Origin of the sequence: Pelomonas parva, from assembly GCF_043555835.1 — a bacterium.
Classification (GTDB): Bacteria; Pseudomonadota; Gammaproteobacteria; order Burkholderiales; family Burkholderiaceae_C; genus Pelomonas; species Pelomonas parva.
Map to the genome: position 1 here is coordinate 55,754 of NZ_JBIGHV010000001.1, position 57,671 is coordinate 113,424.

At 68.8% G+C, this 57,671-nt stretch carries 41 protein-coding genes (2 of these 41 running past the window's edge); 15 read left to right on the plus strand and 26 right to left on the minus strand.

Features of this window, described 5'->3' with window-relative positions; genetic code table 11:
- The 5 genes from ACG00Y_RS00255 to ACG00Y_RS00275 all read right to left on the minus strand — a co-directional run.
- Positions 1-246, minus strand: the beginning of a protein-coding gene (locus ACG00Y_RS00255; RefSeq protein ID WP_394475251.1) for an ABC transporter permease. It extends 702 nt beyond the left edge of the window; the window shows 246 of its 948 coding nt (coding positions 1-246); its start codon is at positions 244-246; its stop codon lies beyond the left edge, outside the window.
- Positions 243-1,205, minus strand: a complete 963-nt coding sequence (locus ACG00Y_RS00260; RefSeq protein ID WP_394475252.1) for an ABC transporter permease — start codon at positions 1,203-1,205, stop codon at positions 243-245. Before ACG00Y_RS00260 ends, ACG00Y_RS00255 begins: the two co-directional genes overlap by 4 nt.
- Complete coding sequence (locus ACG00Y_RS00265) at positions 1,199-2,719, minus strand: sugar ABC transporter ATP-binding protein (RefSeq protein ID WP_394475253.1); 1,521 nt, start codon at positions 2,717-2,719, stop codon at positions 1,199-1,201. The genes ACG00Y_RS00260 and ACG00Y_RS00265 overlap by 7 nt, the downstream gene beginning before the upstream one ends.
- Positions 2,719-3,711 carry a rhamnose ABC transporter substrate-binding protein gene (gene rhaS / locus ACG00Y_RS00270; RefSeq protein ID WP_394475254.1) on the minus strand — a complete coding sequence of 331 codons (993 nt, stop codon included), beginning with the start codon at positions 3,709-3,711 and terminating at the stop codon, positions 2,719-2,721. Before rhaS ends, ACG00Y_RS00265 begins: the two co-directional genes overlap by 1 nt.
- 90 nt (positions 3,712-3,801) lie before the next feature.
- On the minus strand, positions 3,802-6,501 hold the full coding sequence (locus tag ACG00Y_RS00275; RefSeq protein ID WP_394475255.1) for an alpha-1,6-glucosidase domain-containing protein: 2,700 nt from the start codon (positions 6,499-6,501) through the stop codon (positions 3,802-3,804).
- A 152-nt stretch (positions 6,502-6,653) separates the two neighbouring features.
- Here ACG00Y_RS00275 and ACG00Y_RS00280 point away from each other — a divergent pair, with 152 nt between their 5' ends.
- Genes ACG00Y_RS00280 through ACG00Y_RS00290 form a run of 3 tightly spaced genes read left to right on the plus strand, consistent with a single transcriptional unit; the run spans position 6,654 to position 11,691 of the window.
- Positions 6,654-8,261 (plus strand): alpha-amylase family glycosyl hydrolase, encoded by a 1,608-nt coding sequence (locus ACG00Y_RS00280; protein WP_394475256.1) that lies wholly within the window; start codon positions 6,654-6,656, stop codon positions 8,259-8,261.
- A complete protein-coding gene (locus ACG00Y_RS00285; protein ID WP_394475257.1) occupies positions 8,258-9,865 on the plus strand; it encodes an alpha-amylase family glycosyl hydrolase in 1,608 nt (535 codons plus the stop codon). The genes ACG00Y_RS00280 and ACG00Y_RS00285 overlap by 4 nt, the downstream gene beginning before the upstream one ends.
- Before the next feature lie 32 nt (positions 9,866-9,897).
- On the plus strand, positions 9,898-11,691 hold the full coding sequence (locus ACG00Y_RS00290) for a glycoside hydrolase family 13 protein (protein WP_394475258.1): 1,794 nt from the start codon (positions 9,898-9,900) through the stop codon (positions 11,689-11,691).
- Between the two features lie 13 nt (positions 11,692-11,704).
- On the opposite strand, the gene ACG00Y_RS00295 is transcribed toward ACG00Y_RS00290, so the two are convergent.
- The 6 genes from ACG00Y_RS00295 to ACG00Y_RS00320 form a co-directional block, all read right to left on the minus strand.
- On the minus strand, positions 11,705-12,136 hold the full coding sequence (locus ACG00Y_RS00295; RefSeq protein ID WP_394475259.1) for a TA system VapC family ribonuclease toxin: 432 nt from the start codon (positions 12,134-12,136) through the stop codon (positions 11,705-11,707).
- Positions 12,133-12,366 (minus strand): ribbon-helix-helix domain-containing protein, encoded by a 234-nt coding sequence (locus ACG00Y_RS00300; protein WP_394475260.1) that lies wholly within the window; start codon positions 12,364-12,366, stop codon positions 12,133-12,135. Before ACG00Y_RS00300 ends, ACG00Y_RS00295 begins: the two co-directional genes overlap by 4 nt.
- Positions 12,367-12,491: 125 nt before the next feature.
- A complete protein-coding gene (malQ, locus tag ACG00Y_RS00305) occupies positions 12,492-14,003 on the minus strand; it encodes a 4-alpha-glucanotransferase (protein ID WP_394475261.1) in 1,512 nt (503 codons plus the stop codon).
- Positions 14,000-16,081: a glycogen debranching protein GlgX gene (glgX, locus tag ACG00Y_RS00310; protein ID WP_394475262.1), complete on the minus strand. Its 2,082-nt coding sequence runs from the start codon at positions 16,079-16,081 to the stop codon at positions 14,000-14,002. Before glgX ends, malQ begins: the two co-directional genes overlap by 4 nt.
- Before the next feature lie 57 nt (positions 16,082-16,138).
- Positions 16,139-18,325 carry a 1,4-alpha-glucan branching protein GlgB gene (glgB, locus tag ACG00Y_RS00315; RefSeq protein WP_394475263.1) on the minus strand — a complete coding sequence of 729 codons (2,187 nt, stop codon included), beginning with the start codon at positions 18,323-18,325 and terminating at the stop codon, positions 16,139-16,141.
- Positions 18,326-18,329: 4 nt separating this feature from the next.
- A complete protein-coding gene (locus ACG00Y_RS00320) occupies positions 18,330-20,792 on the minus strand; it encodes a glycogen/starch/alpha-glucan phosphorylase (protein ID WP_394475264.1) in 2,463 nt (820 codons plus the stop codon).
- A gap of 372 nt (positions 20,793-21,164) precedes the next feature.
- Here ACG00Y_RS00320 and ACG00Y_RS00325 point away from each other — a divergent pair, with 372 nt between their 5' ends.
- The 9 genes from ACG00Y_RS00325 to ACG00Y_RS00365 all read left to right on the plus strand — a co-directional run bounded on the left by ACG00Y_RS00325 (position 21,165) and on the right by ACG00Y_RS00365 (position 32,795).
- A complete protein-coding gene (locus ACG00Y_RS00325; protein ID WP_394475265.1) occupies positions 21,165-22,292 on the plus strand; it encodes an ABC transporter ATP-binding protein in 1,128 nt (375 codons plus the stop codon).
- Positions 22,289-23,458 carry a maltose/maltodextrin ABC transporter substrate-binding protein MalE gene (gene malE / locus ACG00Y_RS00330; protein WP_394475266.1) on the plus strand — a complete coding sequence of 390 codons (1,170 nt, stop codon included), beginning with the start codon at positions 22,289-22,291 and terminating at the stop codon, positions 23,456-23,458. Before ACG00Y_RS00325 ends, malE begins: the two co-directional genes overlap by 4 nt.
- Entirely contained in the window at positions 23,455-25,035 is a 1,581-nt protein-coding gene (gene malF / locus ACG00Y_RS00335) for a maltose ABC transporter permease MalF (protein WP_394475267.1), read from the plus strand. Before malE ends, malF begins: the two co-directional genes overlap by 4 nt.
- Positions 25,036-25,143: 108 nt before the next feature.
- Entirely contained in the window at positions 25,144-26,034 is an 891-nt protein-coding gene (gene malG / locus ACG00Y_RS00340) for a maltose ABC transporter permease MalG (protein ID WP_394475268.1), read from the plus strand.
- Positions 26,031-27,590: a glycoside hydrolase family 13 protein gene (locus ACG00Y_RS00345; RefSeq protein WP_394475269.1), complete on the plus strand. Its 1,560-nt coding sequence runs from the start codon at positions 26,031-26,033 to the stop codon at positions 27,588-27,590. The genes malG and ACG00Y_RS00345 overlap by 4 nt, the downstream gene beginning before the upstream one ends.
- Before the next feature lie 51 nt (positions 27,591-27,641).
- A complete protein-coding gene (locus ACG00Y_RS00350; protein WP_394475270.1) occupies positions 27,642-30,026 on the plus strand; it encodes a glycoside hydrolase family 13 protein in 2,385 nt (794 codons plus the stop codon).
- Complete coding sequence (locus tag ACG00Y_RS00355) at positions 30,023-30,913, plus strand: aldo/keto reductase (protein ID WP_394475271.1); 891 nt, start codon at positions 30,023-30,025, stop codon at positions 30,911-30,913. The genes ACG00Y_RS00350 and ACG00Y_RS00355 overlap by 4 nt, the downstream gene beginning before the upstream one ends.
- Positions 30,914-30,965: 52 nt before the next feature.
- Positions 30,966-31,856 carry a hypothetical protein gene (locus ACG00Y_RS00360; protein WP_394475272.1) on the plus strand — a complete coding sequence of 297 codons (891 nt, stop codon included), beginning with the start codon at positions 30,966-30,968 and terminating at the stop codon, positions 31,854-31,856.
- Positions 31,857-31,913: 57 nt separating this feature from the next.
- Positions 31,914-32,795 (plus strand): hypothetical protein, encoded by an 882-nt coding sequence (locus ACG00Y_RS00365; RefSeq protein WP_394475273.1) that lies wholly within the window; start codon positions 31,914-31,916, stop codon positions 32,793-32,795.
- Here ACG00Y_RS00365 and ACG00Y_RS00370 read toward each other — a convergent pair whose 3' ends face one another.
- Complete coding sequence (locus ACG00Y_RS00370; RefSeq protein WP_394475275.1) at positions 32,796-33,635, minus strand: PA4780 family RIO1-like protein kinase; 840 nt, start codon at positions 33,633-33,635, stop codon at positions 32,796-32,798.
- Positions 33,636-33,846: 211 nt separating this feature from the next.
- Between ACG00Y_RS00370 and ACG00Y_RS00375 the strand changes: the two genes are divergently transcribed.
- Both ACG00Y_RS00375 and ACG00Y_RS00380 read left to right on the plus strand, forming a co-directional pair.
- Complete coding sequence (locus ACG00Y_RS00375; RefSeq protein ID WP_394475276.1) at positions 33,847-37,173, plus strand: MHYT domain-containing protein; 3,327 nt, start codon at positions 33,847-33,849, stop codon at positions 37,171-37,173.
- Positions 37,170-38,165 (plus strand): HD-GYP domain-containing protein, encoded by a 996-nt coding sequence (locus tag ACG00Y_RS00380; RefSeq protein ID WP_394475277.1) that lies wholly within the window; start codon positions 37,170-37,172, stop codon positions 38,163-38,165. The genes ACG00Y_RS00375 and ACG00Y_RS00380 overlap by 4 nt, the downstream gene beginning before the upstream one ends.
- A 38-nt stretch (positions 38,166-38,203) precedes the next feature.
- Here the strand turns inward: ACG00Y_RS00380 and ACG00Y_RS00385 are convergent, their stop codons facing one another.
- From ACG00Y_RS00385 to glk, 12 genes are all read right to left on the minus strand, one after another.
- Entirely contained in the window at positions 38,204-38,824 is a 621-nt protein-coding gene (locus ACG00Y_RS00385) for a hypothetical protein (protein WP_394475278.1), read from the minus strand.
- A complete protein-coding gene (locus ACG00Y_RS00390) occupies positions 38,821-39,456 on the minus strand; it encodes an RNA polymerase sigma factor (RefSeq protein ID WP_394475279.1) in 636 nt (211 codons plus the stop codon). The genes ACG00Y_RS00385 and ACG00Y_RS00390 overlap by 4 nt, the downstream gene beginning before the upstream one ends.
- A 332-nt stretch (positions 39,457-39,788) precedes the next feature.
- A complete protein-coding gene (locus ACG00Y_RS00395; protein ID WP_394475280.1) occupies positions 39,789-40,724 on the minus strand; it encodes a PEP-CTERM sorting domain-containing protein in 936 nt (311 codons plus the stop codon).
- A 22-nt stretch (positions 40,725-40,746) separates the two neighbouring features.
- Positions 40,747-42,708: a PEP-CTERM sorting domain-containing protein gene (locus tag ACG00Y_RS00400; protein ID WP_394475281.1), complete on the minus strand. Its 1,962-nt coding sequence runs from the start codon at positions 42,706-42,708 to the stop codon at positions 40,747-40,749.
- Positions 42,709-42,740: 32 nt separating this feature from the next.
- Entirely contained in the window at positions 42,741-43,403 is a 663-nt protein-coding gene (locus ACG00Y_RS00405; protein WP_394475282.1) for a helix-turn-helix transcriptional regulator, read from the minus strand.
- A 126-nt stretch (positions 43,404-43,529) separates the two neighbouring features.
- On the minus strand, positions 43,530-44,267 hold the full coding sequence (locus ACG00Y_RS00410; RefSeq protein WP_394475283.1) for a sugar nucleotide-binding protein: 738 nt from the start codon (positions 44,265-44,267) through the stop codon (positions 43,530-43,532).
- On the minus strand, positions 44,264-45,562 hold the full coding sequence (locus ACG00Y_RS00415; protein WP_394475284.1) for an alpha-amylase family glycosyl hydrolase: 1,299 nt from the start codon (positions 45,560-45,562) through the stop codon (positions 44,264-44,266). Before ACG00Y_RS00415 ends, ACG00Y_RS00410 begins: the two co-directional genes overlap by 4 nt.
- Before the next feature lie 9 nt (positions 45,563-45,571).
- The gene (locus ACG00Y_RS00420) at positions 45,572-47,071 is read right to left on the minus strand and encodes a tryptophan halogenase family protein (protein WP_394475285.1); all 1,500 of its coding nucleotides are present in this window, start codon (positions 47,069-47,071) and stop codon (positions 45,572-45,574) included.
- A gap of 2 nt (positions 47,072-47,073) precedes the next feature.
- Positions 47,074-48,594 (minus strand): tryptophan halogenase family protein, encoded by a 1,521-nt coding sequence (locus ACG00Y_RS00425; RefSeq protein WP_394475286.1) that lies wholly within the window; start codon positions 48,592-48,594, stop codon positions 47,074-47,076.
- Positions 48,591-49,319, minus strand: a complete 729-nt coding sequence (locus ACG00Y_RS00430) for a DUF6445 family protein (RefSeq protein WP_394475287.1) — start codon at positions 49,317-49,319, stop codon at positions 48,591-48,593. The genes ACG00Y_RS00425 and ACG00Y_RS00430 overlap by 4 nt, the downstream gene beginning before the upstream one ends.
- A 71-nt stretch (positions 49,320-49,390) precedes the next feature.
- Positions 49,391-52,153 (minus strand): TonB-dependent receptor, encoded by a 2,763-nt coding sequence (locus ACG00Y_RS00435; protein ID WP_394475288.1) that lies wholly within the window; start codon positions 52,151-52,153, stop codon positions 49,391-49,393.
- 462 nt (positions 52,154-52,615) lie between these two features.
- Complete coding sequence (glk, locus tag ACG00Y_RS00440) at positions 52,616-53,608, minus strand: glucokinase (protein WP_394475289.1); 993 nt, start codon at positions 53,606-53,608, stop codon at positions 52,616-52,618.
- A gap of 309 nt (positions 53,609-53,917) precedes the next feature.
- Between glk and ACG00Y_RS00445 the strand changes: the two genes are divergently transcribed.
- Positions 53,918-55,825: a glucokinase gene (locus tag ACG00Y_RS00445; RefSeq protein ID WP_394475290.1), complete on the plus strand. Its 1,908-nt coding sequence runs from the start codon at positions 53,918-53,920 to the stop codon at positions 55,823-55,825.
- A 12-nt stretch (positions 55,826-55,837) separates the two neighbouring features.
- Here the strand turns inward: ACG00Y_RS00445 and ACG00Y_RS00450 are convergent, their stop codons facing one another.
- Together ACG00Y_RS00450 and ACG00Y_RS00455 are read right to left on the minus strand one after the other, a co-directional pair.
- Positions 55,838-57,616 carry a glycoside hydrolase family 35 protein gene (locus ACG00Y_RS00450; protein WP_394475291.1) on the minus strand — a complete coding sequence of 593 codons (1,779 nt, stop codon included), beginning with the start codon at positions 57,614-57,616 and terminating at the stop codon, positions 55,838-55,840.
- Positions 57,613-57,671, minus strand: the end of a protein-coding gene (locus ACG00Y_RS00455; RefSeq protein WP_394475292.1) for a polysaccharide lyase family 8 super-sandwich domain-containing protein. The gene runs 2,827 nt beyond the window's last position; 59 of the gene's 2,886 nt are visible here — the last part of the coding sequence; its start codon lies off the right edge, out of view; it ends in the stop codon at positions 57,613-57,615. The genes ACG00Y_RS00450 and ACG00Y_RS00455 overlap by 4 nt, the downstream gene beginning before the upstream one ends.

Here is a 57,671-nt window from a genome sequence, read left to right on the forward strand (position 1 = left end):
GGCCTGCATGGCCAGGCCCATGGCCAGCGACGACAGCGCCATCGTCGCGGCGATGGACAGGTCGATCTCGCCGGCCACGATGAGCATGGCCATGGCCATCGCGATGATGAGTCGCTCGGACATGTTGACCGTGCTGTCGGCCAGCGCGTAGGGCGACAGGAAGCCCTCGATGCCGAAACCGAAGGCGACGTAGAGGATGAGCAGCAGCCCCGCCAGCGCGCGCTCCCAGGGGGTGAAGGCCTTCATGACGAGCGTTGCTCCAGGATGGGCAGGCCCTTGCTGGCCCGCGCATTGGCGTTGAAGGCGACGGACAGCAGGATGACCGCGCCGGCAATGGCCTGCTGCCAGAACGGCGAGACCTGGATGACCGGCAGCGCCGCGTTGACGACGCCGATGAACAGCACACCCAGCATCGCGCCGCACACCGTGCCGATGCCGCCGGCGATGCTGACGCCGCCGATGACGCAGGCGGCGATGACGGTCAGCTCGTAGCCTGCCGCCAGCTCCGTGAACGCGATGGCGTAGCGCCCCACCCACAGCAGGCCCACCAGCCCGGCCAGCGCACCGGACACGGCATAGGCCTGCAGCAGCCGTGTGCGGTGCGGGATGCCGGCGACCACGGCCGCGTCCGGGTTGTTGCCCAGCGCCCTCACCTCACGCCCCGCCGGCCCCCAGCGCAACCATGCGGCCACGGCGGCGACGGCCAGCGCGGCGATGAGGATCAACGCCGGGATGCCCAGCCACTCGGCGCGCGGCAGCGCCTTGATCCCCGCGTGCACGTCCTGCTCCGACACCCAGGCGCCGCCCGAGGCCACGAACACCGCGCCGCGGTAGAGCGCCATCGTGCCCAGCGTCACGACGATGGGCGGCAGCCCGGCGTGCGCCACCAGCAGGCCGTTCACGACGCCCAGCAGCGCGCCCAGGCCCAGCGCCAGCAGCATCAGCAGCGCGATGGGCATGCCGGGGAAGGCCTGGCCCACCAGTGCGCAAGCCATGCCCGTCAGCGCCAGGTTGGACGCCACGGACAGGTCCACGCCGCGCGTCAGCAGCACGACGACCTGGCCGGCCACGAGCATGGCCAGCAGCGCCGACTCGTTGGCGATGTCCAGCCCGTTGCGGAAGGTGAGGAAGATCGGCGCGCGCCACCCCACCAGCAACACGATGGCCACGGTGGCGCCGAGCAGCAGTTGGTCGCGTTTCAACATGATTGCGTCTCCACGCCCGAGGCCGCCGCCACGATGGCCTCGGCCGGCGCGCCGTGCGCAAACTCGGCCACCATGCGGCCGCGCCGCATGACGATGACGCGGTCGGCCAGGTTCATCGCCTCGGGCAGCTCGGACGACACGAGGATGACTGCCAGGCCTTGCTGCACCATCTGCTCGATGAGTTCATAGACCGCCTGCTTGGCGCCGATGTCGATGCCCTTGGTCGGTTCGTCCAGGATGACGACGCGTGGCTGCAGGCCCAGCCATTTGGCGATGACGACCTTCTGCTGGTTGCCGCCGGACAGGCTGCCCACGGCCAGGTCTTGCGACGCGGTCTTGATGCGCAGGCGTTCGATCAGGCCCTGGGCAAAGCCGTGCTCGCGCACGGCCGACAGCCAGGGCCCGCGCGACAACTTGCCATGCCAGGCATGGCGCGGCCCGGCCAGCGCCGGCAGCGTCAGGTTGGCGCCGACCGACATGTCCAGCAGCGCGCCCTGGCCGCGCCGGTCCTCCGGCACATAGGCCAGGCCGGCGGCGATGGCCTGTGCCGGGTCGTGCAGGTCCACCGCACGGCCGTCGATCTCGACGCTGGCGGTCGCATCCGGCTTCAGGCCGATCAGCGCCAGCATGGCCTCGCTGCGCCCGGCGCCCACCAGGCCGTAGAAGCCCAGCACCTCGCCGCGCCGCACGTCGAACGACAGGTCCGCGAACTCGGTCGGGTGACTCAAGGCCTGCACGCGCAGCGCCACGTCCCCGGCCGAGCGCCGGCGCGACGGGTAGATGTCGTCCACCTCGCGGCCCACCATCAGCCGCACCAGCTCGGCCTCATTCGCGGTGACCATGTCGCCACTGCCGACGGACGCGCCATCGCGCAGCACCACGTAGCGGTCGCACACGGCGAACAGCTCGTCGAACTTGTGCGTGATGAACAGGACGGCCACGCCCTGCGCCTTGAGGCGGCGCACCAGCGCACAGACCTCGTGGATCTCGGCCTGGGACAGCGCGGCCGTGGGCTCGTCCAGGATGACGACGCGCGCCTGCATGGACAGTGCCCGCGCGATCTCGATCTGGTGGCGCTGGGCGATGCCCAGCTCCGCGGCCGGTGTGCGGGCGGAGAACTGCGCGCCCACGGCGTCCAGCCACTGCTGCGCCTCGCGCTCCATGCGGGGCCAGTCGACGGCGCGCAGGCCCATCACGCGCTTGGTCGGCGGACGGCCGATGAAGATGTTCTCGGCGGCGGACAGCGCGTCGAACACCACCGTCTCCTGGTGCACGGCGGCGATGCCCACGGCCTGCGCGTCCTGTGTGCGGGTGAAGCGCACGGGCCGGCCGTCCAGCAGGATCTCGCCCGCGTCGGGCGCATGCACGCCGGTCAGCGTCTTGACCAAGGTGCTCTTGCCGGCGCCGTTCTCGCCGATCAGCGCCAGCGCCTGGCCGGGCAGCAGGTCCAGGTCGACGCCGCGCAGCGCCTGCGTGGGGCCGAAGCGTTTGGTGATGCCGCGTAGCTGCAGCATCAGTACATCTTGGCGAACTTCTCGACGTTGCTCGCGTTGAAGGTGAAGGGCTCGGCCATCGCACCTTCCGCGTTCGCGTCCAGCACCATCTTGCCCACACGGCCCAGCGGCACGGTCTCGCCCGAGGCGCCCTTGACCGTGCCTTTCACCAGCGCGTTCGCCGCATGGATCACCGAGTAGCCCAAGTCCACCGGGTTCCAGATCGCAAAGCTCTTCACCGCCCCGCCCTTGACATGGCCCAGCATTTCCGAAGGCAGGCCCAGGCCGGTCACGAACACCTTGCCCGTCATGCGCTCGTCCTGCACCGCACGCGCCGCCGCAGCGATGCCCACCGTCGTTGGCGCGACGATGACCTTGAGGTTCGGGTGGCTCTTCAGCAGGCCTTGCGCCTCGCGGTAGCTCTTGTCGGTCTGGTCGTCGCCGTAGACGACGCTGACCAGCTTGACCTTGGCATAGGGTGGCGTGGCCAGCGTGGCCTTCATCGCGGCAATCCACGCGTTCTGGTTGGTGGCCTGCGCGGTGGCGGACAGCACGGCGACCTCGCCGCCGGCGGGCGACGCATCCAGCACCAGCGCAGCCAGCTTGGCGCCGATCAGCGGCGTGCTGGACGGCGCCAGGTGCAGCTGCCGGCCGTCCTTGCGCACCATGGAGTCGAAGGACAGCACCTTGATGCCGCGCGCCTGAGCCTTCTTCAGCACCGGCACCAGCGCGTCGGGGTCGTTGGCCGAGATGGCGATGGCCTTGACGCGCTGCGCGATCAGCGCATTGACGATCTCCACCTGCCCCTCGGCCGTGGCCTTGGCCGGGCCGGCGTAGATGATCTCCAGCCCGCCCAGCTCCTTGGCCGCCTCCTGCGCGCCCTGGCGGGCCGCGTCGAAGAAGCCGTTGCCCAGGCTCTTGACGACCAGCGCGACCTTGTCGGCGGCCAAGGCCGATGGGCTGGACAGCGCGGCCGCGAGTGCGGCGGCGAGCAGGAGGTGATTGCGCGGCATGAAGTCTCCGTGTGTCTCGGCGGGTGGCCCGCCTGGGCCCGCGAGCATCGTCTGCCGCGCCGGGCGCAACCGCTCAAGGTGATGCGTGTTTCAGTTCACCACAAACACGGCCGCGCTGCGGCCCGGCACTTCGAACACGCCACCCACGGCCTTCGCCTGCGTCGCCACCCGCCTGTCGGCAGCGCGGGCGCCGGCCTGCACCGGATGCAGCCGCCAGGCCGAGCCGGCTTCGGCGGGCAGGCTCAGGCGCTGGGCCTCGGGCGACACGTTGATCAATGTCATCACTGCCTTGAAGCCGCCCAGCCCACGGCCGTCGATGCGCGTCGCGATCAGCACCGGGTTCTGACCGGCACCGCTGCCGGGGAAGCTCAGCCGCTTGTTGACCTCCGCCGCGCTGGCCAGCCGCAGCAGCGGCGTGCTGGCGCGGATCTTCAGCAGGTCGCGGAAGACATCGCGCGCCCAGGCGATTTCGGCGGGGCCTGGGGCAATCGACGGATCAGCCAGCCGCTCGCGGGCCAGTGCCCAGTCGCGGCCATCCTTACCGAAGTTGTCCTGCTTTGGCGGCAGGCCGGTGCCGAAGTGGTTGGTCTGGTAGGTCCAGTCCAGCCGGTTGAACCAGTCGCCCGAGTCGTAGCTGTTGCGGTCCATGCTCTTGCTGCGCAGGATGTCCTGACCGGCATGGAAGTAGGCGATGCCCTGACTGAAGGCCACCACCGCCGCGCCCAGCATCTGCACACGGGCACGGTCCTCGCGCGAGGTGGCCAGCGGCAGCTTCAGCGCGTTGATGTCGAACAGCGTCTGGTTGTCGTGGTTCTCCACGTAGTTGACGACCTCACCGGGCTCGCTCGCGAAACCGGCCGGCTGGTCACCGCCGTAGGGGATGGCGTCCAGGCGCTGGGTCTCGCCGCGCCAGGTCGTCAGCTCGAAGCCGCGCAGCGAGCCGGCCAGGCCGACGCGGATCATGTCGGCGGCGCTCAGCAAGTCGTCCCGCGAGCGGTCGGCACCCAGCGCGTTGGGCGCGTACACCAGGCCGTTGAGCCAGCCCTGGTTGCGCACGCTGGCATCACCGCCCTCCCCCGCGCCACCACCACGCGCCGCGTCGCGGCCACGGTCGCTGAAGGCGCCAATGCCGCTACCGTTCAGGCTCAGCTGCGAGGCCTGCACGAAGCGGGCGCCGTTGGCCACCTCGCCGAAGTTCCAGCCCTCGCCCAGCAGTTGCACCGGCCGGCTGGCCTCGGCATCGACGCGCCTCTGCAGCCGCTCCATCGCCTCGCGCGGCTGGTGGCCCATCAGGTCGAAGCGCATGGAGTCGATGCGGTACTCGCGCACCCACAGCGCCGCCGAGTCGATCATCAGCTTGGCCATCATGCGGTGCTCGGTGGCGGTGTTGTCGCAACAGGTGGAGCGCTCGACCTCGCCCTTGGCATTGAGGCGGTGGTAGTAGCCGGGCACCAGGCGGTCCAGCACCGACTTCGGATGCTGGCCGGCTGCGGCCATGTGGTTGTAGACCATGTCCATGCCGACGCGCAGGCCGGCCTTGTGCAGGGCCATCACCATTTGGCGGAACTCGACGACGCGCCGCAGCGGGTCGGTCGCGAAGCTACCCTCGGGCGCGTTGAAGTGCCAGGGGTCGTAGCCCCAGTTGAAGCAGTCGTCGGCAGCCACGGCCATCACGGCGGCCTGCTGCGCGTCACTGTCGGCCGGCGCGTTGGGCACCGTCGGCGTCTTGCAACCACGCTCGGGCACGCTGGCGAGGTCGAAGACGGGCAGCAGATGCACGTCGGTCATGCCGGCCTTGGCCAGCGCCTTGAGGTGCTTCATGCCGTTGGACGCGCCCTCGGTAAAAGCCAGGTATTTGCCGCGCCAGGTGGGGCGCACGGTGGCGTCGCCGATGGAGAAATCGCGGACATGAAGCTCGTAGATGAGCTGGTCGGTCGCGGCCTTCACGCGGTTCGGGCGCGGCGTGCTGTCCCAGCCGCGCGGCTTCAGCGCGGGTGAGGCCAGATCGGCGACGACGCTGCGCTGTGAGTCGGCCGTGAGTGCCACCGAGTAGGGGTCGGTGACAAGGTTGCGCACGCGGCCATGCGTGGGCGTGACGACATCGACGAGGTAGCGGTAGGCCTGGCCGCTCAGGCTCCCCTGCAGCGTCGCGCGCCACACGCCGGTGGTGGTGTCGAACTGCATTGCGTCGGCAGCGACTGCGGGCGACTCAGCGCCGCCATAACGGCACAACAGCACGCGCTGCGCGGTCGGCGCCCAGACGGCGAAGCTCGTCCGCGCCCGGGTGGGGTGGGCGCCCAGGTCGCTCACGCGCTCGGCGGCAACGTAGAGATCGTCCAGCGCGCCGGGCGTCTGCACGCCGGTGGCGGCGATGACGCGGCCGTCCGCCGTTTCGTGCACCAGTAGCAGTTGCGCGCGCAGCAGCGTGGCCACTTCGGCGCCGCTAACCGCAAAGCGCGGCCCGTCGCCAATGAAGCGGAACCGCACCGGCAGCGCGGCAGCGCTGGGCTGCAGTTCGACCGCGCCATCACCACCCGCCACCGTCTCGCCCGCCACCGCCCGCAGCCCCGCCGCCCGCGCGTGATGCAGCCGCAGCCGCTCGCCCGCCTGCAGCTTCAGCCCCGGCCATTGCAGCGTGCGTGCGTCCAGCCAGTAGGCCTCGGCGGCGGCATTGGCGGCGGGCGCTGGCGCAGGCACCGGCGCGTTGCAGTCGTCCAGATCGCCCGCCCGTGCGACCGTGGCGATCAGCGTCAGGCCCAGCAGCGCGACCAGCGTGGAACGAGGCGTCATGGTTGTCTCCAATGTTTCGCCACATAGTAGCAAAACTACATTTATCGAAATCCCGCTATTGCTTCAAGCATGTAAGTCGCTATGCTGCGCGCCAACTTTATGCGTAGTTTGATTACATGAACCGCTGCGTTGGCCAGTTTCAGAAGGCGTCGATGGCAGTCGCGGCAGCCCTGCTCGCCGCCTGCGGCGGTGGCGGCTCTGGGGCCGCCGCACCGGCGCCGCCACCTGCACCCGTCGCCCTGCCCACGCCGGACACCAGCGCCGTTGCCGCAGCCGACCCCGGCAGCGCACTGCCCGAAGGCTGGCAGCGCGGCGCCTTCATGCAGGTCTTCGTGCGCAGCTACCAGGACAGCGACGGCGACGGCATCGGCGACCTGCGCGGGCTGACCAGCCGGCTCGACTACCTGAAGGACCTCGGTGTCACCGGCCTCTGGCTGATGCCCATCACCAAAAGCCAGGATGGCGACCACGGCTATGCGGTGAGCGACTACCGCGACATCGAGCCCGCCTACGGCCGGCTGGCCGACATGGACGAACTGCTCAGGCAGGCCCATGCGCGCGGCATCGGCGTCATCATCGATCACGTCATCAACCACAGCGCCGGCCAGAACCCGTTGTTCGTCAACGCCCGGGACTCGGCCAGCAACCCCTGGCGCGACTGGTATGTCTGGCAAAACCCGGCACCCGGCGGCTGGAGCATCTACGGCGGCAACCCCTGGCGCGCCACGGCCAACGGCGCCTACTACGCGCCGTTCTGGGACCAGATGCCCGACTTCAACCTGGGCAAGGCCGAGGTCGTCGACTTCCACAAGAACGCGCTGCGCTTCTGGCTGAACCGGGGCGTGGACGGCTTCCGCTTCGACGCGGTGGGCAACCTCGTCGAAAACGGGCCCGCCGCCTGGGAGAACCAGCCGCGCAACTACACGCTGATGAACGAGATGCGCCAGCTGCTGAATGGCTATGCGCGCCGTCACATGGTCTGCGAGGGCCCGGTCGACCCGCAGGGCTTTGGCGCCGCGTCCGCCTGCGGCAGCGCCTTCGCCTTTGACCTCAGCGCCGCGCTGATCGGTGCCGCGCGCGGCCAGGCCGGCTCGGTCGCCACGCTGGCCAACTACTTCAAGACCGCGCCGGCCGGCATGTCGCCCTTCCTGTCCAACCACGACGGCTTTGCCGGCCAGCGCCCGGCCGACCAGCTGGGCGGCGACATCGCCCAGCTCAAGCTCGCCGCCAGCGCCACCCTGCTGCTGCCGGGCGTGCCCTTCGTCTACTACGGCGAGGAGATCGGCATGCGCGGTGCCACGTCGCTCACGGGCGACCCGACCCTGCGCACGCCGATGGCCTGGAGCGCGGGCGAAAACGCCGGCTTCACGACCGGCACGCCCTACCGCGCGCTCGGCGCCAACGCGGCGACGAACCACGTCGCCGCCCAGCAGGCCGACCCGAATTCGCTGCTCCACCACTACCGCACGCTGCTGGCGCTGCGCAACGGCACCGCGCCGCTGCGCGACGGCGACTACGCCAACGCGACGGCCAGCGGCACGCTGCTGACCTACCAACGCCGCACGGCCACGCAGGCCGCCACGGTGGTCATCAACTTCGGCAGCACGGCCGCCGAGGCCAGCTTGACGGGCCTGCCCGCCAGCGAGACGCTGCAGGCCGCCTACCCGGCCGGCGGCGCCAATACAGCTAGCGACGCGGCCGGCCAGGCCCGCGTCACCGTCCCCGCGCAATCGTTGCGCGTCTACACCCACACGCGATGAAGACCAGCCCCAAACACCTCCTGCTGTGCCTCGCGCTCGCCGCCGCCGGCGCCTGCGCGCAAGCCCAGATCGACACCCGCCCCGTGCCCGCCCAGCCGCGCGCCAGCAGCCTGCCGGCGAACTGGCAGCAAGGCGTGTTCATGGAAGTCTTCGTGCGCGGCTATCAGGACAGCGACGGTGACGGCATCGGCGACCTGCGCGGGCTGACGAGCCGGCTGGACTATCTGAAGAAGCTCGGCGTCAGCGGCCTGTGGCTGATGCCCATCACCGCCAGCTCCGACCGCGACCACGGCTACGCGACGACCGACTTCCGCGCCATCGAGCCGCAGTACGGCACGCTGGCTGATTTCGACGAGCTGGTCCGCGAGGCGCACAAGCGCGGCATCGCCATCGTCATGGACTACGTCATCAACCATGCGTCGTACCAGTTCCCGCCCTTCCAGGCCGCCGTGGCCGACCGCAACAGCCCGTGGCGCAGCTGGTTCGTCTGGGACGCCAACCCAGGCCTGGGATGGGACATCTGGGGCAAATACCCCTGGTACGACGCGGCCACCAAGCCCTGGGACTGGCCTGGCGACCTGAAGGATCTGCCCGCGCCCAAGCCCGGCGCGCCCGATGTGTTCTTTGGCACCTTCGGCCCGCACATGCCCGACTTCAACATGCGCAACCCGGCGGTGGTTCAGTACCACGAGGACTCGCTGCGCTTCTGGCTCAACCGCGGCCTGGACGGCTACCGGCTGGACGCCGTGCCCCACCTCATCGAGAACAACGCCAAGGACTGGAACGACCAGCCCGAGAGCCGCGCGCTGACCAAGCGCTTCCAGGACCTCATCAAGAGCTACCCCGGTCGCTACGTCGTCTGCGAAGCCACGGCCGAACCCATCGCCTACGGCGAGCCCGGCCTGTGCGGCGGCGCCTTCGCCTTCAACCAGAACTACGAGCTGATGAAGGCCGCCAAGGGCGATGCCTCAGCAGTGCAAAAGGTGGCCGACTATTACCGCGCCATGTCGCCGACGATGGCGACCTTCCTGCACAACCACGACATCTTCACCGGCCAGCGCGTGTGGGACCAGCTGCACGGCGACGAGGCCCGCTACCGGCTGGCGGCGGCCAGCTACCTGCTGCTGCCGGGCACGCCCTTCGTCTTCTACGGCGAGGAGATCGGCCTGGCCGGCATCGACGGCAAGGATGCTCGGGACGACGCGCCGCTGCGGTCGCCGATGAGCTGGACGCCGGCAGGTGGCTTCTCCACGAACCCGCAGCCCTTCCGCCCGCTCGCGCTGAACCGTAGCCGGCACAACGCCGAGAGCCAGCAGCGCGACCCGGCCTCGCTGTTCAACTTCTACCGCGAGCTGATTCAACTCCGCCGTGCCTCACCCGCGTTGACGTTGGGCCGCTACGAAGCGGACAAGGTCGACGGCCAGGTCTGGACCTTCCAGCGTGTGCAGGGGAACGAGCGTGTGCTGGTGGCCATCAACTACGGCGACACGCTGGCCGCATTCGACCTGCCAAAACGAGCCCGCGCGCTCTATCCCAAGGGCGGCACCGCACGCGCGACGCTGCCCCCGCTCTCTGTCCACATCTACCGGCTGGAACCGCAATGAAAGCCTTGATCACCCTCGCTACTGCCCTGCTGATGAGCCTGCCCCTGATGGCCACCGAACCCACCCATCGCGTCGAACCGCCCAACTGGTGGGTCGGCATGCGCGACACCTCGCTGCAGCTGATGCTGCACGCCCCCGGCATTGCCAACGCCAAGCCCACGCTGGCGCCCTACCCCGGCGTCACGCTGAAGAGCAGCCACCGGGCCAGCAGCGCCAACTACCTCTTCGTCGACCTGGACATCGCGCCCGGCACCAAGCCCGGCGAGCTGACGCTGAACGTCGCCGGCAAGGCGCTGCGCTACCCGCTGCTGGCCCGCGCGCCCGGCTCGGCGGACCGCCAGGGCTTCGGCCCCAAGGATGCGATCTACCTCGTCGTACCGGACCGCTTCGCCCAGGGCGGCAGCGGCAAGCAGGCCGACATGAAGGAAGGCCAGGACCGCGCCGATCACGGCGGCCGCCACGGCGGCGACCTCGCCGGCATGCGCCAGCACCTGGGCTACATCGCCGGGCTGGGCTTCACGCAGGTCTGGCCCACGCCGCTGGTCGAGAACAACAGCGCCAAGTACAGCTATCACGGCTACGCGGCGACCGACTTCTACAAGATTGATCCACGCTTCGGCACGAACGACGACTTCGGCGCTTTCGTCTCCGAGGCGCGTTCCAAGGGTATCGGCGTCATCCAGGACATCGTGCTCAACCACATCGGCAGCGACCACTGGTGGATGAAGGACCTGCCGGCGCCCGACTGGGTCAACGCCTGGCCGCAGTACACGGAGACGCATCACGCGCGCATGACGCTGCAGGACCCGTATGCCTCAGCGCAAGACAGGAAGCGCTTCACCGACGGCTGGTTCGTGCCCGGCATGCCCGACCTCAACCAGCGCCGGCCGGAGCTGGCCACCTACCTGATCCAGAAGACGCTGTGGTGGGTTGAACGCTTCGGCCTGTCCGGCATCCGCACCGACACCTACTCCTACTCCGACCGCGACTTCCTGAGCCGCTGGTCTGCGCGCGTCATGCAGGAGTACCCGCGCCTGAACATCGTCGGCGAGGAATGGAGCCCTCACCCGGCCGTCGTCGCCTACTGGCAGCGCGGCAAGAAGAACCACGACGGCTACATCTCGCACGCGCCGAGCATGATGGACTTCCCGATGCAGTCCAACCTGCTCGCGGCGCTGACGGAGGGCGACGGCCCGCACACCGGCCTGACCAAGCTCTACGAGGGCCTGGCGCACGACTTCGTCTACCCGGACCCGTCCAACCTCGTGCTCTTCGACGGCAACCACGACACGCCGCGCATCTTCTCGCTGCTGAAGAACGATGTCGACCTGACCAAGATCGCGCTGGCCTACCTGGCCACGACGCGCCGCATCCCGCAGCTGTTCTATGGCAGCGAACTGCTGCTGCAGAGCCCCACCGAGCGTGACGACGGCAAGGTGCGTGCCGACATGCCCGGCGGCTGGCCCGGCGACAAGGTCAATGCCTTCACGGGCGCGGGACTGACCGCCGAGCAGCGCGACATGCAGGACTGGGTGCGGCGCCTGTTCACCTGGCGCAAGACCGCGACCGTCATCCACGACGGCGCGCTGATGCAGTTCGCGCCGCTGGAGGGCGTGTATGTGTTCTTCCGCTATGACGCGGGGCGGACGGTGCTGGTCGCGCTGAACAAGACGGGCAAGGCGGTGGAGCTGCCCGTGGCCCGCTTTGCGGAACGCGTCGCGCCGGGTCAGCGCGCCCGTGATGCGCTCAGCGGCAAAGACCTCACGCTGGGCGCCAGCCTGAGCGTGCCGGCGCGCAGCCCGCTGATCCTGGAGATCGGGCGCTGACCGGCGCAGCAGCCTAGATCAACGTCAGGGCGGCCTTCCCGTCCGTGACAACCTCTGAGGCCAGCTTCTGGTCCATGGTGGCCAGCTTGCCCTTGTTCTCCTTGGCGAGCGCAAGCAGGTAGCTATCAGTGACCCGACCGTGGCTAGACAAGAGGTTCGGGTCGACCAAGGCACTGTCGACGAGGCTGATGCTGTCCGGCCAAAAGGCGTGTCCGGCCAGGCCCCGGATGGCGGCCAGAGCGGACGCGACCGTACTCGGCGGGCCGGGCGAATTCGGGTATTTGGGGTGCCCGACGATGCGCAGCAGGCCGTTCTCCGTGATGGGACAGGTGGCGAATGCCTTGTGCCCCACCCGGCCGAACCACTCGTGAACCTGGTCGTGCTGAACATGCGCCGGGTCGATGAGCGCAATGAGCACGTTCACGTCCAGCAGGTAGCGCGTCACGGCTGCTCGTCGCGCAACTGGTTCACGAGTTCGAGCGTCACCGGTACGGCGCCCTTGCGGCTCGCCAGCAGAGGTATGCCGTTGCGCTCGGTCTTGTTGCTTCGCGTGCTGCGGGACAGTCCTTGGCGCGCCAGCGCCGAGATCACCTCGCCGATGCTGCGCTGCTCTCGTTCGGCCAGATGCTTGGCTGCGGCCAGAACGTCGTCGTCAATGGCAAGTGTCGTCCGCATGGCACCACTCCTCAGTGGACTTGATGCCAAACATCTTACATCACGCATCAAACATCAGCATGCTGACGCGGTTGCCAGACGAGACGAAGTCTCGCTGGACGCCAGCAGAGTCGCCGCGAGGAGGATCAGCCCGGCAGCTTCAACAGCTCGAATGGCCCACGTCCCGACGCCGCCGTGATCAGCCCCAGCACCCGCGTCGGCTCGCTGCCGATCCAGTCCCAGTGGAAGCGCCAGCCCCAGTTGCCGCCCAACACGCCGGGCACGTTCATGCGGTGGCTGCCGTTCAGGCCCAGCACGTCCTGCAGCGGATAGACGGCGATGTTGGCCACCGAGTTGGCACAGGCGCGGATCATGGCCCAGTGAATGTCATGGTCGCCGCAGGCCAGGTAGGAGCCGGCGAACTGGCGCTCGCGGGGCCCTGCCTGTTCCCACCAGCCGCGCACGGTGTCGTTGTCGTGCGTGCCGGTGTAGGCCACCGAGGTGGTGGGCCACATGTGCGGCAGGAACTCATGGTCGCCCTCGGCGCCGAAGGCGAACTGCAGGATCTTCATGCCGGGGAAGCCGCAGCCGTCGCGCAACTCGTACACGTCGTCGGTGATGAAGCCCAGGTCCTCGGCGACGATGGGCAGCGGACCCAGCGCCGTGCGGATGGCGTCGAAGAGCGGCATGCCCGGCCCCTTGAGCCACTGACCAACCGTGGCGTCGGGGCTGCTAGCCGGAATCTCGTAATAGCCCGCAAAGCCGCGGAAGTGGTCGATGCGAAAGACATCGGCCTGCGTCAGCGCGCGCTTCACGCGGGCCGTCCACCAGGCGTAGTTCTCGTCGGCCATCTTGTCCCAGCGGTACAGCGGGTTGCCCCAGCGCTGGCCGAGCGGGCCGAGATCGTCGGGTGGGCAGCCGGCCACGACCGTGGGCTGATAGTTCTCGTCCAGCGAATACAGGTCGGGGCGCGACCAGCAATCCGCGCTGTCGTGGGCCACGAAGATGGGCAGGTCGCCCATGATGTGCACGCCGTGCTCGTTGGCATAGGCCTTGAGCGCGCCGATCTGCACGTCGAACTGCCATTGCACGAACTGCCAGAAGGCGATTTCGTCGGCGTAGTCCTTGCGGGCCTGGGCGATGGCCTTGGGCTCGCGCTTCTTCAGGCCTTCGCTCCATTCCCACCACGGCTGGCCGTTCAGCGGCGAGCGGATGGCCATGAAGAGCACGTAGTCGTCCAGCCAGCTCTGCTGCGACAGGCACCAGGCGGCAAAGGCGATGCGGTCGGCGTCTGCGGCACCCGCGAAAAAGCCGGCGGCGGCGGCGCGCAGCTGCTGCTCGCGCCAGGGCGTGACAACGCCGTAGTCGATGCGCTCGCCGTGGAAGTGCGGCACCTCGGGCTGCTTCAACCAGCCTTTGGCGATCAGCGGCTCCAGCGCCACCATCCACTGGCTGCCGGCAAAGGCCGACACGCCCTGGTAGGGGCTGTCGCCGGGGCCGATGGGCGTGGTGGGCAGCAGCTGCCAGATGGACTGGCCGGCGGACTCCAGCCAGTCGACGAAGCGGTAGGCATCGGGGCCGAAGTCGCCCATGCCGTGCGGGCCGGGCAGCGAGGTGATGTGCAGCAGCACACCGGAGGAACGTTGGTTCAGATTCATACGTGGCGGAGCACAACGAGTGATCGGGCCGGCACGTTCAGCGGCGCGCCGGCGGGGATGAGGGGTGCGGCCGACTCGCCGCTGCTGTCCAGCACCAGCCGCCAGGGGCCGTTGCAGAGCAGGAAGGGCAAGGGCATCGGGTCGGGGTTGAAGACAATCATCAGCCGTGGCGCCGCCGCCCCGGCTTCACGCAGCTGGGCGCCGAAGGCACGTTGGCCGGCGTCGTGCCAGTCGTGCGGCGTCATCTCGTGGCCGCTGGGCGCGTACCAGGCGATGCTGGCCTCGCCCGGGCCGCTGGCAAACCAGCGCGGGTGGCGGAGCAGCGGCTCGGCGGCGCGCAGTGCCAACAACTCGGCGACCAGCTCGGTGGTGCGGAAGTCGGCCTGGTCCCAGTTCAGCCACGTCGTCGGGTTGTCCTGACAGTAGGCGTTGTTGTTGCCGCCCTGGCTGTTGCCAATCTCGTCGCCGGCACACAGCATGGGCGTGCCCTGGGCCAGCAGCGTGGTCGCCAGCAGCGCGCGGCGCACGCGCTCGCGCAGCGCGTTGATGGCGGCGTCATCCGTCGGGCCTTCGGCGCCGAAGTTGGCGCAAAGCTCGCCGTCGCGGCCGTCGCGGTTGTCTTCGCCGTTGGCCTGGTTGTGCTTGGTGCTGTAGCTCGTCAGGTCGGCCAGCGTGAAGCCGTCGTGCACGGCGACGAAGTTGACCGAGGCGGTGGGCAGGCGCTGGCCGTGGTGAAAGACGTCGCTGGACGCCATGAAGCGCCGCGCGAACTCGCCGCGGCCCACGCCGTGCGGCCCGGCCTTCAGCCAGTAGCCGCGCACCGCATCGCGGAACTTGTCGTTCCATTCGAGGAAGCGGCCCGGGAAGCGGCCCACCTGGTAGCCGTCGTAGGCCGCATCCCAGGGCTCGGCGATGAGGTGCACGCCGGCCAGCACGGGGTCCTGCCGCAGCGCGGTGAAGAAGGCGGCATTGGCGTCGTAGCCATGACGGGTGCGGCCCAGCACCGGAGCCAGATCGAAGCGGAAGCCGTCGACGCCCATCTCGCCCACCCAGTAGCGCAGCGAGTCCAGCACGAACTGGGTCACGCGCGGATGCGAGCAGCGCAGCGTGTTGCCGCAGCCGGTCAGGTTCTCGTTGCGGCTCTTGTCGTCGGCCACGAGGCGGTACCAGGTGGTGTTGTCCAGGCCGCGGAAGCTCAGCGTCGGGCCGAACTCGTTGCCTTCGGGCGTGTGGTTGTAGACGACGTCCAGCACGACCTCCAGGCCGGCCTCATGCAGCGCGGCGACCATCTGGCGGAACTCGGCCGTGACGGCGGTCGGGTCCTGGCGGTGCTCGGCCCTGGCCCAGCGCGGGTCCGGGCAGAAGAAGCCCAGCGTGTTGTAGCCCCAGTAGTTGTGCAGGCCGCGCTCGGCGAGGTGCGGCTCGTCGATGCAGTACTGCACCGGCAGCAGCGACAGCGTCGTCACGCCCAGGCGCTTGAAATGCGCGATGGATGCCGGGTGCGCCAGGCCGGCGTATGTGCCGCGCAGCTCTTCCGGCACGCCGGGCAGGGTCTTCGAGAAGCCCTTGACGTGAACCTCGTAGAGCACGACCTCGGCCGGTGCGCGACGCGGCTTGTGAGCCCGCACAGGACTGACTGACGGCGGTGCCACGCGAGCCTTCAGTGCCTGCGTCGCGTTGTCGCGCGTGTCCAGCGAGCGCGGGCCGTCCGGGTGGCCCAGCTCATAGCCATGGTGCTCGGCGCGCCAGCCGAAGTGGCCGACGATTTCTCGCGCCCAGGGGTCCAGCAGCAGCTTGTGCGGGTTGAAGCGGTGGCCTTGCTCCGGCAGGTAGGGGCCATGGGCGCGCACACCGTAGACGAGGCCGGGGCCGACACCTGGCAGGAAGCCGTGGAAGACGCCGTCATGCGGGCCGTCCAGCGTGTAGCGGCGCAGCTCGCGCTGGCCTTCGCCGTCGAACACACACAGCTCGATGCGGGTCGCGTGCTCACTGACAACCGCGAAGTTGACGCCGCCGTCGCGGGCGAAGGAACCCAGCGGCTCATGCCAGCCAGGTTGGAGGTCGGGTAGGTGTGCCATCACAGATCAGCTAGCAAACAAGGTGCCCGAGAAGCTGTGTCGTAGGACATGCGCAGGTCAGATCGGTACGAAGAACACCGTCGCCAGCGGCGGCAGGTTGATCGTGATCGACAAGCGCTTGCCGTGCGCAGGCACCGCCTGCACAGGCAGGCCCGCAGCCGCGACGCCGTTGCCCATGTTGCTGCCGCCGTAATAGGCCGAATCGGTGTTGAGCGCCTCGCGCCAGGCGGTCACGCCATCCGGCACGCCCAGCGAGTAGCCTTCGCGCGGCACCGGCGTCATGTTGCAGACGACGATGACCATGCGGCCTGTGCCGTCGCGGCGCACCCAGGCGTAGATGGAGTGCTCGGCATCATGCGCACTGATCCACTCGAAGCCACCGCCCTCGCAATCCAGCCTGTGCAGGGCGCTGTGCTCGCGATAGAGCATGTTGAGATCGCGCACCAGGCGTTGCACGCCGGCATGGCGGTCGTCTTCCAGCAGGCCCCAAGGCAGGCCCTCGGCATGGTTCCACTCGTTGCGCTGGGCGAACTCCTGGCCCATGAAGAGCAGCTTCTTGCCCGGATGGCCCCACATGAAGCCGTAGTAGGCGCGCAGGTTGGCGAACTTCTGCCAGTCGTCGCCCGGCATCTTGCTGAGCATGGAGCCCTTGCCGTGCACGACTTCGTCGTGCGAGATGGGCAGCATGAAGTTCTCGCTGAACGCGTAGATCAGGCCGAAGGTCATCTTGTCGTGATGCCAGCGGCGGTTGATCGGGTCCTCGGCCATGTAGCGCAAGGTGTCGTTCATCCAGCCCATGTTCCACTTGTAGTGGAAGCCCAGGCCGCCGGTGTAGGTGGGCGCCGAGACGCCGGGGAAGCTGGTGCTCTCCTCGGCCACCGTGATGGCGCCGGCAATCTCGCCGACATGCTCATTCATCTCGCGCAGCATCGAGATCGCTTCGAGGTTCTCGCGGCCGCCGCGGATGTTCGGAATCCACTCGCCTGCCGGCCGCGAATAGTCGCGGTACAGCATGCTGGCCACGGCGTCCACGCGCAGGCCGTCCACGCCCCAGCGCTCGATCCAGTACCTTGCGCTGCCGATCAGGAACTGGCGCACCTCGGTGCGACCGAAGTTGTAGATCAGCGTGTTCCAGTCGCGGTGGAAGCCTTCCTTGGGGTCCGCATACTCGTAGATGCGCGTGCCATCGAACTCGGCCATGCCGTGGGCGTCCGCCGGGAAGTGCGCAGGCACCCAGTCCAGCAGCAGGCCGAGGCCCGCGTCGTGGCAGGCCTTGACGAAGCGGGCAAAGCCCTCGGGCGGGCCGAAGCGGGCGCTGGGCGCGTACAGGCCCAGCGTCTGATAGCCCCAGGAGCCATCGAAGGGATGCTCGCTGATGGGCATCAGCTGCAGGTGCGTGAAGCCCATGTCGGCCACGTAGGCGGGCAGTTGCTCAGCAAGTTCGTCCCAGGTCGGAAACTCGGCGGACAGGCTGCGGCGCCAGGACGCGGCATGCACCTCGTAGACGCTAATGGCCGACTCCCGCCGGTTGGCGCGCTCGCGCTGGCGGGGCAGCGGCGTGACGTCGGGCAGCGGCGCGACGATGCTTGCCGTGTCGGGCCGCAGCTGGGCGCGGCGGGCGTAGGGGTCGGCCTTCAGAGGCAGCAGCGTGCCATTGCCGCTGACGATCTCAAACTTGTAGAGATCGCCCTCGCCCGCATGCGGCACGAAGATCTCCCACACGCCGGCCTGGTGGCGCAGCCGCATCGGGTGCCGGCGGCCGTCCCAGTTGTTGAAGCCGCCAACGACGCTGACGCGCCGGGCGTTGGGCGCCCAGACGGCGAAGCGCACGCCGCTCACGTCGCCATACTGCACAAGGTGGGCGCCCAGGCTCAGATAGGGCCTGAAGTTGCGCCCTTCGGCCAGCGCCTTCAGCTCGTCGTCGCTGAGCTGGGGGTAGAAGTTGTAGGGGTCGGCGTAGACCCCTTCGGCGCCCTCCCCGCCGCCCGCCCAGCGCACCGCCAGCCGGTAGTCGAAGCGGTGCTTGCGGCGCGGCACCTGGGCCTCGAAGAAGCCGCCGCGCCGGTGCTCCAACTCGACGATGCGCTTGCCGCTGCCGGCATCCAGCAGCGCGACCGCTTCGGCAGTCGGCAGCAGCACTCGCACCCAGAGCCGACCGCCGTCATCCGCATGCAGGCCGAGGCGGCCGAAGGGATCGGCGTGGCGGCCCGCCAGCAGGGAGTCAACGTCGGCGTCGGTGAGCATCAGTTCAGTGATCCAGACTCTTCACGGACCAGACACGGTCCACGTATTCGGCGATCGTGCGATCGGACGAGAACGGGCCCATGCCGGCGATATTGCGCAGTGCGCGTTCAGCCCAGGCGGCGCGGTCGGCGAACAGCGTGTCGACCTTGGCCTGGGTGGCGACGTAATCGGCGAAATCGGCCATCAGCAGGTAGACGTCGCGGTGCAGCAGGCTGTCCACCAGCGGGCGATAACGCTCGGTGTCGCCATTGCTGAAGACACCGGCCGAGATGGCGTCGATGACGCGCTTGAGCTGGCGATTCTCTTCGACATACAGGCGCGGGTCGTAGCCCAGCTGCTTGATCCGGGCGACCGCGTCGGCGCGCAGGCCGAACACGAACATGTTCTCCACGCCCATGGCCTCGGCCATCTCGATGTTGGCGCCGTCCCAGGTGCCGATCGTGACCGCGCCGTTCATGCCGAACTTCATGTTGCCGGTGCCCGAGGCCTCGGTACCGGCCGTCGAGATCTGCTCGGACAGGTCGGCCGCCGGGATGATGCTTTCGGCCAGCGTGACGCTGTAGTTGGGCAGGAAGACGAGCTTGAGCTTGTCGCCCACGCGCGGGTCGCTGTTGATGACGCGGGCCACGTCATGCGCCAGGCGCACGATGCTCTTGGCCATCTGGTAGGCGGAAGCGGCCTTGCCGGCAATGATGACGGTGCGCGGCACCCAGTTCGCGTCGGGGTTGTCGCGGATGGTCTGATAGCGCGAGATGACATGCAGCAGGTTCAGCAGCTGGCGCTTGTACTCGTGGATGCGCTTGATCTGGATGTCGAACAGGCTGTCGACATTGACGTTGAGCCCCAGCTCACGGCGGATGACGGCGGCCAGGCGCTCCTTGTTGGCGCGCTTGACGGCCAGGAATTCCTCACCCAGCTCGCGGTTGGCCGCCAGCGGCGCCAGCTCGCCCAGCTCGGCCAGGTTCTTGCGCCAGCCCTCGCCGATGCGGCCGTCCAGCAGCGTCGACAGCAGCGGGTTGGCCTGCTCCAGCCATCGGCGCGGAGTCACACCATTCGTGACGTTATGGAAGCGCTCCGGCCAGACGCGGGCGTAGTCGGCAAAGATGGTCTGCACCATCAGCTCCGAGTGCAGCGCCGCGACGCCGTTGACACGGTGCGAGGCGACCAGCGCAACGGAGGCCATGCGCACGCGGCGCTCGCTGCCGTGGCTGCCCTCGTCGATGAGGGACACGCGCGAGGCAAAGGCATGGTCGCCGGGGAAGCGCGCCTCCAGCTCGGCCAGGAAGCGGTGGTTGATCTCGTAGATGATTTCCAGGTGGCGCGGCAGCAAGGCCTCGAACATGCGCACCGGCCAGGTCTCCAGCGCCTCGGGCATCAGCGTGTGGTTGGTGTAGGCCACGGCCTGGCGGGTGATGCGCCAGGCTTCGTCCCAGCCCAGGCCGTGCTCGTCCAGCAGCAGGCGCATCAGCTCGGCCGGGGCCAGCGCGGGATGCGTGTCGTTGAGGTGGATGGCGTTGGTCTTGCCGAGGTCGTGCAGGCTGCCGAACTCGCGCAGGTGGCGGGCCACCAGGTCTTGCAGCGAGGCGCTGACGAGGAAGGCCTCCTGCTTCAGGCGCAGTTCGCGGCCGGCTTCGGTGCTGTCGTCCGGGTACAGCACCCAGTTGATGGAATCGGCCAGCACCTGGTGGCGGGCCGCGCCGACATAGTCGCCCTCGCAGAAGGGCTTGAAGGCGATGGGCGAGGCTGTGGCCTGCCACTGGCGCAGCGTGGAGACCCGCTCGCTGTGGTGGGCGGGCACGATGAAGTCATAGGCCTGGGCCTCGATCTCATAGCCCGGCTGCCAGCGGCGCACGCCCGTGGCATCGGCCTCGACGCGGCCACCGAAGCCGACATGGAAGCGCAAGTCGTGGCGGGGCAGCTCCCAGGCGGGCGTGTCGCGGGTCCAGTCGTCGGGCTGCTCCAGCTGGCGGCCCTGACTGATGATTTGCGCGAAGGTGCCGTAGTGGTAGCGCAGGCCGTAGCCGAAGGACGGCAGCTCCAGCTCGGCAAAGCTGTCCAGGAAGCAGGCCGCCAGGCGACCCAGGCCGCCGTTGCCCAGCGCCGCATCGGGTTCGCGCTCCAGCACGTCGCCAAGCGTCATGCCCTGCTCGGCCAGCTTGGCCTGCAGCGGCTCGGTGAGCTTCAGGGCCGCGAGCGCGTTGGACAGCGCGCGGCCCATCAGGAATTCCATCGACAGGTAGTGCACGCGGCGCACCGGCGCCTTGTCGCCGCGCTTGGCGTCTGCGGCTTGTGTGGCGGCCCAGCGGCGGGCCAGCGTCTCGCGGCAGGCAATGGCTGCGGCATGCAGCGCGGCCTGCGGCGTGGCGCCGTGGCTGGATTGGGAGACTTCGCGTTCGTAGGCCGTCTCGAAGGCCGCGCGCAGGGCCAGGACTTCAGAAGAGACAGTGGGCTGGGCGGAAGGTTTCATCGCAGTGGCAACCTTGGGCTTTTGCTTGCGCTGATCAGACAGCACGGAGCTGAGGCGGGTGGGGGTGTTCATCAGTGCTGGCCCCCAATGACGGGAGCAAGAATGCTACCCGAGCGGCAGCGCTGGTCGAAGTATCGACCAGCTCCGACCAGTTGTGTAGTTTGACTACATCGGGAAAACCCCGATCGCTTCGCAAATCATTGATTTGCAAGGATTTCATGAAGATTTCTGCGGGGCTTTTCTGTTGTAGCTGGCGCTACACAAATGTATATTGTCTACAAAGGCTGTCGAAGAACGAAAATCTCGACGCCAAAAGACGAGACAAGCCGGCGTAGTTCAGCAACAAGACGCCCGGCGACTGAAAGGTTAGAAGTGGCAGACGTTCGACTGACCGGTGTTGAAAAAGCCTATGGCGACATCCGCATCCTGCACGGCATCGACCTGGAGATCCGCGACGGTGAGTTCATGGTGTTCGTCGGGCCGTCGGGCTGCGGCAAGTCCACGCTTCTGCGCACCATTGCCGGCCTGGAGGAGATCACCGGCGGCGAGCTGACGATCGGCGGGCGGGTCGTCAACGACGTGCCGCCCAGCGAGCGCGGCATCGCCATGGTGTTCCAGTCATATGCGCTCTACCCGCACATGAATCTGTTCGACAACATGGCGTTCGGCTTGAAGCTGGCCAAGGTGCCGAAGGCGGAGATCGAGACGGCGGTGCGCACGGCCGCCAAGATCCTGCACATCGAACATCTGCTGGACCGCAAGCCGAAAGACCTGTCGGGCGGCCAGCGCCAGCGGGTCGCCATCGGCCGCGCCATCGTGCGCAAGCCTGAGGTCTTCCTGTTCGACGAGCCACTGTCCAACCTCGATGCCGCCCTACGCGTGCGCATGCGCTACGAGTTCGCCAAGCTGCATGAAGACCTCAAGACCACGATGATCTACGTGACCCACGACCAGGTGGAGGCCATGACGCTGGCCGACCGCATCGTCGTGCTGAGCGCGGGCAAGATCGAGCAGGTCGGCTCGCCGCTGGAGCTGTACGAGCACCCGCGCAACCTGTTCGTGGCCGGCTTCATCGGCAGCCCGAAGATGAACTTCATCGCGGGCGAGCTGGTCGCCATCGAAGCGGGCCACGTCGACGTGAAGCTGAACGGCGGCAATGTCGTGCTGCACGCCAAGGTCGACGGCAGTTCCGCAAAGCTGGGCGACAAGGTGACCCTGGGCGTGCGGCCCGAGCACATCCGCCAGGGCGACCACGGCCAGGGCAACCTGCTGCAGAGCACCGTGGCCTTCGTCGAGTCGCTGGGCGGCATCACCTTCGCCTACTGCCCCTACCCCGGCCTCGAGGAGCCGCTGACCTGCCAGTTCGAAGGCCGCAACGGCAGCGACCGCCTGCGCAATGGCCAGGCACTGGACCTGCATCTGCCGGCCGAGGCGCTGTATGTGTTCGACGTCAATGGCCTAGCGCTGCGCCGCCTTGCCGCACCGGAGCTGGCGGCATGAAGTGGTTGCCATTGGTCGCCGCACTGGCGGTAGCGCCAGCGCTGGCCGAGACGCCTCGCCTCCTCGTCTGGATCAACGGCGACAAGGCCTACACCGGCCTGCAGAAGGTAGGCGATGCTTTCACGAAGGTCTCGGGCGTCAAGGTCGTCGTGGAACACCCGGTGGACCCGACCGACAAGTTCCAGCAGGCCGCCGGTGCCGGCAAGGGACCGGACATCTTCTGCTGGCCACACGATCGCGTCGGCGAATGGGCCAAGGCCGGATTGCTGACGCCGCTGCGGCCGTCGGCGCGGCTCAAGGCCGAGTCGGAAGAGACCGCCTGGCAGGCGCTGAGCTACCGCGGCCGCATCTGGGGCTACCCCATCGCCATCGAGACGACCGGCCTGATCTACAACAAGGCGCTGGTGCCCACCCCGCCCGCCACCTGGGATGAGGTGATCGCCATCGACCGCAAGCTCAAGGCCCAGGGCAAGAGCGCGGTGCTCTGGGACTACAACAAGAGCTTCTTCAGCTGGCCCATGATTGCCGGCGCCGGCGGCGTCATCTTCGGCCGCGATGCGCAAGGTGATTTCGACGCCAGCAAGGTCGATGTCAACAACGGCGGTGCGCTGGCCGGCGCGCAGATGATCGAACGCCTCATCAAGGACGGCCACATGCCCAAGGGCGCGCGCTACTCGGAGATGGAGGCGGCCTTCGCGCGCGGCGACGTGGCCATGATGATCTCCGGCCCCTGGGCCTGGGACAACGCCAAGCGCGCCAGGATCGACATCGGCGTGGCGGGCATCCCGGCGGTCGTCGCCGGCAAGCCCAGCAAGAGCTTTGTCGGCGTGCTGGGCTGCATGATTTCCGCGCCCAGCAAGAACAAGGACATCGCCAAGGAGTTCATCGAGAACCACCTGATGCGACCCGAGGCCTTGAAGGTGCTGGATGCCGACGTGCCCATCGGCGTACCGGCCAACAAGGCCTTCTACGCCGAGCTGTCGGTCAACCCGCTGATCGCGGCCAGCATGACCAACGCCCGCAACGGCGCGCCCATCCCCAACATTCCGGAGGTCGGCCGCTTCTGGACCGCGATGGACGCGGCGCTGGAAGCCATCACCAACGGATTGCAATCCCCGAAGGACGCGCTCGACGGCGCCGCCGCACGGATGCTGCTGAACAAATGAGCGCCACCACTTCAACCCTGGGCCAAGGCAGCTACTCGACGCTGCCGCCCACGCTGACCGAGAAGCTGTCCAAGTGGCTGCATTGGCCGCTCGCCATCGCCGGCATGGTCGCGGCGCTGTATCTCGTCTTCATGGTCTACACGACCGGCCAGGCCGCCTGGGCCGCCGGCCTGCTGGTGCTGTTCACGGCCGGCTTCTACGTCTACCTGAGCCGTGGTGGCTTTGCCTGGCGCTACCTCTTCCCCGGCGTGGCCGGCATGCTGGTGTTCATCGCCTTCCCGCTGGTCTACACGGCGCAGATCGGCCTGACGAACTATTCGAGCACCCACCTGCTCAGCGAAAGCCGCGTGCGCGAGTACCTGCTGGAGCAGCACGACGCGGTCGAGGACAAGGTGCTGGCCTACAGCCTGCACGCCAGCGGCGCCGAGTACCGCCTCGTGCTGAAGACCGAGGGCGAGGCCGACCCGCAATGGGTGTCGCCGCCGCTGGCGCTGCGCGCGGGCAAGGAGGTCCGCGTCGACGTTGCGGCAGCGGACGCCGCGTCCACGCCGACGGGCACCGCCCTGCCCTTGCCCGAGCTGATCAAACACCGCGACGCGCTGGCCAAGCTCGTGCTCGTGCAGCCCGACGGGAGCGAACTGCGCTACCTCGGCCTGCGCGAATTCGGCCCCCTCAAGCCGTTGTGGACCGCCAACGCTGACGAGAGCCTCACGCGCAATGCCGACGGCGCCGTCTTCAAGCCCAACCGCGACACCGGCTTCTTCGAATCTGCCTCGGGCGAAGTCCTGCAGCCCGGCTTCAAGGCCTTCATCGGCATGGCGAACTACGCCCGCATGCTGTTCGACGCCGAGTTCCGCGGCCCCTTCCTGTCCATCTTCACGTGGACGGTGGTGTTCTCGGCGCTGACCGTGTTCTTCGCCACGGCCATCGGCATGCTGTTCGCCGTGATGCTGAACTGGGAGGGCATGAAGTACCGCACCACCTACCGCACGCTGCTGTTCCTGCCGTATGCGGTGCCGGGCTTCATCTCCATCCTCGTCTTCAAGGGCTTGTTCAACCAGAACTTCGGCGAGATCAACGCCATCCTGGACGCCTTGTTCGGCGTCAAGCCCGCATGGTTCGCCGACCCCTATCTCGCCAAGACGATGCTGCTCATCGTCAACGTGTGGCTGGGTTATCCCTACATCATGATCCTGTGCTCGGGGCTACTGAAGTCCATCCCCGCCGACCTGTACGAAGCCTCGGCGCTGGCCGGCGCCAGCCCCGCCACCAACTTCTTCAAGATCACCGCGCCGCTCATCATCAAGCCGCTGGCGCCGCTGCTGGTGAGCGCCTTCGCGTTCAACTTCAACAACTTCGTGCTGATCGCGCTGCTGACCGACGGCCGGCCGGACTTCCTGTCCACCAAGCTGCCGGCGGGCCAGACCGACATCCTCGTCAGCTACACCTACCGCATCGCGTTCAAGGACTCGGGCTCGGACTTCGGCCTCGCTGCGGCGATCTCGACGCTGATCTTCTTCCTGGTGGCGGCGCTGTCGTTGATCAACCTGCGGATGTCGGCGAGGGCGCAGAAATGAAATGCAGGAAATGCAACCACAGAGGCACAGAGACACAGAGGAACAGCCTCTGCTCTGTGAATTTCTCTGTGTCTCTGTGCCTCTGTGTTTAAGTCTTTGGAGTTCTGAATGGCCATCGTCCTCGGCAAACAAGCCCGCTGGCGCACCTTCGCCGCGCATGCGGTGATGTGGGTCTTCATCGCCATCACGCTGTTCCCGCTGCTGGCCGTCGTGTCCATCTCGCTGCGGCCCGGCAACTTCGCCACCGGCAGCCTGATCCCGACCGAGATCAGCCTGGAGCACTGGAAGCTCGCACTCGGTATCCCCTACCAGGCCGCCGACGGCAGCCTGGTGCAGCCGCCCTTCCCGGTGCTGACCTGGCTGTGGAACTCGATCAAGATCGCCACCATCTCGGCCTTCCTCATCGTCGCCATCTCCACCAGCGCGGCCTATGCCTTTGCGCGCATGAAGTTCCGCTTCGACAAGCCCGTGCTCAACGGCATGCTGCTGCTGCAGATGTTCCCGCCGGTGCTGGCCCTGGTGGCGATCTTTGCCATCTTCGAGACCATCGGCACCTACGTGCCGGCCCTGGGCGTCGAGACACACGCGGGCCTGGTGCTCGCCTACCTCGGCGGCATCGCCACGCATGTGTGGACGATCAAGGGCTACTTCGAGACCATCCCCGTGGAGATCGAGGAGAACGCCAAGGTCGACGGCGCGACGCACTGGCAGGCCTTCAGCCGCGTGCTGCTGCCCATGGCCATTCCCATCCTGATGGTGGTGTTCGTGCTGGCCTTTATCGGCACCATCATCGAGTACCCGGTGGCGTCCATCCTGCTGCGCGAAGAAGGCAACCTGACGCTCGCCGTCGGCTCCAAATACTTCCTGCACGACCAGCGCTTCCTGTGGGGCGACTTCGCGGCAGCGGCCGTGCTGTCGGGCCTGCCGATCACGCTGGTCTTCCTGCTTGCGCAGCGCTGGATCGTTTCCGGCCTGACGGCGGGTGGAGTCAAGGGATGAAGGCCGCCGTCGCAGCCCTGCTCGGCACCTTGGCCCTGACGGCGCAGGCCGGCCCCTACGAGGACCGCGAGCGCGACTGGCGCAACGGCGCGGTGGTCTACCAGATCATCGTGGACCGCTTCGCGCCGTCGGCCACCTTGCCCGCCAAGCAAGGCCTCTACGCGGCACCCAGGCGCCTGCGCGCCTGGAACGACACACCTGCACCCGGCCCCTACCTGGAGGCCGAGAAGCTGTATTCGCACGAGCTGGACTTCTGGGGCGGCGACCTCGCCAGCGCCACCGCTAAGCTGGGCCACATCCAGCAGCTGGGCGCGGATGTGCTCTACATCAACCCCATCCACCAGGCCTACACCAACCACAAGTACGACGCGCTGGACTTCAAGGCCATCTCGCCCGAGTACGGCAGCCGCGAGGACTTCAAGCGCCTGGCGGCCGAGGCGCACCGGCGCGGCCTGAAGGTCGTGCTGGATGGCGTCTTCAACCACATGGGCCGCAATGCCCCGGCCTTCAAGGCCGCAATGGCGGACCCCAAGAGCCCCTGGCGCGAGTGGTTCGCCATCGGCCCGCAGTACGCCGGCGGCGCGCGGGTCTGGACGGGCTACCAGAACCTGCCTGAGCTCAACCTCGAGTCGCCCGCCGTGCGGCGCTACCTCTACGAAGCCCCCGACTCCGTCGTGCGCAGCTACCTGCGCGACGGCGCCGATGGCTGGCGGCTGGATACGGCGTTCGAGCTGGGCCCGACCTACCTCGCGGCGCTGACAAAGGCCGCCCACGCGCAGAAGCCCGGTTCGCTGGTCGTCGGCGAGATCGCCAACTACCCCGGCGACTGGCTGAAGTCCATGGATGCGGTGATGAACTTCGCGCTGCGCCACGTCATCAACGACACCGCCGGCGGCCAGCTGGACGGGCCGACGGCCGGCCGCATGATCGACCGCATGGTGCGCGATGCCGGCATCGAACCGATGCTGAAGTCCTGGGTCGTCATCGACAACCACGACATCCCCCGCATCACCAGCCAGTTCCCCGACGTGGCCCAGCGCCGCTTCGCGCAGGCCTTGCAGTTCACGCTGCCCGGCGCGCCCAACGTCTACTACGGCGTCGAGGTGGGCATGGAAGGCGGCGCCGACCCGGCCAACCGCGGGCCCATGCGCTGGGATCTGGTCAGCGACACCAACCCCGAGACCGTCTGGGTGCGCAAGCTCATCGAGATGCGCAAGGCCCACCGCGCGCTGCGGGTGGGCGACTTCCGCCTCGTCGAGTCCGCCAAGCTGCTCGCCTTCGAGCGGCACACCGACCGGGCGCTGGACACCGTCATCGTCGTCGCCAACCCCTCCGACAAGCCCGTGCGCGACCGCCTCATGGTGGCGAACTGGGCCTTGATGGACGACACGCCGCTGGTCGACGTGCTGGGCCTCGTGCCTGCTGCGCCAGGCGCATCGCCGCCGACCATCGGCTCGGGCTTCGTCACGGTCGACGTGCCGGCCCACGGCGTGCTCGTGCTGCGGCCCGTGCCGCGCGAACTGGGCGGCTACAACCGCTACAAGCGCGTCCGCTGACGGCGCGCCCCTCCCACCTGCCGCTGCTGCGGCATGACTGATCGCCGCCCCATGTTCAAGTTCCTCACGCTTTGCGCCGCGCTGCTGCTGGCGCCGACGACCCACGCCGCCGCCTGCAAGCCAGCCCCAATGGGCGACGCCACGCTCTACCTGCGCGGCCCCATCAACAACTGGGCGGCCCAGGACGAGCAAGCCTTCGAGTACCGCTGCAATGCCTACTACCTCAACCTCAAGGCTCAGGGCACGCAGGAGTTCAAGCTCGCCGACGAGGACTGGACGGCCGCGCTGACCATCGCCGGCGATGCCCAGGGCCAACCCGCCCGGGGCGGCCCCGGCAACATCAGGCGCAGCTTCAGCGGCGAGCACACGCTGCGCCTGAGCTTCGCCGCCGATGGCACGCCGCGCCTGGACGTCGGCCCCAGAACCTTCAAACCCACACCGCCCAAGCCGATCACCGACAAGGCGGCACTGACGACCCGCTTCGACTCCCGCCATGCCGAGTTCAAGGCGCCCTTCGGCGCCCAGCCGGCGGGCAGCGAGATTCGCTTCAGCATCGGCAACGACGTGCCCGGCCTGAAGCAGGCCACCCTCGTCATCGAGCGCCGCCAGATGACTGGCAACCAGGAGCAACTCGCCTACGAGCCCGTGGCCCGCATCGCCATGACGCCGCAGTCGCGCGGCATGGGCACGGGCTTCACGGCCAGTCATCGCTTCGATGCGACCGGCATCTACGGCTACTGGTTCGAGATCGAGACGGACCAGGGCACCTACGCGCTGCAGAACAACAAGGACACCATCTACTGGACACGTGAGAAGGGCTCCATGGGCCCGGCTGCGGTCGAGCGCCTGCCCAGCAACCTGAACCGCGTGCGCCGCTACCGCCAGACCATACACGCGCCCGGCTTCGAGGTGCCGGCCTGGGCCAAGGACATCGTCTACTACTACGTCTTCCCCGAGCGCTTTCGCAACGGCGACAAGGCCAACGACCCGCGTCCCGGTGGCGGGCGGCCGCAGGACCGCTACCAGGACCGCGACGTCGAGCGCCATGCCACCTGGAACGAGAAGCCGTTCAAACCCGGCACGGGGGACGGCTCCGACAAGCTGTTCAACAACGACTTCTTCGGCGGCGACCTGCAAGGCCTCATCGACAAGCTCGACTACATCAAGAGCGTCGGCGCCAACGCCCTCTACCTGACGCCGGTGTTCCGCGCCCCCAGCAACCACAAGTACGACGCGGCGGACTACAAGCAGATCGACCCGGCATTCGGCAGCAATGACGACTTCGTGCGCCTGTGCGCCGAGGCGGCCAAGCGCGGCATCCGCGTCATCCCTGACACCTCGCTGAACCATGTCGGCAGCGATTCGCCCTACTTCAATCGCTTCCTGAACTTCCCCAAGGGCGGCGCCTTCGATGGCGGCAAGATCAACTCGGCCTCGCCCTATGCGAGCTGGTTCAAGTTCAAGCCCGACGAGGCCGACCCCAACAAGCAGTTCCAGGGCTGGGTGGGCGTGACCGACCTGCCGGAGCTCAACAAGGACGACCCGTCCTGGCGCGCCTACGCCTACCGCGACAAGGACTCGGTCACCAACTACTGGCTGGACCGCGGCGCCGCCGGCTGGCGCATGGACGTGGTGCCCTGGGTGCCCGACGACTTCTGGCGGGAGTGGCGAGCGGCGGTCAAGACGAAGAACCCCGACGCGCTGACCGTGGCCGAGACCTGGTTCGATGCGAGCAAGTACCTGCTGGGTGACATGTTCGACTCGACGATGAACTACATCTTCCGCAACGCCGTGCTGGACTACGCCGCCGGCAAGTCTGCACGCGAGACCTACGCCAACCTGGAGCTGATGCGCGAGGCCTATCCTCAGCAGGCGCTGTATGCGCTGATGAACCTGCTGTCCACGCACGACCAGGCCCGCGCGCTGCATCACTTCGGCTATCAGGACGACGGCGACGCCAAGGCCCTGAAGCTCGCCAAGCAGCGCCTGCGCCTGGCCGTGTTCTTCCAGATGACCTACCCCGGCTCGCCCACCATCTACTACGGCGACGAAGTGGGCCTGGGTGGCGGCGACGACCCCTTCAACCGCGCGCCCTACCCCTGGGCCGACGAGGGCGGCAAGGCGGACGAGGCGCTGCTGGCGGACTTCAAGCGGCTGACGAAACTGCGCCACGACCTGCCCGTGCTGCGCCATGGCTCGCTAACTGCGCCGTTGCATGCCGACGCCAACGTCGTCGTGCTGGTGCGCCAGGACGGCAAGACCTGGGCCATCACGGCCACCAACAACAGCACGACGGCCAGGACCGTCAGCGTCGTCGTTCCGATGGCAGCCGGCACGCTGCGCGACGCGCTCGGTGGCGCCGACGTCACGGTGAAGAACCACCGCGTCCAGCTGACCGTGCCGCCTCTGTTCGGCCGCGTGCTCATCAAGCAATGATCCTGAACCCTCTCGGCCACACCGGCCTGAAGGTGTCCGCGCTCGGCTTCGGCGCCATGCACATCAACGACGAGCGCACCAGCGAGGCCGAGGCCGGCGCGCTACTGAACCATGTGCTAGACGTTGGCATCACCCTCATCGACACCGCGCGCGGCTACGGCCTCAGCGAAGCGCGCATTGGCCGCCACATCGCCCACCGCCGCGCCGAGTTCGTGCTGTCCACCAAGGTCGGCTACGGCGTCGAAGGCGTGGCCGACTGGACCTATGACTGCGTCGTGCAAGGCGTGGAGCGTGCGCTCAGGCTGATGAAGACCGACTGGCTGGACATCGTCCACCTGCACTCCTGCCCGCTGCCCGTGCTGCAGCAGGGTGAGGTCATCCGCGCATTGATCGACTGCCGCACCAGCGGCAAGCTGCGCGTGGCGGCCTACTCCGGCGACAACGCCGAGGTCGACTTCGCCATTGAATGCGGCGCCTTCGGCAGCCTGCAGACCTCCATCAGCCTCTGCGACCGGGCCCACCTGAACCAGCGCGCCGCACGTGCCGACCATGCCGGCATCGGCGTCATCGCCAAGCGCCCGCTGGCCGGCGCCGTCTGGCGCCATGCCCAGCGGCCGGGCGACTTCGCCGAGGGCCAGTACTGGGACCGTTTCCAGGCCATGGGCCTGCAGACGCAGGAAGACTGGGACGCTGACTGGGGTGATTTGGCACTGCGCTTCGCCGCCTTCCACACCGGCGCGGCCAGCGCCATTGTCGGCACGGCCAGGCCGGCCAACCTGCACCGCAACCTGGACGCCATCGCGCGCGGCCCGCTGCCGGCGGACCTGGTGGTCAAGCTGCGCGCCGCCTTCGACCGCCATGCCGACGCCTGGCCCGGGCTGATCTGACGCGCGACCGCCAGCGCTGACCGGCGGCCGGTCTGGTGGATGATGCGGCCCGATGCCCACGCCGCCCGCCTCCCTGCGCCGCCGCCCGCTGCTCGCCCTGCCCCTGCTGCTGGCCGGCCGGCCGTTGCAGGCCCAGCCCGGCGAGCCCGTGCGCCTGCCGCGCCACATCAGCATGCCCGACCCGCAGCTGCACTACGTGCGCCGCATCGTCGAGCTGGCGCTGAGCCGCGCCGGCAGCAGGCTGGAAGTGCGCCCCGTCGACCTGGACATGACCCAGGGCCGCACCCTCATCGAACTGGCCTCCGGCCGCAGCCCCATCGACCTGATGTGGACCATGACAGACCGCCAGCGCGAGTCCTCCGGCCTGCTGCCCGTGCGCATCCCCATCGACCGCGGCCTGCTGGGCTGGCGGCTGCTGCTGGTGCGCCGCAGCGAGCTGACGCAATGGGCGCGGGTGGGCAGCCTCAAGGACCTGGCCAGCCGCCTCGCTGGACAGGGCCATGACTGGCCCGACACCACCATCCTGCGCGCCAACGGCCTGCAGGTGGGCACCAGCAGCGTCTATGACGCCCTCTTCCGCATGCTCGCGGCCGGCCGCATCGACTACTTCCCGAGGTCCGTCCTCGAGATCGACGCCGAGATGGCTGGCGGCCGCCACCCCGAGCTGGCCATCGCGCCCGACCTCATGCTGCATTACCCCGCTGCGGCCTATCTCTTCGTCAGCCCGAGCCGGCCCGAGCTGGCCGCCGAGTTGAGGACCGGGCTGGAGGCGGCGGTGGCCGACGGCAGCTTCCAGCGCCTGCACCGCGAGCAGTACGGCGCGCTGATCAAGGCTCACCCCGTATCACCCGAGCGCGTGCTCAAGCTGAGCAACCCGCTGCTGCCACCCGAGACGCCCACGCGGCGGCGCGAACTGTGGTTGCAGCCGGGCGAGACCATCTGACGCAGCGGGCAAAACTCATTGACCAACCCATTTATGGGGCTGGCATGATCGCTCGTCATGACTTCTTCACCGGCCGACCTGCCCAGGCGCGCCCTGCTGCTCGGGGCGCTCGCTGCGCCGCTGGCGCAAGCGGAGTCGGTGCGTGTGTGGCTGCCCCGGCACATGAGCACCGCCGACCCGCAGCTGCCCTATGTGCGCCGCCTCGTGCTGCTGGCGCTTGAGCGGGCGGGGGTCAACGCTGATGTGCAGCTGATGAACCTGGAGATGTACCAGGGCCGCAGCCTGCTGGAGCTGGCGCGCGGCAGCAGCCCCATCGACCTGATGTGGACGATGACCGACCACGAACGGGAGTCGTCGGGCCTGCTGCCGGTGCGCATCCCCATCGACCGCGGCCTGATGGGCTGGCGTGTGCTGCTGGTGCGCAGGCGCGAGCTGCCGCGCTGGGCCCGGCTGGGCGGCCTGGAGGAGCTGCGGCAACGCGTCGCCGGCCAGGGCCACGACTGGCCCGACACCGCCATCCTGCGCGCCAACGGCCTGCAGGTCAGCACCAGCAGCGGCTACGCAGCGCTGTTCCGCATGCTGGCCTCGGCCCGCTTCGACTACTTTCCGCGCGCGGTGCTCGAGGTGGACGCCGAGCTGGCCGGCGACCGCCATCCTGACCTGGCGGTGGTGCCCAACCTGATGCTGCACTACCCGGCGGCGGCCTATCTGTTCGTATCGCCGCGCCGGCCCGAGCTGGCCGATCTGCTGCGTGTCGGGCTGGAGAAGGCCGTGGCCGAAGGCTCGCTGCAGCAGCTGCACCAGGCCCACTTCGGCGCAGTGATACGGGCCCACCCGGTCAGCCGCGAGCGCGTGATCCGGCTGCAGAACCCGCTGCTGCCACCGCAGACGCCGCTGCAACGCCGCGAGCTGTGGCTGCAACCCGGCGAGCCTGCCTAGTCAGCCCATCCGCAGCACGCGCTCCGCCTCTTCCAGCCGCGCGTCCTCGATCTCGCGCAGCACGCTGGACAAGTCCACCGCGCCCGGCTTGCGCTCGTAGCGGCCGGTCAGCGGCAGGCCCGGCAGCAACTGGCCGGCGGCGTAGATCGCCCAGATCTCCGGGCCGTACTGCGTGCCCAGCAGGGCCGGCGCGTACTGGCCGAAGAAGTTGCGCAGGTTGTTGACGTCGCGGATCAGCATGCGCGGCGCGTGGTTGTTGCCGGCGGCGTCCACGGCCTGCGGCAGGTCGATGATGACCGGCCCGTCGGCCGCCAGCAGCACGTTGAACTCCGACAGGTCGCCGTGGATGACGCCCACGCACAGCATGCGCACCACTTCGTCGAGCAGCGTGGCGTGGTGCTGCAGCGCCTCGGCCGCCGTGAAGCTCAGGTCGTTCAGGCGCGGCGCCGCGTCGCCGTGCGCGTCGGCCACCAGCTCCATCAGCAGCACGCCGTCGTGGAAGTTGCTCGGGCGCGGCACGCGCACGCCAGCTGCAGCCAGGCGGTAGAGCGCGTCGACCTCGGCGCTCTGCCACGCGGCCTCCTGCTGCTGGCGGCCGTAGGCCGTGCGCTTGGCCATGGCGCGTCCCTGCCGGCTGTTGCGCACCTTGCGGTTCTCGGTGTAGTCCACCGCCTGGCGGAACCCGCGCTTGTTGGCCTCCTTGTAGACCTTGGCGGCGCAGGTGTCGTCGCCGCAGCGCACGACGTAGACATCGGCTTCCTTGCCGCTCTTGAGCTGCCTCACGACGCTGTCGATCAGGCCTTCATCCATCAGTGCCTGCAGGCGCGGGGGTGCTTTCATGCGTGGATTCTCGGGCCTGGGCGGGCAGCGCCGGATGGCGCGCCTGGCGACGCCCGGTCAGCGCAAGGCAGCCGCACCCGCCCGCTTCGTTAAATAGCTGCGACTTCCCCGCCTCAGTCAAGCCGCAAAACACCGGACAACGCTGCCAACGGCGGCAACATGTCGCTTTGCCACACTTTTCGCTCGCTTGCCTTGCGCTGCGTCATTGCACGTGTCCTTCCTCGCCCAGTACTTCCTGTTCCGTGACGGCAACCCGACGGCGCTGCTGCTGGCCCAGTACCAGCCCTGGCTGGTCGTGCTGTCGCTGGTCGTCGCCTCGCTGACCTCGGCGCTGGCCCTGCAACTGGCGGGCATGGCACGCAACGTCGGTGCCGGCCGCCTGCGGCAGCTCACCTTGCTGAGCGGGTCGCTGGCGATGGGCGGCGGCATCTGGGCCATGCATTTCATCGGCATGCTGGCCTTCAGCCTGTGTACCAGCGTCGGCTTCGACGCCGGCATCACGCTGGCCTCCATGCTGCCGGCCGTGCTGGCCTCCTGGGTGGCGCTGAACCTGCTGTCGCGCGGCACGCTGGGCCGGCTGGACTGGGTGCTGGGCGGCGTGCTGGTGGGCGCCGGCATCGGCGCGATGCACTACACGGGCATGTCCGCCATGGAGCTGACCGCCCAGCTGCGCTACGACCCGCTGTGGTTCGGCGCGTCCATCGTCGTCGCCGTGCTGCTGGCCATGCTGGCGCTGTGGGTGCGCTTCGGGCTGGAGCATCGCGTGTCCCCGCTGACGGCCGTGCTGCTGGGCGGCCTGGTCATGGGTTGCGCGATCGCCGGCATGCACTACACGGCCATGGGCGCCGCGCGCTTCGTCGGCGCGCCGGACGCGGTCTGCGTCGACACCATGGACCGCAACGACTACCTGGCGCTGGCCATCACCGTCGTCACGCTGACGATCAGCCTGCTGACCGCCGGCGCCAACGGCTTGCTGCGCTACCGGGCGTTGAACCGCCAGCTGGGCCTGGCACAGGAGCGCACGCAGGCGCTGCTGGACACGGCCGTCGACGGCATCGTCACGGTCGACAACGACGGCCTGATCCGCTCGTTCAACGGCGCGGCCGAACGACTGTTCGGCTGGCGGGCCGATGAGGCGCTGGGCCAGTCCGTGAGCCTGCTGCTGCCGGACCCGGGCGCCGAAGGCCGCGAGGCCCAGATCAATCGTTACCTCAGCATCGGTCGCCGCGGCAGCGCCGCAGAGGCAGCCGGCGCCATCGGCGACCGCGAGGTCATGGCCCGCCATCGGGACGGCGACCTGATCCCCATCCGCCTGGCCGTCGGCCGCGTGGAGCAGCACGGCGACCGCCACTACATCGCCTTCATCACCGACATCGCCGACCGCAAGCAGATGGAGCAGGCGCTGCGCGACAGCGAGGAGCAATACCGCAGCCTGATCGCCAACAGCCCCGGCGTGACCTTCCGCAGCCGGATCGACGAGCACTGGACCATGCTGCTCATCAGTGACGCGATCGAGACGCTGTCGGGCTGGCCTGCCGCCGACTTCCTGGCTGGCCGTGTCCACACCGGCGACCTGGTCCATGCCGACGACCGCGAGCGCATCAACGCGACCGTTCACGCCGCCCTGGTCGCCGACCAGTCCTACGTGGTCGAGTACCGCCTGCTGCGCCGCGACGGCGGCGAGCGCTGGGTCTCCGAGACCGGCCGCGGCATGCGCGACGCCAACGGCCAGCCACGCTGGATCGACGGCGCCATCATCGACATCAGCGAAGCCAAGCGCCTGCAGCAGGAGCTGACCCAGGCCAAGGAAAGCGCCGAGGCGGCGGTGGCGGCCAAGGGCGCCTTCCTGGCCAACATGAGCCACGAGATCCGCACGCCGATGAACGCCATCCTGGGCTTCACCGAGCTGTTGCTGGACACCACGCTCGGTGAACTGCAGCGCAAGCACCTGACCACCGTGCGCGGCTCGGCGCGCTCGCTGCTGGGCTTGCTCAACGACATCCTCGACACGGCCAAGCTCGAAAAGGGCGCGGTCGAGCTGGAGCAGCTCGACTTCTCGCTGCACGCCGTCTGCGAGCAGACCTTCAACTCGCTGCGCCTGGGCGCGCAGCGCAAGGGACTTGCCCTGCAGCTTGACTATCCCGACGCCGAGCCACGCTTCTTCAAGGGCGACCCGCTGCGCATCCAGCAGGTGCTGGTCAACATGGTCGGCAACGCGATCAAGTTCACCGAGCAAGGCGTCGTGACGCTGGCCATGCGGGTGGAGCAGGGACAGGTTCACCTGCGCGTCATCGACACCGGCATCGGCATCGCGGCGGACCGGCTGGACCGCATCTTCGACGCCTTCGCGCAGGCGGATGCATCGACGACGCGCCGCTTCGGCGGCACGGGCCTGGGCACGACGATCTCGCGCCAGCTGGTGGAGCGCATGGGCGGCCGCATCACCGTCGAGAGCACCGAGGGCGTCGGCAGCTGCTTCCACATCTGGCTGCCGCTGCCTGCGGGCGAGGCGGTCGCGAACGCCGAGGACGGTGCGCAGATGGTGCTGCCGCCGCTGCGCGTGCTGGTGGCCGACGACGTGGCGCAGAACGGAGAGCTGCTGCAGCTGATGCTGGGCCGCGAGGGCCACACGGTGCGCCTGGCCAGCAATGGGCTGGAGGCCTTGCAGGCCTTCAGCGAGCAGGACTTCGACGTCGTGCTGATGGACGTGCATATGCCCGAGCTGGACGGCCTGGGCGCCACCCGCCGCATCCGCCAGTTCGAGCTGAGCCACAGCCGGCCGCGCACGCCGGTGGTCGCGCTGACCGCGAGTGTGCTGGAGGAAGACCGCCAGGCCGCGCTGGCCGCCGGCATGGACGGCTTTGCGACCAAGCCCATCGAGGCGGCCCTGCTGCGCGCCGAGATCGCCCGCGTGCTGGGGCTGGCGACCAGCGTCGCCGCGCCGGCGCGCACGGCCGATGGCGAGGATGCAGGCGCCGCGCTGGATTGCGCACACGGCGTGCGCCTGTGGGGCAATGCCAGCGCCTGGCGGCGTGCGCTGCGCCGCTTCGCGCAGGAACAGTCCCAGGGCGGGCCGCGCCTGATGGCCTTGCTGCGCAGCAGCGAATGGCTGGAGGCTCGCGGCCTGGTGCACCGCTGGCGCGGCGTGGCCGGCAGCCTGGCGATGCCGCTGCTGCTGCAGGCGAGCAAGCCGGTCGAAGACCTGCTCCGCCAGGACCGGCATGAGGAAGCCCTGGTGGCCGGCGAAGCGCTGGCGGCCGCGCTGACCGACGTGCTTGACGCAATTGCCGAGCTGTCCCAGGCGGCCAACACTGCGCCGGCGCCCCTGATGGACGAGCCGGCAAAGCAATCGGGCGAAGCCGTGCCACCGGCCCTGCTGGCACGCATGGACAAGGCGCTGCGGCGCGGCGAGCTGGATGACGAGGCGCTGGCCGAGCTGGTCCGCCACCAGGGCGCCACGCGCTGCGCCGCGCTGACCGAAGCCCTCGACCAGTTTGATTTCGAAGCCGCGCTGAAGGCGCTGCAGGCCTTGAAATGACCAAAAGCGACAAGCGACCCAAGCTGCTGCTCGTCGATGACGAGCCGGCCAACCTGCAGGTGCTGCGCCAGGTGCTGCAGGACGACTACCGCCTGCTCTACGCCCGCGACGGCCACAAGGCCCTGGAGCTGGCGCGCGCGGAGGCGCCGCAGCTGATCCTACTGGACGTGATGATGCCCGGCCTGTCGGGGCTGGACGTCTGCCGCACGCTGAAGGCCCAGCAGGCCACGGCCGCCATTCCCGTGATCTTCGTCACCGCGCTGTCCGACGCGCAGGACGAGGCGCAGGGCTTCGAGGCCGGCGCGGTCGATTACATCGGCAAGCCCATCAGCCCGGCGACCGTGCGGGCGCGCGTGCGCACCCACCTGCAGCTGGTGCGCGCCGAAACGCTGCTGGAGACCCGGCTGCAGATCGTCATGTGCCTGGGCCGGGCGGCCGAGTACAAGGACAACGAGACCGGCTGGCATGTGCTGCGCATGAGCCACTACTCGCGCATCCTGGCGCTGGCCGCCGGCTACGACGAGGCCGACGCCGAGGACTTGATGCACGCCGCACCCATGCACGACGTCGGCAAGATCGGCATCCCCGACGCGGTGCTGCAAAAGCCCGGTGCGCTCGACGAGCGCGAATGGGAAATCATGCGCCGCCACCCGCTGATCGGCGCCGAGATCCTCGGTGCGCACCAGAGCGGCCTGCTGTCCATCGCCAGCCGCATCGCGCAGGGCCACCACGAGAAATGGGACGGCAGCGGCTACCCCCACGGCCTGGCCGGCGAGGACATCCCGCTGGAGGCCCGCATCGTCGCCATCGCCGATGTGTTCGACGCGCTGACCAGCGTTCGTCCCTACAAGGCCGCCTGGACCGTCGAGCAGGCCGCCAGCCACCTGCGCGCCCAGGCCGGCAAGCATTTCGACCCACAGCTGGTGGTGCTGTTCCTGGCCAACCTGCCGGCCATCATCGAGGTGCGCGAGCGCTTTCTCGAGGCGGGCTGAGGCGCAGCGCGCCTGCGCCAACACAGGCTCTCAGCCGCTCATGGGCGGGCAGGCTCGGGCATCACGAATTCGATCTGCAGGCTGGGCCCCGGCGGCGGGGCCAGGCCCAGCCGCGTCAGCGCCGCCGCTTGGTTGGCAGGCAGCGGCACGGGCAGGCTCACGTCCAGCCCCAGGCGACCCAGGCGCTCGAAAGGCTGGGCGTCGAAGCCGGCGGCGCGCAGCTCCAGCAGCATCTGCTGACGCCGTGATTGAGCGTCAGCCGCTTCGATGCGCTGCACCGGCGCGCCGCGCAGCGTGATGCCGTCGGCGTCGTCCGGGCCTGGGCTTTGCGGCAGGAACACCAGCACGAGGCCGCAGGCGGCCACGCCGGCCGCCAGCGCGTGGCGCCAGCGCGGCGCGGGCCGGCGGGGTGCAGCGTCGTTGGCCGCATCATTTGCGGCAGAAGCCAGCAGGCCGGCGTCGCGCGCGCGGGTCAGCAGGCGGGCGGCGCGCTGGTCGGCATCGGCGGGCGCGCCGAGCGGCGCGGTCACGCGGTAGCTCAGCATGGCCGCGCGCAGCCAGGCCGCTTCCTTGCGCGTGCGCGCATCGGCGTCGGGCGCGGCGCGGCCGGCCATCAGGTCCAGCCAGTGCTGGTCGTCCTCGTCGCTTGCCTGAGTCATGGCGTCACCCCGGCCGGGCTGACGAGGGCATACCAGGCCGCAAAGTAGGGCCGCGCCTTCTTGCGGCATTGCGAGATGAACTCGCGCGTGGCGCCGGGGCTGCGCTCCAGCAAGGCCTCGATGGCGGCGTTGTCCAGCCCGTCTTCCACCACCCAGCGCAGCACCGTCGCATGCTCGGGGTGGGCGGCGGCGAACTGCTCGAAGCAGCGGCGGAACACGGCCTCGATCTGGTGCTCCGCCAGCGCGCCCTCGGGGGTGGCGACGCCGCTGGCCGACAGGCCCAGCACGGCGGCCTCGGCGTCGCGCGTCAGCTGGCCGTCGTCGTCATGCAGCGGCTGTTCGCGCGGCGCCTGGGCCTGGCGCTGGCGCAGCGCATCCAGCAAGGTGTTGCGCACGATCTGGTGTATCCACGCGAGCGGCTCGCCCGGGCCGCGAAAGGTGGCGCAGCGCTGCCAGACCTTGACCATGGCGTCCTGCACCACGTCCTCCGCCGCCTGCCAGCTGCGCAGCGCGGCGGCGGCCTCGCGGTAGAAGCGCGCGCCGTGCTCGCGGTCGACGATGCGCAGCCAGGTCTCGATGCGGCGCCCGCCTTCGCGGCAGGCCAGGGTGAAGGAGTTTGCGTCGAGGTCCATGCCAAGGCCTAGGGCCTGTTAACACTACGGGAGTAGGTCGCGAAGGCCCTCCGCCAGGGGCCAATCAAGGCGCAGCGCGCCGCTCGCATTGATATGCGAGCCAGCGGTGCAACGCCGAGTGGCCCCTGGCGGAGGACCTTCCCTTCGGGTTGTGACCAGAAAGCCAGCGCGCGGCGTTGCAAATGCTCGCCGGGTGGTCAACCCGGCTCCGCTTTGCGCCTTGCTCGCGGGCTTTCTGGTCACAACGCAGCCTGCTCCCGTAGTGTTAACAGGCCCTAATTGAGCATCGGCGGGAGCCGGGCCGCGTGATGGTAGCCGGCACCCTTGACGGTTCAGGCCGGTTGACGGCGACGGCGCGCCGCGCCCAGCACGGTCAGACCGCCGAGCGCCGCCAGCGCCCACGTGTCGGGCTCGGGCACGCTGCTGACGGTCAGCTCGGTCAACGGCGCGTAGGGCAGGCCGGTGAATGAGACCTGCACATACGTGAAACGCACGTTCGCATCCACCCAGGCCTGAGCGGCGGCGAAGTCCTCGGCGGTGGTGAAGTCCTGTGCGCGGACTTCGGTCGTCACCAGTCCGAGGAAGGAGAGGTCGACCGCCGAATAGTTGAAGCTGGCCAGCGACAAGCTGCCTGGCAGGTCACGGCTCGACAGTGCCTGGCCGCTGCTGTCGTCCAGCCGCACTTGCAGCTGGGTCAGATGCAGATCGCTGTAGCTGACATGCACCGGCAGCGAAGACAGGCCGGTGGTGAAGCGGTGGTTGAGTTCAAGCCGGGTGGTTTGCGGTTGGGCGCCGGCGATGTCGAGCAGGCCGCTGTCGAAGCTGTTCGGCCAGGTGTTCCAGGTCACGGCCAGGATGTCGCCGTAGCTGCCGTCGTTCACCACCGAGACGCCTGCGGCCGGGTTGGCGACGGTCAGTGGCTGGCCGCCTTGCTGGAGGCCCAGGCTCAGATGACCGGTGTAGCTGGAGGCCCAGGGGGCGTGCTGGCCGGTGGCTGCGGTGTCCCAGCCAAAGCTGCCGCGCAGCACCGCATTGGTGGCCCGCAGCGCGGCCAGCTCGACGGTGGGAAGGGCGCCGACCATGGACGAGGACCAGCCGCTTTGCAAGTCGTCGTACGCGAGGCCGATCACCATCGGCGAGTTGAGTGAGGCCGCGAAGCTGAATTCAACCGGCGTGGCCTGGGCGGCGCCTTGCATCAGCGCCAAGCCGACGGCGAGCGCGACACCGGCCTGCTTGGATCGAGCGGGAGTGGATGTGGTTGTGTGCATGATGGTCATGGGAGTTGAAGAGTCAGGCTTGGGTGCGGCAGGGCTGGCGCCATTTGCGGCCAGCGACCAGCGCCAGGCCCAGTGCCCACAGCGCGTAGGTCGCCGGCTCGGGCACGGCCGTCACGCGCAGCAGCACGCTGTCGGCCGTGTACTCGACCGAGAACTGGTCGCCGGACAGGCCGTGCCAGCTGATGCTGTCGAAGGTGGAGCCCGACAGCCTCTGGCCGAAGCTCGCGATGGTGTAGGTGTCGCCCAGTTGCAGCGTCAGGCCCGGCGTGGCCCAGAGGGACAGCTCGCCGTTCAGCAGCGCGTCGCTGGTCACCACGATCTCGTCGGAAAAGCCGCCGCTGGCCAGGTCGATGCGCAGCACGGAACTGTCGGCCAGCGTCAGGTCGCCGTCTATGGTCAGCGTGCCGATCGTTCCCAGTTGGCCGGGGGCGATGGTGCCCTTGCTGGTGAACGCCGAACTGGCGTTGAACGTCTGCACCGTACCGTCGCCGGTGAGCAGGCCGTCGCTGACGAGCTGGCTGTTGTAGGCCAGCAGCCGCGCGCCGGCGGCCAGGTCCACGCGGCCGGTGTTGCTGAAACTGGCATCCACGCCGAAGGTCCCCTGCTCGACCTGCAGCAGGCCGGCGTTCACGAAGCCGGCCGCATAGGTTTCGCCCAGGCCGGTGCGCAGGTAGCTGCCGTGATTGGTGAACAGGCGCGAACCGATCAGGGTCTTGGACCCCGAGGCCGAGGCGGCACCTTCGTCGGTGAAGCTGGCACCGGCGCCAATGTTGAGGTGGGCATCCGGGCCCGCGCTGCCGCCGGTGGCCACCGCCAGGCGGCCGTTGCCCGCCGTCCAGCGGGTGCTGCCGGAGAGGTTGAGCGTGTGGTTGTAGTCCACATCCTGCGTGCTGCCGCCATCGATCGTGGCGGGGCCGGTGACGTTCAGCGTGCCACCACCCTGCGTGCCGTTGCTGCCATTGGCGCCACCCAGCTTGCCGTAGTTGAAGGTGAAGGCGCCGGTGGTGAGCGTACCGGGGCCGGTGATGAGGAAGCCGTTCATCACCAGCGAGTCGACCGCATGCGCGCCCTCGATGTTCAGCATGCCGGCATCCACTTGCCAGGCGCCGCCGATCTGCGCGCCGCTGGCCACCTTCACGGTGCCGCCGACCTGCCGCACCAGGCCGCTGTTGCTGAGCGTGCTGCCCTGCATCAGCGTGATGTTGGCCAGCCCCAGCGTGCTGCCGCTGGCGACCTGGATGAGGCCGCTGGAACTGCTGGCGGCATTGCCGTTGCCGGCTTCGAAGATGAAGTTGCCGCTGGCGATGTCCAGCGTGCCGGTGACATTGACGTTGCGGGCGTAGGTGTCGCCCAGGCCCGTGCGCAGGTAAGTGCCGTGGACGTTGGTGCCGCTGATGATCTTGTAGCCGCTGCCGCTGGCCGCACCCAGGTCGGAGAAGGTGGTGCCCGCGCCGATGTTCATGACCGAGGCCGCGAAGCCCTGGCTGCCGGCGCTGTAGGCGGGCTCCACCGAGAGGCGGCCGTTGCCCTGCGACCAGGTGGCGTTGCCGCCCAGGTTGATGGTGCTGCTGTAGCTGACGGTCTGCACGAAGGCGCCGTCGAACACGGCCGCGCCGGAGACGTTCATGACGCCGCCGGCCCCCTGCGCCAAGATGTTGCCAAACGAGCCCGAACTGAAGGCCAGCGAACCGACGCTCAGCGTGGACGTGGTCGCCAGGTTGCCATTGATGAACAGCTGCGCCGCGCTGCGCGGGTCGCGGGCCAGCACGGCACCGGTGCCCGTGCCCTGGATGGTGGCGCTGTCGCCGCTGCCGGGCACGCCCAGCAGCGTCCAGCGGCCGGCGTCGTCCCAGAAGCCGCTGCCGCCCTGCCAGATGTAGTCCACCGCCCAGGCGGGCGCCTGCAGCAGGCCCAGCGCCAGCGCGACGCCGGCGAGCTTGAAGCGGGGGGCGGTGGCGGGTTTCTTGGTCTTCATGGTTTTTTTCCGTTTCCAGAGATGACAGCGATTCAGTTGCACGCGCAGGCAGCGGGCAGCGGCTGCGGCGGACTGTGCCCAGCCCCCTGGCCGGCGTCGTTGCCCGTTTGGGCAAGACCTGGCCCCGGCGGGCACGCCGCCCCCGCAAGCAAGGGGTGGGGCAACATGGCCACGCTGCGCAGGATCAGCGACACCAGCCGCGACTGCCGGCGCGCACCGCTCTTCAGCAGCACGCGCTTGATGTGTGAATGCACGGTGTTGGGCTGCACGCCCAGCGTGCGCGCCAGCTCGGCGCTGTCCATGCCCTGGGCCAGGCCCGCCGCGACGACGGCCTCGGTGGGCGTGAAGCCGAACAGGCTCTGCAGCAGGCGGGGGTCGGGCAGTTCGAGCTCAGGGTCGCGCAGGCAGACCCGAACCCAGTCCAGACCGTCGGTGGGCAGCGGCTCGGCCAGCAGGGTCAGCGCCGGCCGCCCGGGTCGCGCCAGGGCCAGGGCCGAGCGCTCGCCGCGCGCGGCGGCGGCCAGGCAGCGGCCCAGGGCCAGCGGGTCGCCCGGCGCATGCAGGCGCTGCCGGCGCAGGCACAGCACGGGCTCGTTGGCAGCCAGCAGGCGCAGGGCGGCCGGGTTGATCTGGGCTGCGGCCAACTGGCCGTCCAGCAGGATGCATGGCCAGGCGGGCGCGAACGATTCGGTCACTGGAGTCCTCCCCTGCGAGGCGATCCAGCGGGGCTCCGGAGGAGCACGCTGTCAGCCTTGCATGCAGGGGAGACGAAACCGGCGCCGGTTTGTCAGGGCGGCCGAATCGGCGCCGCTGAGTCGTGGCTACTGCCGGGTCAGGCGTGCCGACAGCGGCGGCAACCCACTCGGCCCGCCGACCAGGCGCTGGTCGTGCCGATAGTCCTGGTGGGCCTCGACGCGCCAGTCGCGACCGAACCTGGCCGCCAACGCCCGGGCCACCTCGTCGAAGCGCCAGGCCTCGTCGGCGTTGCTGTCCAGGTGGTGCACGCCGGGCAGCGGCCGCTCGATGAGGCGCAGCAGCGCGGCGGCCGTGTCGGCCATGAAGGAGCAGGCGGGCGTCCAGGCGCTGCTGGCCTTCACGCAGCCGTCGCGCCGCTGCCACTCGTCCAGCGTCAGCAGCATGTTGTTGCCGGGCCGGCTCTCGTCGATCTGCCAGCCGATGCGGGCGATGACGGGCCGCTCGCTGGCCAGCAGCACGGCGTCCTCGCACTCGGCCTTGTAGCGGCCGTAGTCGTTGCTGGAATTGCGCGCGTCGGCCACGTCGTGCGGGCCGTCGGGCTCGTTCTCGAACACCATGACGGTGCTCGTGAACAGGAAGTTGGGGCAACGCGACGCCAGCCAGCCGGCAAAGCGCGCCGAGGCCATGCCGAGGTGGGCGATGGCGTCCACGGATTGCGCCGAAAGCCAGGCGGCCGACAAGGCTTCGTTCTCGATGTCCACCGCCTTGCGGTCCCAGCCAATGACCTCATGCCCCGCCGCGCGCGCGGCTTCGGCCAGGCGCGGGGCCAGCGTGCCGTTCAGGCCGGTGATGAGGATTCTCATGACAGCCACCAGCCCCAAGGCTGGAGCTTGTGGCCTTGCCAGGTCTGCTCGGCCGCAGACAGGTTGACGGCCACGCGCACGACATCGTTGCCCAGCCGGCGTTCGAAGGCGACGACATCGGCCGGCGCCTCCAGCAGCCGGACCGACCCGCCGTACTGCCCCGCCGCCAGCGCCGTGCGGCGGTGCTTGAGGGCCGTGAGCTGCTGGTAGAAGCCGGTCAGCTCATAGCCCTTCCAGGCAATGGGGTCCTTCTCGAAGAAGGCCAGCCGCTTGTCCAGCCGCGCCTCCTGGCCGTTGTAGATCAGCGGCATGCCGGGCAGCGTGAAGGTCAGCACGGCCAGCGCCTGGTGGGCGTCGCCATAGAGCTCGGCATCGGTGCCGTGCCAGGAGTTGAAGTCGTGGTTGCTCGTGAAGCGCATGCGGTAGGCGTGCGCCGGGTAGCCACTCGTCCGGCCCAGTTGCTTGGCCAGCCAGGCCTTGAGCAGCGGCGCACCGGCCTCGCCCTTGCCGATCTTCTTGAACACCTGGTCGGCCAAGTCCCAGGAGTAGGTCATGTCGAAGGCGCCGCTGGTGTGCAGGTCCACCGCGTCAGACTCGGCCAGCATGAACATCGGCTTGACGGCGTCCAGCGCCTTGCGTGTGCGCACCCAGAAATCGGTCGGCACCAGGCTGGCCACGTCGCAGCGGAAGCCGTCCAGGCCGACCTCGCGGACCCAGAAGGTCATCGCGTCGATCATGGCCGCGCGCAGGCCCTCGCTCTTGTAGTCCAGCCCGATGACGTCGTCCCAGCGCTCCTCGCTGGGCTGGCCCTCGTGGAAGGTGACGGGGTAGACCTCACCCTGGGCATTGAGCTTGAACCAGTCCTTGTGCGCGGTCGCCCAAGGGTGGTCCCAGGCGGTGTGGTTGGCCACCCAGTCCAGCATGACCTTGAGCCCGAGTCTGTGCGCCTCGGCGACCAGGGCCTTGGCATCGGCCAGCGTGCCGAACTCGGGGTTCACGGCCGTGTAGTCGCTGATCGAGTAGTAGCTGCCCAGCGTGCCCTTGCGGTTGAGCTTGCCGATGGGCTGCACGGGCATCAGCCATAGCAGGTCGACGCCCAGGTCCTTCAGGCGCGGCAGGTCGGCCTGCACGGCCTGGAGCGTGCCGGTCTGCGAGTACTGGCGCACGTTGACCTGGTAGATGACGGCCTGGCGGGTCCAGGGCAGATGGGACATGACAGGGGCGGCGGCAGTGGCGCTCATGTTGGACAAGGCAAGGGATGAGGCGGCGGTGAGGACGGTGCGGCGGGTGGGCATGTCGGTCTTTCAGCCAGCACAGTGGCGGGCGATGTAGTCGGCATGGTCGGGCATTTGCACGACGCTCGCAGCCACGGAACGGTGCACGGCTTCGAGGTAGGCATGCACGCTGTCCTCCGGCTGCAGGGCGGCCAGCGGATGAAAGCTGTCGGGCAGCAGGTTCTGCCCGGCCATGACCTGCAGCCAGGCGGTCTCGGTGAACAGCTCGCTGTTGAAGCGCGTCACGCGGCCGTGCGCCTTGTAGAGCGCCATCTTCTGCCGCAGCGTGTCGGGCACAGCCATGTGGGCGCAGTCGCGCCAGAAAGCCGAGTCGTCCCGCTGGTTGACGTGGTAATGCAGCACGATGAAGTCGCGGATGCGCTCCCAGTGGAAGCGGCTCTGCGCGTTGAACTCGTCCACGTCGGCGGCACTGAAGCCCCGGTCCGGGAAGAAGTCGATCAGCAACTGGATGGTCTGCTGCACGAGGTGGATGCTGGTGGACTCCAGCGGCTCCAGGAAGCCGCCCGCCAGGCCGATGGCGACGACGTTGCGGTGCCAGGTCTTGCGGCGCATGCCGGCCGTGAAGCGCAGCGGGCGCGGGTCGGCCAGCGGAGGGCCGTCGAGGTTGGCCAGCAGCGTGGCCGTGGCCTCGTCGTCGCTGACGTGGCGGCTGCAATAGACATGGCCGTTGCCGATGCGGTGCTGCAACGGGATGCGCCATTGCCAGCCGGCGCGGTGAGCGGTGGCGCGGGTATAGGGCGTGAGCGGCGTTGTGGACTCGCAGGGCACAGCAAGCGCGCGGTCGCAGGGCAGCCAGTGGCTCCAGTCGTCGAAGCCGGTCTTCAGCGTCTCTTCGATCAGCAGCGCGCGAAAGCCGGAGCAGTCGATGAACAACTCGCCGCCGATGCGCTCGCCGCTGGCCAGCGCGACGGCATCGACATCGCCCGACTCGCCGCGCGTCGCATGCGTGATGCGCCCCTCGGTGCGCCGCACGCCGCGCGCCTCGGCCAGCTTGCGCAGAAAGCGCGCGTAGCGGCCGGCGTCGAAGTGGTAGGCGTAGGCGATGTCGGCCAGCGGCGAGTTGGCCGGCTCGGGCCGCGCCGGCATGAAGCGGTTGGCGCGCGCCGCCTGCTGCGTGATGGCGTAGTCGCCCAGCGGTCGCGCCCCGCCAGCCAGGCGCATGCGGTGCCAGTACTGCTCGAAGCCGACGGTCCACAAGTCCTGCCCGACGCGGCCGAAGCCGTGCATGTAGCGGTCGCCCACGCGGCCCCAGTTGACGAACTCGATGGCCAGCTTGAACGTGCCGCCGGTCTCGCGCAGGAAGTCGTGCTCATCGATGCCGACGATGCGGTTGAAGCGCTGGATCAGCGGGATGGTGGCCTCACCCACACCCACGGTGCCGATCTCGTCGGACTCCACCAGGCGGATGCGGTAGCGGTCGCCCACGACGGTGGCCAGGCCCAGCGCTGCCATCCAGCCGGCGGTGCCGCCGCCGACGATGACGATGTCGTGGATCAGCGCGGCGGCCATGCTCACATGCGCTTCGCCGCGCAGTGCTGCGCGATGTACGCGGCGTGGTCGGGCATGAAGTCGACGCACTTGGCGATGACCTGGCGCACGCCTTCCAGGTATTCATGCGTGGCCTGCTCATCCTGCAGTTCGGCCAGCGGATGGTGGCGCTGCGGCACCAGGTTCTGGCCCTCCATGACCTGAATCCACCCCACCTCCGCGAACAGCTCGTTGTCGCGGCGCACGACACGGCCGTGGCTGCGATAGAGGTCCAGCTTCTCCTGCAGCGAATCCGGCACGGACATGTGGGCGCAGTCCCGCCAGAACGTCGAGTCGTCGCGCTGGTTCAGGTGGTAGTGCAGGATGACGAAGTCGCGGATGCGTTCGTAGTGGAAGCGGCTGTGGCGGTTGAACTCGGCGATGTCCGTCGCGCTGAAGCCCCGGTCCGGGAAAAAGTCGATCAGCTGCTGGACGGCCGACTGGATCAGGTGGATGGAGGTGGACTCCAGCGGCTCCAGGAAGCCGCTGGACAGACCGACGGCGACGACGTTCTCCTTCCACGCCAGCTTGCGCATGCCGGTCTTGAAGCGGATCGGCCGCGGGTCGGCCAGCGGCTTGCCGTCGAGATTGGCCAGCAGTGTGGCGGCCGCCTCGTCATCGCTGATGTGGGCGCTGCTGTAGACATGGCCGTTGCCGATGCGGTGTTGCAGCGGGATGCGCCATTGCCAGCCGGCGCGGTGGGCAGTGGAGCGGGTGTAGGGCGTCAGCGGTGCCACCGATTCACAGGGCACGGCCAGCGCGCGGTCGCAGGGCAGCCAGTGCGTCCAGTCCTCGAAGCCGGTCTGCAGCGTCTGCTCGATCAACAGGCCGCGAAAGCCCGAGCAGTCGATGAACAGATCGCCCGCGATGCGCTCGCCGCTTTCCAGCACGATGGCGTCCACATGACCGGGATTAGCGCCCTCACCTCGCCGCGTGGCGTGGGTGATCTTGCCCTCGGTGCGCAGCACGCCGCGCGCCTCACTCAGCTTGCGCAGGTAGCGCGCATAGAGGCTGGCGTCAAAGTGGTAGGCGTAGGCGATCTCAGACAGCGGCGAGTTGCCAAGGTCGGTGCGCGGCGGCATGAACTTGTTGGCCAGCGACGCCATGCGCGCGATGCTGTACTGCTCCAGCGGCTGCGCGCGACCGAGCTTGCGCATGCGCTGCCAGTACTGCTCGAACTGCACGGTCCACAAGTCCTGCCCCAGCTTGCCGAAGCCGTGCATGTAGCGGTCGCCGACACGCCCCCAGTTCACGAACTCGATGCCCAGCTTGAAGCTGCCATTGGTCTCGCGCATGAACTCGTTTTCGTCGATGCCAACGACGCGGTTGAAGCGCTGGATCATGGGGATGGTGGCCTCGCCCACGCCGACCGTGCCGATCTCGTCGGACTCGACGACCCGGATGCGGTAGCGGCCACGCAAGACGGTGGACAAGGCGGCGGCGGCCATCCAGCCGGCGGTGCCGCCGCCGACGATGACGATGTCCTGGATCAGGGGAGTGCTCATGGATGTCTCGCGGCGGCGCTCTGGCGCCGGCAGGGGAAAAAGCCGTTCACGGTGAGGCGGCCGGTGGCGGCATCGTCGCTGAGGAGGTCGGACCGGTCGATGGCCGCCGAGTGATAGCCACCGCCGTCGTAAATGATCATGCGATTCCACGCCGCCGGCACGGTCGCCACGCAACGGAAGTAGGCCGATTCTTCGGCCGGATAGCCCGGCGCGATGCCATGCCGTGCAGAGAAGTCTGCGGGCGGCAGCGCCTGGGCGTCGCGGAACAGCTCGGCAATCTCCTGCGCCGGCCGCCGGGGCACGAAGAAGCGCGTGCCGCCCAGCTCGGGGTTGCGGAACAGGTAGAGCACCGAGGCCGCAAACATCGCTTCCGGCGCGCCCTCGTCGATGCGGTCGCGGTGGCACAGCCACTGCAAGGGCTGCAACTGGTCAACGGGCGTGGTCGCCAGGGAAAGTCGCACATAGGCCGCGTGGCAGCGCCGCAGCCCGAGCGGCCCGCGCGCGTGCTGCCAGAACAGGTCACGCAGGCGCAGGTCGAACTCGGCCGACAAGCCCATCACGCCGCCCGGGTAGAGATTGCCCTCGGGCGCTTCGAAGCGCCGGCCAGCCGCAAAGCTCACCAGTGTCTCGGGCTCCAGCAGTACGTCGTCCAGCACCACGCAGCGCAGGCCGGGTGCGAGTTCGAGCACATGCACGCGCGGCTGAGGGTTGAACAGGCGAATCATCGAGGCCTCAAGAAAAAGCCCCTGCCGGATCACTCCGGCAAGGGCTGACACGCTAGCAGCTGATCGGCAGATCAGAACTTGTAGTTCACGCCGAACAGGTAGGTCTTGCCGTAGCGGGTGTACTGGCGGGTCTGCGTGAGGTCGTTGTTGTAGTACTCGACATAGGGCTCGTTGCCCACGTTGTTGATCTGGAACACGACCGACAAGCCCTTGGCCGCGCCGCCCTGGAACTCGTAGCCCAGCTGCAGGTCGGTGACCTGCTCCTTCTTCGCGTACTCGAAGGCACGGTCGGCGCCGAAGCCGGTCACTTCAGCCACATAGTTGTCGCGGATGCGGGTGCTGACGCGGGCGGAGAAACCGCTCTTCTCGTAGTACGCCGTCAGGTTGTAGGTGTTGGGCGACAGACCCGGCAGCGGGCGCGCGTCGGCGGGGCCAAACGGTGCGATCTTGCTTTCCACGTAGGCGTAGCTGGCCTGGACACCGAAGCCGTCCAGCACGTTGGCCACCATGCTCAGCGGCAGCGACACGGCCAGCTCCACGCCCGACAGCGAACCGCCCTGACCGTTGGACTGGGTCGTGAACTCGCCGATGTCCGAGGTCGGCGTGACACTGCCCGGAGGCGTCAGCGTGCCGAAGCGATCCTTGAAGTTGATGTTAAGGCGCTGGCTGTAGATGTAGGTCTTCAAGTCCTTGTAGTAGCCAGCAACGGACACGTAGCCCTTGCTGCCGAAGTAGTACTCGTAGGACAGGTCGACTGCATCCGCCTTCCAGGGCTTCAGTTCCGGGTTGCCGCCGTTGCCCGTCCAGATGGCGCGGCCGTTGTCCACGCTGTATTCCTGCGTGGCGCGCATGTCGTCCATGCGCGGGCGGGTGATCTGGCGCGCCAGGCCGAAGCGCACGTTCTGGTTGCTGGCCACCTGCCAGGTCAGGTTCAGGCTGGGCAGCCAGTCGGTGTAGTTGATGCCGCGCGTGACGGGTGCCGTGTCCAGCGCCGCGTTCAGGATGGTGAAGGCGGTCGACTTCTGCTTGGCGTTCACGCCCTGCAGCCCCAGGTTGCCGCGCAGCGGCATACCCAGCAACTCGGTGTCGATGTCGGCCTTGGCAAAGATGGTGGTGATGTCTTCCTTGACGATCCAGTTCTTGTTGATGATGTCGCGGTTGCGGTCGTGCACGCGCAGGTTGTAGAACTGCGCCGCCGCCGCGTGAGCGTCGTAGGAGATGAAGTTGCCCAGGCCCACGAAGCCCAGGCTGTTCGGCGCAGACAGCATGCCGGCCGGGATGGTCGTCGGCGTGGTTTTCAAGTCCATGAACCACTCGTTGATGTTGCGCGACTTCTGGCGCTGCGTGAAGTTCAGGCCGAACTCGCCGCCGGTGAAGAAGCCAAAGTCCTGACTGACACGGGCCGCCACGCGGACAGACTTGATCTCGTCTTCGACCTTGGGCTTCTTGAGGTAGCCGGCCTGGCCCCAACCGCCCGAGTCGACGAGCTTGATGATGGCCGGATCGGCGTAGTTCAAACCAGCGGTCAGCGTGGGCAGGCCACCACCGGCGGGGAAGTTCACCTTGAAGGTATCCAGCGCGCCGGTGCTGCCCGGCACCGTGCCGGCGTACAGCTCCATGATGGATTCTTCGCGGTCGGCCTTGGACCAGCTCAGGTCGCCCGTCAGCGTCAGCGCGGGGCTGACCACCAGCTTGCTGTTCCAGCCCACCGCGCTGATGGTGTCTTCGCGGTCGTTCAAGTCGTGGCGCAGGATGGGCTTGACGCCGAGCCAGTCACCCTGCGTCAGCACGCCGCCGGTCTGGACGTTGCCGGTCCTGGTGCCGCCTTCAACGACCGGGTTGTTCAGGCCCTGAGCACCCCAGGCCAGACCGGCTTCGAAGCCGCGCTGGATGGCACTGCGCTCGTAGGTCGAGTGGTAGACGTCCACCACGGTCTCGAAGTCCTTGGACGGCTTCCACTGCAGCACGCCCATCAGGCCGCTGCGTTCCTGCGAGGCTGACTCGTTGCGAATTTGCACGCCGCCCGGCACGCGCACGTTGTTGTACGTGACACCGTTGATGACCGTCGGGTTCGCCGGGTCGGTGCCGATGCTCGGATAGCCCCAGTTGCGGAAGTAGTTGTTCTGATTGGGCGAATCCAGGCGGGCATAGCCCAGGGCCACGCCGACGGTCCGGTCGGCGAACTGGTCGATGTAAGAGAAGCTGAAGCGGTTGCCCTTGTCACCGGCGCCGCCGGGGTTCAGGCGACCCAGCGAATTCTTCTCGCCGCGCAGGTTGATGGCCATCGTGCGGCCGGAGAAGTTCAGCGGGCGCACCGTCTGCAGGTCGATGGTGCCGGACAGGCCCTGGCCGACCAGCGCGCCGTCGGGCGTCTTGTAGATCGTCACGCCGCTGAGCAACTCGGACGGGTATTGGTCGAACTCGGCGGAGCGGTTGTCGCCGGTGCTGACCTGCTCGCGGCCGTTCAGCAGCGTCGTGGCGAACTGACCCGCGAGGCCGCGGATCTGCACTTCCTGAGCGCGGCCGTTGACGCGCTGGGCGGTCAGGCCGGGCAGGCGGGCGATGGACTCGGCGATGGACGAGTCGGGCAGCTTGCCGATGTCTTCGGCCGAGATGGCCTCGACGATGGAGTCGCTGTTGCGCTTGACCGAGATGGCGGCCTCGATGCCTTTGCGGATGCCGGTGACGGTCACCGTTTCCAGTTGCTGGGGCGCGGCAGCTTCCTGCGCGGTCGCGGCGGTGCCGACGATCAGCAGCGCGCAGCCGATGGCCACGGGGCTGATGCGGAAGGACACGGCGGCAGCCGAACCGTGCTTGTTCTTGCTCAGGGTCATGAATGTCTCCTCTGGTTCATTGGAAAGCGGCTTGGCCCGCAGCGCACCGGGGCGGCGGCGCACAACATTTGGGCGAGAACCCAACGTCTCGGGCTAGTTTGTATCAAAACTAGATTTTTAACCGCACCTGCGTAAACCCTAGCGTTGCGAAGAAACGACCTGATTTCTACGCGATACCACGGGTTAACCAGCATGGAAGAGGTCAATTGACGGCATCACTGCTACGGACAAACCCAAACATCGCACCTGTTTGTAGCGCAACTACATGTTCAACTTGCCGCACTCGACAAGCACAGAAGCAGCCGATGCGCACACCATCGGTGCGGGCCAGGCAGGGCTGCGCCAACCGACCAGCCGAAGGCTGGAGGCCGGACGGACGTGGGGAACGGAGAGCGCCACGCCGCACAGGGGCGTGGCCGCAGCAAGAAGCTCAGGCCGGCGGGAGGGCCCCGCCGCGACGCATCACGCGTCGGCCTGCTCCAGCGCCAGCGCGGCACCCGAGAGGGCGGCCAGCGTGTCGGTGATGAGGGCGGTGGGGATGCCGTCCACAAAGGTGTGCAGCCGCCCCTTGGCCTCGAAGCGGGCGCGGAACTGCGACTGGAAAAAGTAGTCACCCAGGCGCGGCACGATGCCGCCGCCGATGAACACGCCACCCCGGGAGCCCAGCGTCAGCGCCACGTTGCCGGCAAAGCTGCCCAGCAGGCCGCAGAACAGCTCCAGCGTGCGCACGCAGGCCGGCGACTCGCCCGCCAGGCCGCGCGCCACGATCTGGTCGGCCGGCAGCGCGGCCACGTCTTCACCTTGCCCCAGCGCCGCCGCGACTGAGCGGCACAGCACAGGCAGGCCGATGCCCGACAGGAAGCGCTCGGCCGACACATGCGGGAACTCGCGACGGGCTGCGGCGAGAACGGCGCTTTCGAAGTCGTCGCCCGGCGCCAGCGTGGCGTGGCCGCCCTCGCCCGGCAGCGTCAGCCACAGGCCCGGCGCACGGATGACGCCGCCCACGCCCAGCCCGGTGCCCGGGCCGATGACGGCCAGCACGGTGCCCACCGGCACATCGCCGGTGGCAGCGGGCGCCTCGCCCCAGGCGCGCAACTGATGCGGCCGCAGCCGTGGCAGCGACAACGCCTGCGCCTCGAAGTCGTTCATGCACAGGAAGACCTTCAAGCCCAGCTCCGCCTGGGTGCCCGCCCGAGAGAAGTCCCAGGCGCCGTTGGTCAGCGCGATGCGGTCGCCCTGCACCGGCGTGGCCAGCGCGAAGGCGGCACTCTGCGGGCGGGCCGCACCGGGCGCCTGACCGTCCAGGTAGGCGCGCACGGCCGCCGCCGGGCCGGCATGGGCGGCCACCGGCAGCACCCGCACGTCCTCCACCTCGGCGCCCGGCCCGGAGACGGTGCCAAAGCGCGCATTGGTGCCGCCAACGTCGGCCACCAGCCAGGGAAAGGGGGCGCTCATGCCCGCGCTCCGGCAGTCATTGCGAGGGAAGTCATGGTGAAGAGTGGGGCTTTGGCAGGCACGAGCATGAAGGGTGAAATTTCGGCGCGGCGGACGGTAGCAAAACTACATGCATTCCACAATACAAGCTCACCCGAGAGGCGACCAACGAGCGTCGGAAACGCTTTCACGATTGCCCACCCCGGCCTTCTTCCTGGGGAAACGGGCGCTCGCATGCACTGTAGTGAAGCTACAGGCGCACCAGCCCGGATGCCGCTGACGGCGCCTGCTGAATAATCGGCCGGTTCTCCTCCCCCGGTCCCCTGCTCCATGCCCCGTTTCGACAGCCCCCGCCTGCTTGCCGACATCGGCGGCACCTATGCCCGCTTCGCGCTGGAAACCGGCCCCGGCGAGTTCACGCAGACCCGCTCGCTGCGCTGCGCCGACCATGCCGACTTCCACGCCGCCGTGAGCGCCTATCTGCAGTCCCTGAGCTGGGGCGACGCCGGCCCGCAGCAGATTGCCCATGCGGCGGTGGCCATCGCCAACCCGGTCGAGGGCGACCGGGTGCGCATGACCAACTACCACTGGCAGTTCTCCATCGACGAGATGCGCCAGCGCCTGGGGCTGGACACGCTGGTGGTCGTCAACGACTTCACCGCGCTGGCCATGGCCCTGCCTCGCCTGGCCGACGCCGACGTGCGCCAGGTGGGCGGCGGCCAGGCACGCCGGCCCAGCGTCATCGGGCTGCTGGGCGCGGGCACGGGCCTGGGCGTGTCGGGGCTGATCCCGGCGGGCGAGGGCTGGATCGCGCTGGGCACCGAGGGCGGCCACGTCAACTTCGGGCCGCGCGATGCGCGCGAGATGGACATCCTGCAGTTCGCCTGGCGCACGCTGGACCCCGCCTCGGGTCATGTGTCCTACGAGCGCCTGATCTCCGGCCCCGGCCTGGAGCTGATCTACCGCGCGCTGGCGGATCGGAATGGCGCAACGGTCGAGCCACTGCTGGCCCCCGCCATCACGCAGCGCGCGCTGGAAGAGAACGACCCGCTGTGCCTGGAGACGCTGGAGGTCTTCTGCGAGCTGCTCGGCACCTGCGCCGCCAACCTGGCCGTGACGCTGGGCTCGCTGGGCGGCATCTACATCGGCGGCGGCATCGTGCCGCGCCTGGGCGGGTGGTTCGACCGCAGCCCCTTCCGCGCGCGCTTCGAGGACAAGGGGCGGTTCCGCGAGTACGTGTCGGCCATCCCGACCTTCGTCATCACGGCCGAGCACGCCACGTTCAAGGGCGCGTCTGCCATCCTGGACGGCCAACTGCGCAACCTGCAGGCCTCGCCCGGCTCGGCCATCCTGGGCCAGATCCGCCGCGCGCGCAGCGAGCTGTCGCCGGCCGAGCTTCGCGTGGCCGACCTCGTACTGGCCCAGCCGCGCTCGGTGCTGAACGACCCCATCGCCGAGATCGCGCGCGCGGCCGGCGTCAGCCAGCCCACCGTGATCCGCTTCTGCCGCTCGCTCGGCTGCGAGGGCCTGTCGGACTTCAAGCTGCGCCTGGCCTCCGGCCTGACCGGCACCGTGCCCGTCACGCACACCCAGGTCAACACCAACGACTCCATGCTGGAGCTGGGCGCCAAGGTGCTGGGCAACACCGCCAGCGCCATCCTGCAGGTGCGCAGCCACCTGAACCGCGACACCATAGACCGCGCCACGGAGATGCTGCTGGCGGCGCACCGCATCGAGTTCTTCGCGCTGGGCCACTACGGCGTCGTCGCGCAGGACGCGCAGTTCAAGTTCCTGCGCTTCGGCATGCCTTGCGGCGCCTACACCGACCCGCGCCTGCAGCTGCTGGCGGCCGACGTGCTGCGCGAGGGCGACGTGGCCGTCGTCATCAGCAGCGGCGGCCGCCTGCCGGAGCTGCTGGCCGTCGTCGAGAAGGCCCAGGAGCGCGGCGCCAAGGTCGTCGCCATCACTGCCAGCCAGAGCCCGCTGGCGAAGAAGGCCGACGTGGCGCTGATCGTGGACCACGTCGAGGACATCGCGACCCACCTGCCCATGGTCAGCCGCATCCTGCACCTGCTGGTCATCGACATCCTGGCCGTGGGCGTGGCGATGCGCCGCAACCCGGACAGCATCGCGGCACTGTCCGGCGGCGAGGACGAGGTCGCCAAGCCGGCGCGCACGACGGCACCGGGCGTCAGTACCGCGTCACCGCTGTCGCGGTTGACGTCGCACAGCCGCTGATGCGTCAAGCCCTCAGGCCCGCAACCCCATGGCGGGTCGCCGTGCGGTGAAGCGCACCCGGCAGGCACCGCGCGGATGCAGTTCCAGCACCGTCAGCTCATTGCGGCCGGCCTTCAGCAGCGGCGCGGGCACGTAGAGCGCGGTCTGCGGGCCGCGTTCCCAGAAGCGGCCGAGGTTGAAGCCGTTGAGCCAGACCACGCCCTTGGCGCCTTCGGGCAACGACAGGAAGCAGTCTCCGGGCTGCGCCACGTCGAAGCGCCCTCGGAAGAAGGTCGGCCCGGCCGCCTCTGGATGCGGCGCGAAGTCCAGCCGCGACAAGTCGTCCAGCGGCAACGGCCAGCTCTGCCAGCCGTGCAGCACGGTGTGCGTGCCCAGCCGCACGAGGCCGAGGAGGCCCTTGCGGTCCAGCAGCTTGGGGCCGTAGTTCACGCGGCCGAGGTTCTCGACCAGGATGTCCAGCGTCACCGGCCCCGGCGGCAAGGTCAGCGGCAGCGATAGCGGCCGGTTGCGCTCCAGCGTGCCCACCTCCACGCCGTTGACGAACACCTGCGCGCGGTCGTGCAGTTGGTCCAGGTGCAGCGTGGTCGGGCCGGGCGGATGCTTGAGCTGGGTGCGATACAGCACGAAGCCGTAGTCCTGGCCAAGGCTTTCCATCGAGCGCGGCACGGGCGTTTGTCTTGGTGAAGACAGCAGCGCCAACGCGGCCAGCAGCGGCTGCGACTCGTCCAGCAGCAGCGGACCGCTCTCGAAGCGCGGCGCCGGCGGCGGCAAGTGCAGCGGCGGGAGGTCGACGTACTTGCCGATGACGTCGCGGAAGGCGTGGAACTTCGCCGTCGGCTGGCCGTCCTCGGACAGCGGCGCGTCGTAGTCGTAGCTGCCCACGGTGGGCTGGTAGGCACCGGTCTCCAGGTCCGTGTTGGCGCCGTTCATGAAGCCGAAGCTGGTGCCGCCGTGGAACATGAAGACATTCACCGACGCGCCGGCCGCCAGGACTTCGTCCAGTGCCTGCGCGGCATCGGCCGCGCTGCGCAGGTGCTGCGGCTCGCCCCAGTGGTCGAACCAGCCGCACCAGAACTCCATGCACATCAGCGGGCCGGTGGGCTGGTACTCACGCAGCTTGGCGAACTCAGCCTTAGCGCGCGAGCCGAAGTTGGCGGTCTTCAGCACGTTGGGGACCGTGCCGTGCGTCAGCATGAAGTCGGTCGCGCCGTCGGAGGTGAACAGCAGCGTGCTGACGCCACGTTCGAGCAGCGCCTGCTCCAGCCAGCGCAGATAGGCCTGGTCGCTGCCGTAGCTGCCGTATTCGTTCTCCACCTGCATGGCGATGATGGGCCCGCCCTGCCCCACCTGCAGCGGCAGCAGGGGCGGCAACAGCGCGTCGAGGAAGCGCTCCACCGCGTCGAGGTAAGGCTGGTAGACGCAACGCAGCGCCATCTCGGGGTCGGCCAGCAGCCAGGCCGGCAGGCCGCCGAACTCCCATTCGGCGCAGATGTAAGGCCCGGGCCGCACGATGACGTGCAGGCCCAGCGAGCCGGCCAGCCGCACGAAGGCTGGCAGGTCCAGGCCACCCGAGAAGTCGAACTCGCCGGGCCGCGGCTCGTGCAAGTTCCAGGCGACGTAGGTCTCGACGCAGTTCAAGCCCATGGCCTTGAGCTTGAGCAGGCGGTCCTCCCACTGCTCAGGCAGCACGCGGAAATAGTGCAGCGCGCCGGACAGCAGCCTGTGCGGGCGAGCGTCGAGGTGGAAGTCGTTGTCGACGACGGTGAAGGTGCTCATCGGAGAAGGGGTCATGGCGTGACGATCAGCAGCACTGGCTTGTTGGCGCCGGCATTGCGCGAGGCGTACT

Excerpts from the sequence above, each read along its gene's own strand:
- ACG00Y_RS00360 (WP_394475272.1), top strand. The coding sequence starts at position 30,966 with ATGCCCACGCCGCCCGCCTCCCTGCGCCGCCGCCCGCTGCTCGCCCTG.
- ACG00Y_RS00350 (WP_394475270.1), top strand. The coding sequence starts at position 27,642 with ATGTTCAAGTTCCTCACGCTTTGCGCCGCGCTGCTGCTGGCGCCGACG.
- ACG00Y_RS00365 (WP_394475273.1), top strand. The coding sequence starts at position 31,914 with ATGACTTCTTCACCGGCCGACCTGCCCAGGCGCGCCCTGCTGCTCGGG.
- ACG00Y_RS00450 (WP_394475291.1), bottom strand. The coding sequence starts at position 57,616 with ATGACCCCTTCTCCGATGAGCACCTTCACCGTCGTCGACAACGACTTC.
- ACG00Y_RS00320 (WP_394475264.1), bottom strand. The coding sequence starts at position 20,792 with ATGAAACCTTCCGCCCAGCCCACTGTCTCTTCTGAAGTCCTGGCCCTG.
- ACG00Y_RS00290 (WP_394475258.1), top strand. The coding sequence starts at position 9,898 with ATGAGCCTGCCCCTGATGGCCACCGAACCCACCCATCGCGTCGAACCG.
- ACG00Y_RS00275 (WP_394475255.1), bottom strand. The coding sequence starts at position 6,501 with ATGACGCCTCGTTCCACGCTGGTCGCGCTGCTGGGCCTGACGCTGATC.
- ACG00Y_RS00355 (WP_394475271.1), top strand. The coding sequence starts at position 30,023 with ATGATCCTGAACCCTCTCGGCCACACCGGCCTGAAGGTGTCCGCGCTC.
- glk (WP_394475289.1), bottom strand. The coding sequence starts at position 53,608 with ATGAGCGCCCCCTTTCCCTGGCTGGTGGCCGACGTTGGCGGCACCAAT.
- ACG00Y_RS00265 (WP_394475253.1), bottom strand. The coding sequence starts at position 2,719 with ATGCTGCAGCTACGCGGCATCACCAAACGCTTCGGCCCCACGCAGGCG.
- glgB (WP_394475263.1), bottom strand. The coding sequence starts at position 18,325 with ATGCTCACCGACGCCGACGTTGACTCCCTGCTGGCGGGCCGCCACGCC.
- ACG00Y_RS00280 (WP_394475256.1), top strand. The coding sequence starts at position 6,654 with ATGGCAGTCGCGGCAGCCCTGCTCGCCGCCTGCGGCGGTGGCGGCTCT.
- ACG00Y_RS00430 (WP_394475287.1), bottom strand. The coding sequence starts at position 49,319 with ATGATTCGCCTGTTCAACCCTCAGCCGCGCGTGCATGTGCTCGAACTC.
- malF (WP_394475267.1), top strand. The coding sequence starts at position 23,455 with ATGAGCGCCACCACTTCAACCCTGGGCCAAGGCAGCTACTCGACGCTG.
- ACG00Y_RS00420 (WP_394475285.1), bottom strand. The coding sequence starts at position 47,071 with ATGGCCGCCGCGCTGATCCACGACATCGTCATCGTCGGCGGCGGCACC.
- malG (WP_394475268.1), top strand. The coding sequence starts at position 25,144 with ATGGCCATCGTCCTCGGCAAACAAGCCCGCTGGCGCACCTTCGCCGCG.
- ACG00Y_RS00410 (WP_394475283.1), bottom strand. The coding sequence starts at position 44,267 with ATGAGAATCCTCATCACCGGCCTGAACGGCACGCTGGCCCCGCGCCTG.
- ACG00Y_RS00260 (WP_394475252.1), bottom strand. The coding sequence starts at position 1,205 with ATGTTGAAACGCGACCAACTGCTGCTCGGCGCCACCGTGGCCATCGTG.
- rhaS (WP_394475254.1), bottom strand. The coding sequence starts at position 3,711 with ATGCCGCGCAATCACCTCCTGCTCGCCGCCGCACTCGCGGCCGCGCTG.
- ACG00Y_RS00390 (WP_394475279.1), bottom strand. The coding sequence starts at position 39,456 with ATGGACCTCGACGCAAACTCCTTCACCCTGGCCTGCCGCGAAGGCGGG.
- ACG00Y_RS00345 (WP_394475269.1), top strand. The coding sequence starts at position 26,031 with ATGAAGGCCGCCGTCGCAGCCCTGCTCGGCACCTTGGCCCTGACGGCG.
- ACG00Y_RS00435 (WP_394475288.1), bottom strand. The coding sequence starts at position 52,153 with ATGACCCTGAGCAAGAACAAGCACGGTTCGGCTGCCGCCGTGTCCTTC.
- ACG00Y_RS00300 (WP_394475260.1), bottom strand. The coding sequence starts at position 12,366 with ATGCGGACGACACTTGCCATTGACGACGACGTTCTGGCCGCAGCCAAG.
- ACG00Y_RS00370 (WP_394475275.1), bottom strand. The coding sequence starts at position 33,635 with ATGAAAGCACCCCCGCGCCTGCAGGCACTGATGGATGAAGGCCTGATC.
- ACG00Y_RS00380 (WP_394475277.1), top strand. The coding sequence starts at position 37,170 with ATGACCAAAAGCGACAAGCGACCCAAGCTGCTGCTCGTCGATGACGAG.
- ACG00Y_RS00285 (WP_394475257.1), top strand. The coding sequence starts at position 8,258 with ATGAAGACCAGCCCCAAACACCTCCTGCTGTGCCTCGCGCTCGCCGCC.
- ACG00Y_RS00445 (WP_394475290.1), top strand. The coding sequence starts at position 53,918 with ATGCCCCGTTTCGACAGCCCCCGCCTGCTTGCCGACATCGGCGGCACC.
- ACG00Y_RS00400 (WP_394475281.1), bottom strand. The coding sequence starts at position 42,708 with ATGAAGACCAAGAAACCCGCCACCGCCCCCCGCTTCAAGCTCGCCGGC.
- ACG00Y_RS00385 (WP_394475278.1), bottom strand. The coding sequence starts at position 38,824 with ATGACTCAGGCAAGCGACGAGGACGACCAGCACTGGCTGGACCTGATG.
- malQ (WP_394475261.1), bottom strand. The coding sequence starts at position 14,003 with ATGAATCTGAACCAACGTTCCTCCGGTGTGCTGCTGCACATCACCTCG.
- ACG00Y_RS00395 (WP_394475280.1), bottom strand. The coding sequence starts at position 40,724 with ATGCACACAACCACATCCACTCCCGCTCGATCCAAGCAGGCCGGTGTC.
- glgX (WP_394475262.1), bottom strand. The coding sequence starts at position 16,081 with ATGGCACACCTACCCGACCTCCAACCTGGCTGGCATGAGCCGCTGGGT.
- ACG00Y_RS00425 (WP_394475286.1), bottom strand. The coding sequence starts at position 48,594 with ATGAGCACTCCCCTGATCCAGGACATCGTCATCGTCGGCGGCGGCACC.
- malE (WP_394475266.1), top strand. The coding sequence starts at position 22,289 with ATGAAGTGGTTGCCATTGGTCGCCGCACTGGCGGTAGCGCCAGCGCTG.
- ACG00Y_RS00415 (WP_394475284.1), bottom strand. The coding sequence starts at position 45,562 with ATGCCCACCCGCCGCACCGTCCTCACCGCCGCCTCATCCCTTGCCTTG.